The organism is Streptomyces sp. NPDC086549 (assembly GCF_044746205.1).
Taxonomy (GTDB): Bacteria; Actinomycetota; Actinomycetes; order Streptomycetales; family Streptomycetaceae; genus Streptomyces.
Map to the genome: position 1 here is coordinate 790,746 of NZ_JBIVBS010000001.1, position 52,895 is coordinate 843,640.

At 71.7% G+C, this 52,895-nt stretch carries 48 protein-coding genes and 1 pseudogene (1 of these 49 only partly in view); 18 read left to right on the top strand and 31 right to left on the bottom strand.

From position 1 onward, the window contains the following. The 5 genes in view from ACIPSA_RS03635 to ACIPSA_RS03655 are tightly spaced (at most 4 nt apart) and all read left to right on the top strand, a layout consistent with a single transcriptional unit that may run on beyond the window. A protein-coding gene (locus ACIPSA_RS03635) for an ABC transporter substrate-binding protein (RefSeq protein ID WP_402628338.1) crosses the window boundary here: on the top strand, positions 1-489 show its final stretch. The gene continues 1,146 nt to the left of window position 1, outside the view; 489 of the gene's 1,635 nt are visible here — the last part of the coding sequence; its start codon lies off the left edge, out of view; the stop codon is at positions 487-489. 4 nt (positions 490-493) lie between these two features. Then, positions 494-1,453 carry an ABC transporter permease gene (locus ACIPSA_RS03640; protein WP_402628340.1) on the top strand — a complete coding sequence of 320 codons (960 nt, stop codon included), beginning with the start codon at positions 494-496 and terminating at the stop codon, positions 1,451-1,453. Further along, positions 1,453-3,432: a dipeptide/oligopeptide/nickel ABC transporter permease/ATP-binding protein gene (locus ACIPSA_RS03645; RefSeq protein ID WP_402628342.1), complete on the top strand. Its 1,980-nt coding sequence runs from the start codon at positions 1,453-1,455 to the stop codon at positions 3,430-3,432. Before ACIPSA_RS03640 ends, ACIPSA_RS03645 begins: the two co-directional genes overlap by 1 nt. Continuing rightward, positions 3,429-4,454 (top strand): oligopeptide/dipeptide ABC transporter ATP-binding protein, encoded by a 1,026-nt coding sequence (locus ACIPSA_RS03650; RefSeq protein ID WP_402628344.1) that lies wholly within the window; start codon positions 3,429-3,431, stop codon positions 4,452-4,454. Before ACIPSA_RS03645 ends, ACIPSA_RS03650 begins: the two co-directional genes overlap by 4 nt. Beyond that, a complete protein-coding gene (locus ACIPSA_RS03655) occupies positions 4,454-5,389 on the top strand; it encodes a dihydrodipicolinate synthase family protein (RefSeq protein ID WP_402628346.1) in 936 nt (311 codons plus the stop codon). Before ACIPSA_RS03650 ends, ACIPSA_RS03655 begins: the two co-directional genes overlap by 1 nt. On the opposite strand, the gene ACIPSA_RS03660 is transcribed toward ACIPSA_RS03655, so the two are convergent. Continuing rightward, positions 5,386-6,585 carry an exo-alpha-sialidase gene (locus ACIPSA_RS03660; protein WP_402628348.1) on the bottom strand — a complete coding sequence of 400 codons (1,200 nt, stop codon included), beginning with the start codon at positions 6,583-6,585 and terminating at the stop codon, positions 5,386-5,388. The two genes, ACIPSA_RS03655 and ACIPSA_RS03660, sit on opposite strands and share 4 nt — an antisense overlap. Before the next feature lie 130 nt (positions 6,586-6,715). Here ACIPSA_RS03660 and ACIPSA_RS03665 point away from each other — a divergent pair. Beyond that, positions 6,716-7,930: pseudogene (locus tag ACIPSA_RS03665) on the top strand (RNA-guided endonuclease InsQ/TnpB family protein). Between the two features lie 35 nt (positions 7,931-7,965). On the opposite strand, the gene ACIPSA_RS03670 reads toward ACIPSA_RS03665, so the two are convergent. The 5 genes from ACIPSA_RS03670 to leuA all read right to left on the bottom strand — a co-directional run bounded on the left by ACIPSA_RS03670 (position 7,966) and on the right by leuA (position 14,725). Continuing rightward, positions 7,966-8,631, bottom strand: coding sequence for a response regulator (locus ACIPSA_RS03670; protein ID WP_402628349.1), 666 nt, complete (start codon positions 8,629-8,631; stop codon positions 7,966-7,968). Continuing rightward, complete coding sequence (locus ACIPSA_RS03675; RefSeq protein ID WP_402628351.1) at positions 8,628-9,854, bottom strand: sensor histidine kinase; 1,227 nt, start codon at positions 9,852-9,854, stop codon at positions 8,628-8,630. The genes ACIPSA_RS03670 and ACIPSA_RS03675 overlap by 4 nt, the downstream gene beginning before the upstream one ends. A 47-nt stretch (positions 9,855-9,901) precedes the next feature. Further along, complete coding sequence (locus tag ACIPSA_RS03680) at positions 9,902-11,977, bottom strand: MMPL family transporter (RefSeq protein WP_402628353.1); 2,076 nt, start codon at positions 11,975-11,977, stop codon at positions 9,902-9,904. Positions 11,978-12,120: 143 nt separating this feature from the next. Further along, complete coding sequence (locus tag ACIPSA_RS03685) at positions 12,121-12,819, bottom strand: TerB family tellurite resistance protein (protein ID WP_402628355.1); 699 nt, start codon at positions 12,817-12,819, stop codon at positions 12,121-12,123. Between the two features lie 184 nt (positions 12,820-13,003). After that, positions 13,004-14,725: a 2-isopropylmalate synthase gene (gene leuA / locus ACIPSA_RS03690; RefSeq protein WP_402628357.1), complete on the bottom strand. Its 1,722-nt coding sequence runs from the start codon at positions 14,723-14,725 to the stop codon at positions 13,004-13,006. Positions 14,726-15,059: 334 nt separating this feature from the next. On the opposite strand from leuA, the gene ACIPSA_RS03695 reads away from it, so the two are divergent. The 4 genes from ACIPSA_RS03695 to ACIPSA_RS03710 are packed head-to-tail and all read left to right on the top strand — an operon-like array spanning position 15,060 to position 19,047. Beyond that, the gene (locus ACIPSA_RS03695; protein WP_402628358.1) at positions 15,060-16,130 is read left to right on the top strand and encodes a M4 family metallopeptidase; all 1,071 of its coding nucleotides are present in this window, start codon (positions 15,060-15,062) and stop codon (positions 16,128-16,130) included. Between the two features lie 21 nt (positions 16,131-16,151). After that, complete coding sequence (locus tag ACIPSA_RS03700; protein ID WP_402628360.1) at positions 16,152-16,418, top strand: protealysin inhibitor emfourin; 267 nt, start codon at positions 16,152-16,154, stop codon at positions 16,416-16,418. Between the two features lie 47 nt (positions 16,419-16,465). Beyond that, positions 16,466-17,797, top strand: coding sequence for a GH1 family beta-glucosidase (locus tag ACIPSA_RS03705; RefSeq protein WP_402628362.1), 1,332 nt, complete (start codon positions 16,466-16,468; stop codon positions 17,795-17,797). Continuing rightward, positions 17,794-19,047 carry an MFS transporter gene (locus ACIPSA_RS03710; protein ID WP_402628363.1) on the top strand — a complete coding sequence of 418 codons (1,254 nt, stop codon included), beginning with the start codon at positions 17,794-17,796 and terminating at the stop codon, positions 19,045-19,047. The genes ACIPSA_RS03705 and ACIPSA_RS03710 overlap by 4 nt, the downstream gene beginning before the upstream one ends. A 7-nt stretch (positions 19,048-19,054) precedes the next feature. Here ACIPSA_RS03710 and ACIPSA_RS03715 read toward each other — a convergent pair whose 3' ends face one another. Both ACIPSA_RS03715 and era read right to left on the bottom strand, forming a co-directional pair. Next, positions 19,055-19,468 carry a hypothetical protein gene (locus tag ACIPSA_RS03715; RefSeq protein ID WP_402628364.1) on the bottom strand — a complete coding sequence of 138 codons (414 nt, stop codon included), beginning with the start codon at positions 19,466-19,468 and terminating at the stop codon, positions 19,055-19,057. A gap of 22 nt (positions 19,469-19,490) precedes the next feature. Beyond that, the gene (era, locus tag ACIPSA_RS03720) at positions 19,491-20,453 is read right to left on the bottom strand and encodes a GTPase Era (RefSeq protein ID WP_402628366.1); all 963 of its coding nucleotides are present in this window, start codon (positions 20,451-20,453) and stop codon (positions 19,491-19,493) included. 142 nt (positions 20,454-20,595) lie between these two features. Between era and ACIPSA_RS03725 the strand changes: the two genes are divergently transcribed. Both ACIPSA_RS03725 and ACIPSA_RS03730 read left to right on the top strand, forming a co-directional pair. Further along, entirely contained in the window at positions 20,596-21,906 is a 1,311-nt protein-coding gene (locus ACIPSA_RS03725) for an ammonium transporter (RefSeq protein WP_402628368.1), read from the top strand. Then, entirely contained in the window at positions 21,903-22,241 is a 339-nt protein-coding gene (locus ACIPSA_RS03730; RefSeq protein WP_402628370.1) for a P-II family nitrogen regulator, read from the top strand. The genes ACIPSA_RS03725 and ACIPSA_RS03730 overlap by 4 nt, the downstream gene beginning before the upstream one ends. Here ACIPSA_RS03730 and ACIPSA_RS03735 read toward each other — a convergent pair. The 8 genes from ACIPSA_RS03735 to ACIPSA_RS03770 all read right to left on the bottom strand — a co-directional run bounded on the left by ACIPSA_RS03735 (position 22,135) and on the right by ACIPSA_RS03770 (position 29,141). Further along, the gene (locus ACIPSA_RS03735) at positions 22,135-23,166 is read right to left on the bottom strand and encodes a WxL protein peptidoglycan domain-containing protein (RefSeq protein ID WP_402628372.1); all 1,032 of its coding nucleotides are present in this window, start codon (positions 23,164-23,166) and stop codon (positions 22,135-22,137) included. The two genes, ACIPSA_RS03730 and ACIPSA_RS03735, sit on opposite strands and share 107 nt — an antisense overlap. Positions 23,167-23,256: 90 nt before the next feature. Then, complete coding sequence (locus ACIPSA_RS03740) at positions 23,257-24,585, bottom strand: beta-xylosidase (protein ID WP_402628373.1); 1,329 nt, start codon at positions 24,583-24,585, stop codon at positions 23,257-23,259. A gap of 178 nt (positions 24,586-24,763) precedes the next feature. After that, positions 24,764-25,240, bottom strand: coding sequence for a hypothetical protein (locus ACIPSA_RS03745; protein WP_402628374.1), 477 nt, complete (start codon positions 25,238-25,240; stop codon positions 24,764-24,766). Positions 25,241-25,473: 233 nt separating this feature from the next. Further along, positions 25,474-25,827 carry a cytidine deaminase gene (locus ACIPSA_RS03750; protein ID WP_402628375.1) on the bottom strand — a complete coding sequence of 118 codons (354 nt, stop codon included), beginning with the start codon at positions 25,825-25,827 and terminating at the stop codon, positions 25,474-25,476. Positions 25,828-25,886: 59 nt separating this feature from the next. Continuing rightward, positions 25,887-26,246 (bottom strand): MmcQ/YjbR family DNA-binding protein, encoded by a 360-nt coding sequence (locus ACIPSA_RS03755; protein ID WP_402628377.1) that lies wholly within the window; start codon positions 26,244-26,246, stop codon positions 25,887-25,889. Next, positions 26,243-27,550, bottom strand: coding sequence for a hemolysin family protein (locus ACIPSA_RS03760; RefSeq protein WP_402628379.1), 1,308 nt, complete (start codon positions 27,548-27,550; stop codon positions 26,243-26,245). Before ACIPSA_RS03760 ends, ACIPSA_RS03755 begins: the two co-directional genes overlap by 4 nt. Positions 27,551-27,560: 10 nt before the next feature. Beyond that, a complete protein-coding gene (gene ybeY, locus ACIPSA_RS03765) occupies positions 27,561-28,058 on the bottom strand; it encodes an rRNA maturation RNase YbeY (RefSeq protein ID WP_402628381.1) in 498 nt (165 codons plus the stop codon). Between the two features lie 15 nt (positions 28,059-28,073). Next, positions 28,074-29,141, bottom strand: a complete 1,068-nt coding sequence (locus ACIPSA_RS03770; protein WP_402628383.1) for a PhoH family protein — start codon at positions 29,139-29,141, stop codon at positions 28,074-28,076. A gap of 243 nt (positions 29,142-29,384) precedes the next feature. Here ACIPSA_RS03770 and ACIPSA_RS03775 point away from each other — a divergent pair, with 243 nt between their 5' ends. Then, a complete protein-coding gene (locus ACIPSA_RS03775; RefSeq protein WP_402628385.1) occupies positions 29,385-30,092 on the top strand; it encodes an FAD binding domain-containing protein in 708 nt (235 codons plus the stop codon). A 261-nt stretch (positions 30,093-30,353) separates the two neighbouring features. Here ACIPSA_RS03775 and ACIPSA_RS03780 read toward each other — a convergent pair whose 3' ends face one another. Then, positions 30,354-31,496 (bottom strand): carbohydrate kinase family protein, encoded by a 1,143-nt coding sequence (locus tag ACIPSA_RS03780; RefSeq protein ID WP_402628387.1) that lies wholly within the window; start codon positions 31,494-31,496, stop codon positions 30,354-30,356. 120 nt (positions 31,497-31,616) lie between these two features. Beyond that, positions 31,617-32,906: a glucarate dehydratase family protein gene (locus ACIPSA_RS03785; protein WP_402628389.1), complete on the bottom strand. Its 1,290-nt coding sequence runs from the start codon at positions 32,904-32,906 to the stop codon at positions 31,617-31,619. A 318-nt stretch (positions 32,907-33,224) separates the two neighbouring features. Here ACIPSA_RS03785 and ACIPSA_RS03790 point away from each other — a divergent pair, with 318 nt between their 5' ends. After that, complete coding sequence (locus tag ACIPSA_RS03790) at positions 33,225-34,451, top strand: MFS transporter (RefSeq protein ID WP_402628390.1); 1,227 nt, start codon at positions 33,225-33,227, stop codon at positions 34,449-34,451. On the opposite strand, the gene ACIPSA_RS03795 is transcribed toward ACIPSA_RS03790, so the two are convergent. The 5 genes from ACIPSA_RS03795 to ACIPSA_RS03815 form a co-directional block, all read right to left on the bottom strand. Further along, positions 34,415-35,407 (bottom strand): adenosine deaminase, encoded by a 993-nt coding sequence (locus ACIPSA_RS03795; protein WP_402628392.1) that lies wholly within the window; start codon positions 35,405-35,407, stop codon positions 34,415-34,417. The genes ACIPSA_RS03790 and ACIPSA_RS03795 overlap by 37 nt on opposite strands. Before the next feature lie 20 nt (positions 35,408-35,427). Then, a complete protein-coding gene (locus ACIPSA_RS03800; RefSeq protein ID WP_402628394.1) occupies positions 35,428-36,333 on the bottom strand; it encodes a ribonuclease Z in 906 nt (301 codons plus the stop codon). Positions 36,334-36,339: 6 nt separating this feature from the next. Continuing rightward, a complete protein-coding gene (locus tag ACIPSA_RS03805; RefSeq protein WP_402628395.1) occupies positions 36,340-36,693 on the bottom strand; it encodes a histidine triad nucleotide-binding protein in 354 nt (117 codons plus the stop codon). 130 nt (positions 36,694-36,823) lie between these two features. Further along, positions 36,824-39,982 carry a S41 family peptidase gene (locus ACIPSA_RS03810; RefSeq protein ID WP_402628397.1) on the bottom strand — a complete coding sequence of 1,053 codons (3,159 nt, stop codon included), beginning with the start codon at positions 39,980-39,982 and terminating at the stop codon, positions 36,824-36,826. A gap of 172 nt (positions 39,983-40,154) precedes the next feature. After that, on the bottom strand, positions 40,155-40,718 hold the full coding sequence (locus ACIPSA_RS03815; protein WP_402628399.1) for a hypothetical protein: 564 nt from the start codon (positions 40,716-40,718) through the stop codon (positions 40,155-40,157). 141 nt (positions 40,719-40,859) lie between these two features. Between ACIPSA_RS03815 and ACIPSA_RS03820 the strand changes: the two genes are divergently transcribed. Continuing rightward, the gene (locus tag ACIPSA_RS03820) at positions 40,860-41,255 is read left to right on the top strand and encodes a hypothetical protein (protein WP_402628401.1); all 396 of its coding nucleotides are present in this window, start codon (positions 40,860-40,862) and stop codon (positions 41,253-41,255) included. On the opposite strand, the gene ACIPSA_RS03825 is transcribed toward ACIPSA_RS03820, so the two are convergent. The 5 genes from ACIPSA_RS03825 to hrcA all read right to left on the bottom strand — a co-directional run bounded on the left by ACIPSA_RS03825 (position 41,197) and on the right by hrcA (position 45,772). Further along, the gene (locus ACIPSA_RS03825; RefSeq protein WP_402628403.1) at positions 41,197-41,589 is read right to left on the bottom strand and encodes a VOC family protein; all 393 of its coding nucleotides are present in this window, start codon (positions 41,587-41,589) and stop codon (positions 41,197-41,199) included. The genes ACIPSA_RS03820 and ACIPSA_RS03825 overlap by 59 nt on opposite strands. Positions 41,590-41,605: 16 nt before the next feature. Beyond that, the gene (locus ACIPSA_RS03830) at positions 41,606-42,343 is read right to left on the bottom strand and encodes a 16S rRNA (uracil(1498)-N(3))-methyltransferase (RefSeq protein ID WP_402628404.1); all 738 of its coding nucleotides are present in this window, start codon (positions 42,341-42,343) and stop codon (positions 41,606-41,608) included. Further along, positions 42,340-43,428: a nitronate monooxygenase gene (locus ACIPSA_RS03835; RefSeq protein WP_402628406.1), complete on the bottom strand. Its 1,089-nt coding sequence runs from the start codon at positions 43,426-43,428 to the stop codon at positions 42,340-42,342. The genes ACIPSA_RS03830 and ACIPSA_RS03835 overlap by 4 nt, the downstream gene beginning before the upstream one ends. 190 nt (positions 43,429-43,618) lie before the next feature. Continuing rightward, positions 43,619-44,755: a molecular chaperone DnaJ gene (gene dnaJ, locus ACIPSA_RS03840; protein WP_402628408.1), complete on the bottom strand. Its 1,137-nt coding sequence runs from the start codon at positions 44,753-44,755 to the stop codon at positions 43,619-43,621. Further along, positions 44,756-45,772: a heat-inducible transcriptional repressor HrcA gene (gene hrcA / locus ACIPSA_RS03845; RefSeq protein WP_402628410.1), complete on the bottom strand. Its 1,017-nt coding sequence runs from the start codon at positions 45,770-45,772 to the stop codon at positions 44,756-44,758. 165 nt (positions 45,773-45,937) lie between these two features. Between hrcA and ACIPSA_RS03850 the strand changes: the two genes are divergently transcribed. Together ACIPSA_RS03850 and ACIPSA_RS03855 are read left to right on the top strand one after the other, a co-directional pair. Further along, entirely contained in the window at positions 45,938-46,660 is a 723-nt protein-coding gene (locus ACIPSA_RS03850) for an MBL fold metallo-hydrolase (protein WP_402628412.1), read from the top strand. A gap of 34 nt (positions 46,661-46,694) precedes the next feature. Next, the gene (locus tag ACIPSA_RS03855; RefSeq protein WP_402628413.1) at positions 46,695-47,504 is read left to right on the top strand and encodes a DUF3097 domain-containing protein; all 810 of its coding nucleotides are present in this window, start codon (positions 46,695-46,697) and stop codon (positions 47,502-47,504) included. On the opposite strand, the gene ACIPSA_RS03860 is transcribed toward ACIPSA_RS03855, so the two are convergent. The 3 genes from ACIPSA_RS03860 to ACIPSA_RS03870 all read right to left on the bottom strand — a co-directional run bounded on the left by ACIPSA_RS03860 (position 47,482) and on the right by ACIPSA_RS03870 (position 51,420). Beyond that, positions 47,482-48,048: a Uma2 family endonuclease gene (locus tag ACIPSA_RS03860; RefSeq protein WP_402628415.1), complete on the bottom strand. Its 567-nt coding sequence runs from the start codon at positions 48,046-48,048 to the stop codon at positions 47,482-47,484. The two genes, ACIPSA_RS03855 and ACIPSA_RS03860, sit on opposite strands and share 23 nt — an antisense overlap. A gap of 128 nt (positions 48,049-48,176) precedes the next feature. Then, positions 48,177-49,409 (bottom strand): radical SAM family heme chaperone HemW, encoded by a 1,233-nt coding sequence (gene hemW / locus ACIPSA_RS03865; RefSeq protein ID WP_402628417.1) that lies wholly within the window; start codon positions 49,407-49,409, stop codon positions 48,177-48,179. A gap of 67 nt (positions 49,410-49,476) precedes the next feature. Beyond that, positions 49,477-51,420: a SpoIIE family protein phosphatase gene (locus ACIPSA_RS03870; protein ID WP_402628418.1), complete on the bottom strand. Its 1,944-nt coding sequence runs from the start codon at positions 51,418-51,420 to the stop codon at positions 49,477-49,479. A 102-nt stretch (positions 51,421-51,522) separates the two neighbouring features. Between ACIPSA_RS03870 and ACIPSA_RS03875 the strand changes: the two genes are divergently transcribed. Continuing rightward, the coding region (locus tag ACIPSA_RS03875) for a HAMP domain-containing protein (RefSeq protein ID WP_402628420.1) at positions 51,523-52,895 on the top strand (1,373 nt) is incomplete at its 3' end.

Sequence of the window (52,895 nt, forward strand, 5' to 3'; positions counted from 1 at the left end):
GAGATCCTCTCCGTCAACGTCAGCTGGATCGTCGACTGCCTGCCCACCATCAAGTCGTCCTGGGACGCGATCGGTGTCGAGACGACCCTGTCGCCGCAGGAGACCACGGCCGTCTTCACCAAGATGGACCAGAAGCAGGACTACCAGGTCGTCGCCGCCGCCTCGAACCCCAACCAGTTCGGCCTCGACGCGGACCTGATCATGCACTACAACTACGGCCCGCAGAACCTCTGGATGGGCTACGCCCGCTGGGCCGGCAACTCCGTCGCCAAGCAGCTCTTCAAGGACATGGACCGGGCCACCCCGGAGCCGGATCCCGAGAAGAAGAAGGCGATGATCCAGGACTACATCGACATCGTCGCCGAACAGGCCGTGCTCTACCCGGTCGTGCACAACGAGCTGATGACCGCCTGGGACCCCAAGAAGCTGACGGGGATAAGGGCGCAGCCGTACCCCGGGATCAACCTCCTCCAGGCCAAGTGGGTCTAGCGCGGTGGTCACCGTCGTCCGCATCCTGCTCCGCCGGGTCGCCCTGCTCGTGCCGCTGATGCTGGGCATCGTGCTGTTCGTGTTCCTGGTGATGCGGTTCTCGGACGTCGACCCGGCGTCCGCGTTCTTCCAGGGCGCCAACCCGACGCCGCGGCAGCTGCACGACTTCCGGGACCGCAACGGACTCCTCGATCCGCTCCCGGTGCGCTACGTCCACTTCGTGGGCGACCTGCTCCACGGCGACATGGGCACCAGCGCCCTGACCCGGGCTCCGGTCGTCGACCAGGTCACCACCGCGCTGCCGCTCACCCTCCAGCTCACCTTCCTGGGGCTCGGCATCGCGGTGATGCTGTCGCTGCTCGGCGGGGTCACCGCGGCGATCTACCGGGACCGGCTGCCCGACCAGGTCATCCGGGTCGTGTCCCTGACCGGGGTGGCCGCGCCCGGCTTCTGGCTGGCGCTGCTGATGATCCAGTACCTGGCGGTGGACCAGGGCTGGTTCCCGACCGGCGGCTACATCAACCCCGCGGACTCCTTCACCGGCTGGCTGAAGACGATGACCCTGCCGGCGTTCGCGCTGTCGCTGCCGGTGGCCGCCCAGCTGACCCGGATCGTGCGGACCTCCGTGGTGGAGGAGCTGGACAAGGACTACGTGCGGACCGCGATCGGCGGCGGGCTGCCGCCACGGGTCGTGGTGGGGCGCAATGTGCTGCGCAACGCCCTGATCAATCCGCTGACCGTGCTGGGCCTGCGGGTCGGCTATCTGCTGGGCGGCGCGGTGGTCATCGAGACGATCTTCTCGCTGCCCGGGATGGGGAAGCTGATGATCGACGCGGTGCAGAACGGCGACCCGGCGGTCGTCCAGGGTGTCGTGCTGACCACGGCGACCGGCTTCGTCGTCGTCAATCTCGTCATCGACATCCTCTATCTCCTGGTCAACCCGCGACTGAGGGACGCGACCTGATGTTCACGCGCGAAGACCTCACCCGGGCCCTCGCCCGGCCCGGCGTCCGGCTGCGCGGCCGGCGCCGGCTGCCCCCGCTGTCGCGGATCGCCGTCTGCTTCCTGGCCGTGGTCGTGCTGACGGCCCTGCTCGCGCCCGCCCTCGCCCCCGACGACCCGCTCGACCAGCAGCCGCCCGTCGACGGCACCGGGCACCCGTCCGCCGACCACTGGATGGGGCAGGACAGCCTCGGCCGGGACATCCTCAGCCGGCTGATGTACGGCGCCCGCTGGTCCCTCGCCATCGGCCTGGGCGCGACGGCGCTCGCCCTCGTCGTGGGCGCGGTCGTCGGGGCGGTGGCCGCCACCTCCCGCAAGGCCGTGGACGAGACGCTGATGCGCTGTCTGGACGTGGTGATGGCGTTCCCCGGCATCGCGCTGGCCGCCGTGCTGGTCGCCGTCTTCGGCGGCGGCATCACCGTGCTGATCTGCGCCATCGCGTTCCTGTTCACACCCCCGGTCGCCCGGGTCGTCCGGGCGAACGTCCTCGACCAGTACGGCGAGGACTACGTCACGGCGGAACGCGTGATCGGCGCCCGCACCCCGCACATCGTGCTGCGGCACGTGGCCGTCAACTGCGCCGCGCCCGTCCTGGTGTTCTGCACGGTCCAGGTCGCCGAGGCCATCGTCTTCGAGGCGTCGCTGTCCTTCATCGGCGCCGGCGTACGGCCGCCGGACCCGTCGTGGGGCAGCGTCATCGCGGACGGCAAGAACATGGTGCTCACCGGCGGCTGGTGGGCGACCGTCTTCCCCGGGCTGCTGATGCTGGTGACCGTCCTGTCGCTGAACATCCTGTCCGAGGGCGTCTCGGACGCGTGGGCGGCCCCGGCGGCCCGGCCCGTGGAGGGACGGGACGGCCAGGACCGCCTTGAGGAGCCGGAGCCGGGCAGCGGCGAGGTGACGCAGCTGCCCGGCCTGGCCGAGGCCGCCCGGCGGCTGCGCTCGCGGGCCCGGCCGCTGCCCGACCCCGGCGGACAGCCCGTGCTCGCGGTGGAGAACCTCGCCATCGGCTTCGACGGGCGTCACCGGGGCGTGGACATCGTGGACGGCATCAGCTTCGAGGTGCGGCCCGGTGAGGTGCTGGGCCTGGTGGGCGAGTCGGGCTGCGGCAAGTCGCTGACCGCGCTCACCGTCATGGGGCTGCAGCCCAAGGACGCCCGGGTCAGGGGCCAGGTCCGGTTCGACCGGCGGGACCTGCTCGCCGAGCCGATGCGGGTACGGCGCCGGCTCCTCGGCCACGAGATGGCGATGGTCTACCAGGACGCCCTGTCGTCCCTGAACCCGGCGATGACCATCCGCGCCCAGCTGAAGCAGCTCGTACGGCGCGGCGGCCGGCGCACGCCCGAGGAACTGCTCACCCTGGTCGGCCTCGATCCCGGACGCACCCTGCGCAGCTACCCGCACGAGCTCTCCGGCGGCCAGCGCCAGCGCGTCCTGATCGCCATGGCCCTGTCCCGCGACCCCAAGCTGATCGTCGCCGACGAGCCGACGACCGCGCTGGACGTGACCGTGCAGGCGCAGATCATGCAGTTGCTGCTGCGGCTGCGGGAGGAACTGGGTTTCGCGCTGATCCTGGTCTCGCACGACCTGGCGCTGGTCGCCGACGTCACCGACCGGGTGGTGGTGATGTACGGCGGGCAGATCGTGGAGACGGGCGTGACCGCCGACCTGGTGGCGGCGCCGGCCCACCACTACACGCGCGGGCTGCTCGGCAGCGTGCTGTCCCTGGAGTCGGCGGCCGAGCGGATGACCCAGATCAGGGGTGTCGTCCCGGCCCCGGCCGACTTCCCGGCGGGCTGCCGGTTCGCCGACCGCTGTCCCTCGGCGACCGGGGTGTGCCGCACGACCGCCCCCGACCTGGTCGGCACGCCCACCCACACGGCGGCCTGCCACCACCCGGCGGTGGACCTGGCGACGACGGAGAGCGAGGCCGTCACATGAACGCGATCAACGCGATCGTGGAACTGGCCGACGCCCACGTCGTCCACAAGGCCCGCAGCGGCGGCCTGTTCACCCGCGACCGGGTGTACGCGCTGACCGGCGCCGACCTCTCCGTCGCGCCCGGCGAGACGGTCGGTGTGGTCGGCGAGTCCGGCTGCGGGAAGTCGACGCTGGCGAAGGTGCTGGTGGGCGTGGAGCGGCCGACGTCCGGGACGGTGTCGTTCAAGGGCCGTGACCTGTGGTCCATGGCGCCCGCGGAACGCCGGGCCGCCGTCGGGGCCGGCACCGGCATGATCTTCCAGGATCCGTCCACGGCCCTGAACCGCCGGCTGCCGGTCCACCGGATCCTGCGGGACCCGCTGGACGTCCACCACCGGGGGACCAAGCCCCGGCGGGACGAGCGCGTGCGCGAGCTGATGTCCCTCGTCGGTCTCCCCCGGGCCCTCGCGGACGCCCTGCCCGGCCAGCTCTCCGGCGGCCAGCGGCAGCGCGTCGCCATCGCCCGCGCGCTGGCCCTGGACCCCGGTCTGGTGGTCGCCGACGAGCCGACGAGCGCGCTCGACGTGTCCGTGCGGGCCCAGATCCTCAACCTCCTGCTCGATCTGAAGGAACGCCTGGGCCTCGCCCTGGTCTTCGTCTCGCACGACATCCAGACGGTACGGCGGATGAGCGACCGGGTGATCACCATGTACCTGGGCCGGATCGTCGAGGAGACCCCGGCCGGCCAGGTCACCGACCAGGCCCGGCACCCGTACACCCGCGCCCTGTTCTCCGCCACGCCCGGCCTGCTCGACCCGATCGACCCGATCCCGCTGACCGGCCCGGTTCCGTCGGCGACCCGGCCGCCGAGCGGCTGCCCGTTCCGCACCCGCTGCTGGCGGGCGGACGACGTGTGCGTTTCGGTCATGCCGGACTTTTCGGCCGCGTCGCGCCCGGGACATCGCTACCGGTGTCACCATCCTGTGAAGGAGGACCAGTCGACCCGCGACCTCGTGCGCCAGAGTCTTCCCAGGGAGCCTTGATGACCTTCCCCGCCCCGCTCACCGGTGTCGTACCGCCCGTCTGCACTCCCCTGACACCGGAGGGCGAGGTGGACGTCCCCTCGCTCCTCGGGCTCGTCGACCATCTGGTGGAGGGCGGGGTGCACGGTCTGTTCCTGCTCGGCTCGACCTCGGAGGCCGCGTATCTGACGGACCCGCAGCGCAGGCTGGTGGTGGAGGCGGTGGTGGGCCATCTCGGCGGTCAGCTGCCGGTGCTGGCCGGGGCGATCGACATGACCACGCCCCGGGTGCTGGACCATGTCCGCGAGGCCACCGCGGCGGGCGCGCAGGCGGTCGTCGTCACCGCCCCCTTCTACACCCGCACCCATCCGGCGGAGATCGCCCGCCACTACCGCCGGGTCGCGGCCGGCAGCACCGTCCCGGTCGTCGCCTACGACATCCCGGTCGCCGTGCACACCAAGCTCCCGGCCGAGCTGGTCCTGGAACTCGCCGCCGACGGCGTGCTGGCGGGCCTGAAGGACTCCAGCGGCGACCTGGGCGCCTTCCGGGAGGTCGTCACCGGCGCCCGGAACCTCACCGGGACCACACCCTTCAGCGTGCTCACCGGCTCGGAGCTCGTCGTCGACTCGGCGCTCGCGCTCGGGGCCGACGGGGCCGTGCCGGGCCTGGCCAACGTCGACCCGCACGGCTATGTCCGGCTCTACCGCCTGTGCCGGGCGGGGGACTGGGAGGCCGCGCGGGCCGAACAGGACCGGCTGTGCGCCCTGTTCGGCATGGTGGGCGCCGGCGACCCGGCCCGGATGGGCGGCAGTTCCTCGGCGCTCGGCGCGTTCAAGGCGGCGCTGCACCTGAGGGGGATCATCGACTGCCCGGCGACGGCCGAACCACAGGTCCCCCTGTCCGCGGAGGAGACCGAGCGGGTGGGCAAGTACCTGGCGAGCGCGGGGCTGCTCTAGGGCCTGTCGGCTTCGAAGTCCCCGGTCGGCAGCCGGCGGAACTCGATCGTGTCGTACGTCCCGGTGGTCCCCGTCTCGTACAGGATCCCCACCGTGTCGCGGTCCACCTGCACCAGGTCGGAGTAGGCGGCCTTGTCCTGGGACAGCGTCAGGACCTTGCCGAAGGTCTCCCCGCCGTCGGTGCTGCGCCAGAGGGCCATCGCCCGGCGGGCGGTGGGCACGGACGGGCCGGAGAAGAGCAGCGGGGCCGTCCGGCCCCGGAGCTGGAGGACGGAGGCCTGGACCACGGGGACGTCGTTCAGGGTGGGCTGGACGGTGTAGGGGCGGTCGAGGGTCTCGGCGCCGTCGCTGGAGTAGGTGTCGAGGCGGTTGCCGGGGCTGGTGCCGTTCTGGTCCCGGGAGCTGAAGTACAGCCTGCCGTCCGGGAGCTGGGCGGCCGTGTTCTCGTTGGAGTTGTCCACGCCGTCGTAGGAGGCGTCGACGAAGCCCAGCCGCCAACTGTGGCCGCCGTCGTCGCTGTAGATCGCGTGGGCACCGTAGTACCTGGACTCCCGGCCGGTGTCGGTGGAGCCGGCGGGCGGGGCGGCCGAGTGGTTGGCGGGCACGACCAGGCGGCCCCGGTGCGGGCCCCGGGTGAGCGCCACGGCGTGCCCGGGGCCGGTCGCGTACCAGCGCCAGTCCTCCGGCTTCACCTCGGCGGTGATGTCCCGCGGGGCCGTGAACCGGCGGCCGTCGTCCCAGCTGCGCTGCACGAACACCCGGCGGCCCTGTTCCGGGGTGACCTCGCCGCGCATGATCTGCGCCTCGGTGACGGCACCGCTGTTGTAGGAGGTGACCAGCACGACGCCACCGGTGTACGGATCGACCACCGGTGCCGGGTTGCCCCGGGTGTTCCCGTCCCCGGCGGCGACCACTTCCAGCGGGCCCCAGGTGCAGCCGCCGTCGGTGGAGCGTCTGAGGACGACATCGATGTCACCGGTGTCGCCCGCGCTGTCGTGCCTGCCCTCGGCGAAGGCCAGGACGGTGCCCCGGGGCGTGGTGACGGTCGCGGGGATGCGGTAGGTGTCGTAGCCGCCCTCGCCCGAGACGTACGGCACCGAGGAGGTGCAGCCCGGGTCGGCATGGGCGGCCTGTGCGACGGTGAGCGGGGTGAGGAGCACGGTGACGGCGAGGATGCTGCGGCTCAGGAGGGGCACGTTCACCTGATTCTTGCGGGGATGCCCCGGCGTTCACGCCGGGGAGGAATCGCATCCTGTCACGGCGACGCGGAGCGTCGCCGTATCCAGTCTCCTGAGGGCGTGGAGCGCCCGCACTGCCGACGGCGCCGTGAAGGAGGCCGGGGAGGGCGGGCATGCCCGGTACACGTACCGGCTGCGTGTGTCCTCGACCGCCCACTCCGCGCTGCTCGCCGAGTGGGACCGCTGCCGGTGGCTGTGGAACGAGTGTGTGGCCAAGTCCAGGGCCGTGCACGCGCACAACAAAGCGCACCCCGAGGACTAACTGACGTGCGGCCCGGCCCGGCTCGACAGGATGCTGACCGAGGCCCGCGAGCGTACGCCGTGGCTGCGCGCGGGCAGTTCGGTGCCGCAGCAGCAGATCATCCGGGACTTCGGCAAGTCGCGTGCGAAAGCGCACAAGGACATCAAGGAACGCCTGCCCCTCAGGCAGCGGGCCGGGATGCCCGGGTGGAAGAAAAGGCGCGATGCTGGCCCAACGCTGAACTACACCAAGCGCGGCTTCCGTCTGAGGGACGGCCGCCTGCACCTCGCGGGCGGCATCGTCCTGACCGTGGTGTGGTCCCGCGGCCTGCCCGCCGCACCGTCCAGTGTGCGCGTATACCGGGACAGCCTCGGCCACTGGTACGCCTCGTTCGTCGTGCCCGCCGAGGTGCAGCCGCTCCCGCAGACCGGCCGGGTGCTAGGTGTGGACTGGGGCGTGAAGGAGACCGCGACCACCACCAGCGACGCCCACGATCTGCCGCACCCCCAGCATGGCCGCAAGGCCCAGGCCAGGCTGACCCGGTACGACCGGATGATGGCCCGCCGCAGGCCGAAGAAGGGGCAGGCCGCCTCGAAGGGCTACCGCGAGGCGAAGAAGTGGCGGACGAAGACCTACGCGAAGATCGCCCGGCAGCGGCAGGACACCGCCCGCAAGTGGGCGAAGAAGGTCGTGACCGACCACGACGCCATCGCCGTCGAGGACTTCCGCCCGAAGTTCCTGGCCAGGACCACCATGGCCCGCAAGGCGGCCGACGCGGCCATCGGCGCCACGAAGAAGGCCCTGATGGAGATGGGCCGCAAGCACGGGCGGGACGTCCGCCTGGTGCATCCGGCGCACACCACCATGGACTGCGCGTCGTGCGGAGCGAGAACCAAGCACGCACTGCCGCTGTTCGAGCGCACCTACACCTGCACCGCGTGCGGAACGGTCTCCCCCAGAGACAAGAACTCCGCCCGCGTGATGCTCGTCCGGGCAGGTCTGAACCCGGCTGGTGCCGAGGGCGTAAGACCTCCGGGAGCGCCGCTCCCAGAGGCAGCCTGAGCCAGGAATCCCCTCCCCTTCAGAGAGAGGAGCATTCAAATGCTGCCCGGAATCACCAGCTCCGACTCATATGCCACGATGACGAGTTGCGCCCTGTCCCTCGCGCCCAGCTTGCCCATGATGCGGCTGACGTGGGTCTTGGCCGTCAGCGGGCTCAGGCCCAGCGCCTCGGCGATCTCGGTGTTGTTGAGGCCCCGCGCGACCAGGACCAGCACTTCGCGCTCCCGCTCGGAGAGGCATTCCGGTCCGGCGGTGGAAGACGCCGAGGGGCTGCGCAGGATCCGCTCGATCAGCCGTGCCGTGGGGCCCGGGGAGAGCAGGGCCTCGCCCGCGGCCACCGTGCGGATGGCGTCCAGGAGTTCGGCCGGACGGGTGTCCTTCACCAGGAAGCCGGAGGCGCCCGCGCGCAGCGCCTCCACGATGTTCTCGTCGGTGTCGTAGGTGGTGAGGACCAGGACCCGCACGTCGGCCAGGTCCTCGTCGGCGGCGATGAGCCGGGTCGCCTCGATGCCGTCGAGGTCGGGCATGCGGATGTCCATGACGACGAGGTCGGCGCGCTCCCGGCGGGCCAGCTCCACGGCCTCCCGGCCGGTGCCGGCCTGCCCGACGACCACCATGTCCTTCGCCGACTCGACGAGCATGGCGAAGGCGGCCCGGACGAGGGTCTGGTCGTCGGCGAGCAGCACGCGGATCGGGGTCATCTCGCTCCCTCCAGCGGCAGTACGGCAGTCACCTCGTAGCCCTCCCCGTCGGCCCGCGGCCCGGCGTCCACCGTTCCGCCCACGCTGCGCGCCCGCTCCCGCATTCCGACCAGCCCGAAGCCGGGGGTGCCGTCGGCCGCGCCCGTGCCGTCGTCGGTGACCCGGACCCGCAGGGCGCCCTCCGTCCCGTACACCCGCACGCCCACCGTCAGGTCGTCCCGGCCCCCGTGCCGCACCGCGTTGGTGAGGGCCTCCTGGACGATCCGGTAGGCGGCCGCGCCCACGGCGGGCGGGACCTCGTCGGCCCGTACGGACAGGTCCACCTTCGCGCCCGCGGCCCGTGCGGTCTGCGCGAGGTCGGGCAGGCCGTGCAGCCCGGGGAGGGGCCCGCGGGTCTCCGGGGAGCCGTGGTCGCCGTCGCGCAGCACTTCCAGGGTCGTACGGATCTCACCGCGTGCCGTGCGGCAGGTCTCGGCGATGTCGTCGAGGGCCTCGGCGACGGCCGCCCGGTCGAGACGGTCCGGGTCGGCGGCCAGGACATGCGCGGCGACGGAGGTCCGGACGCCGATCAGGGTGATGCTGTGGGCGAGCAGGTCGTGCAGGTCGCGGGCGATGCGCAGGCGTTCCTCGGCGACCCGGCGGCGGGCCTCCTCCTCCCGGGTGCGCTCGGCGCGTTCGGCGCGCTCGACGGCGGCGGCGACGTTCTCGCGGTGGACGCGGATGTAGCTGCCGATGACGAGCATGGCGATGACCCAGCCGGTGACGCGCATGCTCTCGGCGACTCCGGCGATGCCGTGGTCGATCTTCAGGATCAGCATGAGCCCGATGACGCCGGCCCCGATCGGCAGCGTGCGCCGCAGGTTGCGCGTCTCCGCCACGGTGTAGAGCGCGGCCATCGAGGCCGCGGTGGGCGCGGAGTGGTTGAAGTCGAGTTTGTGGTACGTCGCGATCAGCGCGATCACGACGCACAGCACCGCCACCGGCGCCCGCCGCCGCCACACCAGCGGCACATGGGCCGAGAGCAGCAGGGTCCAGCCGAGCGCGTCCGGGTCCCGCCCGCTGCCGAGGCCGGCGGCCGCGAGGACGGACGCGACGACGGCGAGGCCGGCCGCGAGGCTCGCGTCCTGCCGCAGGGTGTCGCGGGGCGCGAGCCCGAGGGCCGCGCGGATCCGCGGTCCCGGACCGGGCCGGATGTCGCTGAGGGTTGCCTGCACGGGCTTCATCCTCCGTCAGTCGGGCGCCCCCGCGGCAGGCGGGGGCGCCCGGCGCTTCACGCCACGGGCTCCGGCGTGCGCCGCGGCCGCATCGGGTCCGGCGTCCGGGACAGCGCGCCCGGCCACCACACCCGCCGCCCCAGCGCCACGCTCGCGCTGGTCACCAGGTACGTGCGGACCAGGAAGGTGTCCAGCAGCACGCCGACCGAGATGACGAAGCCGAGCTCGGCGAGCTGGACGAGGCCCATGTTCGTCAGCACCGCGAAGGTGGCCGCGAGGACGAGTCCGGCGGAGGCGATGACCCCGCCGGTGGTGCGCAGCGCGGTGAGCGCGGCGGCGGCCGGTTCGGCGCCGTTCAGCGACTCCTCCCGCATGCGGTGCATCAGGAAGATGCCGTAGTCGACGCCGAGGGCGACCAGGAACACGAAGGACAGCAGTCCGAGGCCGGGATCCGTGCCGTGGAAGCCGAACAGCGGCTCGAACACCAGCCCGCCGATGCCGAGGGCCGCGCCCCACACCGCGACCACGGCGGCCACCAGGATCAGAGGCGCGACCAGGGAGCGCAGCAGGGCGACCAGGATCAGCAGGACGGAGCCGAGGACGATCGGCACGACGACCAGCCGGTCGCGGGCGTTGGTGTCCTCCAGGTCGATCTGCTGGGCGCTGGGCCCGCCGACGTAGGAGCCCTTGAGCGTGTGCCGGAGCTCCTTGATGGTGGCGGTCTCGGCCGCGGACTGGGGCGGCGCCGCGGCGATCACGGAGATCTCGGTCCAGCCTCCCCCTGTACGGACCGGCTCGGCGCTCGCGACTCCGTGCGTGCCCCGGGCCGTTGCCAGGGTGGCGTCGGCCCGGTCGGCCGGGGTGATGACGTCGACGGGCTGGGCGGACCGCTCGGGGTAGGCCTTGGCGAGGGTCTGCATGGCGGCGACGGAGTCGGGCCTGTCGACGAAGGTGTCCTGCTGTTTGACCGTGCCGGGCAGGTTCAGGACGCCGAGCGCGAGCGCGCCGAGCAGGACGGCACCGGCGGCGAGCACGGTGCGCGGGCGGCGTCCTGCGGAGCTGCCCATCGCGGCGAACAGCGACCTGCGGGCCTTGGGCGTGCTGCCGTACGCCGGCACCAGCGGCCAGAACACCCGGCGGCCCAGCAGGACGAGGACGGCAGGCAGGAGCGTCAGCATGGCGGCGAGGGCGCACAGCACCCCGACGGTCCCGAGCGGGCCCATCCCCCGGCTGGAGTTGAGGTCGGCGGCGAGCAGGCACAGCAGTCCGGCGGCCACCGTGCCGGAGGAGGCGAGCACGGCGGGCCCGCAGCCGCGCAGGGCGGCTCGCATCGCGTCGTACGGCCGCTCGTGGCGCCGCAGCTCCTCCCGGTACCGGGAGACGAGCAGCAGGGCGTAGTCGGTGCCCGCGCCGAAGACGAGGATGGTCATCACGCCCTGGCTCTGGCCCGAGACGGTCGTGCCGAAGGCCTGGTTGAGGCCGTAGGCCACGCCCATGGACAGGAAGTCGGCGGTGCCGGCGACGACCAGCGGGACCAGCCACAGCAGCGGGCTGCGGTAGATGAGGATCAGCAGGACGGCGACGACGCCGACCGTGGTGTAGAGCAGCGGTCCGCCGAGCGACTGGTAGACCTCGCCCGCGTCGGTGGCCAGCGCGCTCGGGCCGCCGACGTCGACCGTGAGGCCGTCCTTGTCCCGGGCGGCCTTGCGGACGTCGTCGACGAGGGCGTCGCGCTTCTTCTCGTCGGTGCCGGGCTCGTTGCTGGTGACCGGGTACATGAGGGTGGTGCCGTCCTTGGACGGGATCCCCCGGGGTGTCCCGGTCAGGGTGTGCTGCCGGGCGACCGTCGCGACCTGCTCCGCCGCCGTGGCCCGGTCGGCGGCGGTGAGGCCGCCGTCGCGGTGGTAGACGAGGACCAGTTCGGTGCTCTCGCCGCCCGGCAGACGGTCCTGAATTTTCGCGACCTGGGTGGAGTCGGCGCTCGCCGGCAGATAGTCGGTGACCCGGTTGCGCTGTACGTCGGCGAGCTTCGAGGCGAACGGCGAGACAACGGCCAGGACGCCGATCCACAGCGCGAGCAGCAGCCAGGGGATGGCGCGTCGTCGTGTACGTGTCGTTTCTGCGGCCCCCATGGAAACGGGCCCTCCCTCCGGCGCGGACGTCTGGATACGGTCTCCAGACTTCCGGCGCCGGGGGCGGGATTCATCGCGCGGGAGGGCGAGTTCGGGAGTACTGCCAGGGGTGGCCGGGCGGGCGGATTACTCCCGGGGGAGTATCAGGTCGGTGTACCGGCGGCCGCCGCGAGCAGCCGGATGACGTCGTCCGCGCGGATGGTGAGCGCGGCGCCGATGGTGGTCAGGGCCTCGCGTTCGGCGGGTGTGTAGGGGCCGTCGGCGAGGGCGATGCGGGCGGCCTTGAGGAGGACCGCGTCACGGCCGGCGGGGGCGAGGTGCGGGGCCAGCGGGTCGAGGGACTCGTGCAGCTCTATGGCCAGGCTCGCGCTGCCCGGCTGGTCGAAGAAGCGGCCGGTGTCGGCGGCCAGGGCCTCGACGAGCGCGCAGAGCTGGTCCTCGGTGCAGTCCTGGAAGCCGGCGGCGCGGACCGTGCTCACGGCGGCCTCCACGGACGTACGGGCGCAGGTGCCGCCGGCGGCCAGCACGGCCAGGGCGACGGTGTGCACGGCGTCGCGGAGCATCGCGGAGAAGCGGGAGGTGGTCGGATGGTCGAGGACGTCGGTGCCGAAGTGGTGCCGGCAGGCAGCGCACTCCACGACCGGGCCGGTCGTTCCGCGGGGCAGCACGGGCACACCGAGGAGGGTGAAGCGGCGGCGGCCGGTGAGCCGCTGGTAGTTGCGGTCCCCTCCGCAGCCGGGGCAGAAGAACTCGCCGTCTCCCACGGGCGTCCACGCGGTGCGGGTACCCAGAATGCGCACAGGCCTGGTGGCACGGCCGTCTCGTCCCCGTACTGGCAGCACGTCGCACCTCCGTAACCCCGCGGCAACATCGCCGCGCTGGCGTGATGTTAGCCACATTGTTGAGGTGGAGTCAGTACCCCGTACGAGACCTTTCCGTGACCTCCATCGGGACATGGCCGAGAAACGACGGTGCCCCGGCCGCCGTACATGGCGGCCGGGGCGCCGAAACACCCGGTCAGCGGTATCAGCGCGTCGCGCGGTTGACGGCGGACACGACCGCCTTGAGCGACGCACGCGTCGTGTTCGCGTCGATGCCGATGCCCCACAGAACCTTGTCGTCGATCGCGCACTCGATGTACGAGGCGGCCTGCGCGGAGGCGCCCTCGCTCATCGTGTGCTCCTGGTAGTCAAGGAGGCGTACGTCGATGCCGATGGACTGCAGGGCGTCGAAGAAGGCCGAGATCGGACCGTTGCCGGTGCCGGTCAGGACGGTGTCCTCGCCGTCGACGGTCGCCTCGACGGTGAGGGTGTCCACGCCGTCGGTGTCCGTCGTCGACTGGCCGGTGCGGACCTGGATGCGGCCCCAGGCGTTGTCCGGATTCGGCAGGTACTCGTCCTGGAAGACCGACCAGATGTCGGTGGCCGTGACCTCGCCGCCCTCGGCGTCCGTCTTGGCCTGGATGAGCTTCGAGAACTCGATCTGCATCCGGCGGGGCAGGTCCAGCTTGTGGTCGTTCTTCAGGACGTACGCGATACCGCCCTTGCCGGACTGCGAGTTGACGCGGATGACGGCCTCGTAGGAGCGGCCGACGTCCTTCGGGTCGATCGGCAGGTACGGGACCGCCCACTCGATGTCGTCGACGGTGACGCCCTTGGCCTCGGCGTCGGCCTCCATGGCGTCGAAGCCCTTCTTGATGGCGTCCTGGTGGGAGCCGGAGAAGGACGTGTAGACCAGGTCGCCCACGTACGGGTGGCGCGGGTGGACCTCCATCTGGTTGCAGTACTCCCACGTACGACGGATCTCGTCGATGTCGGAGAAGTCGATCTGCGGGTCGACGCCCTGCGAGAACAGGTTCATGCCCAGGGTGACCAGGTCGACGTTGCCGGTGCGCTCGCCCTGGCCGAACAGGCAGCCCTCGACGCGGTCGGCGCCGGCCATCAGGGCCAGTTCGGCGGCGGCGACGGCCGTGCCGCGGTCGTTGTGCGGGTGGACGGACAGGCAGACGTGCTCACGGCGGGACAGGTTGCGGCCCATCCACTCGAAGCGGTCGGCGTGGGTGGAGGGGGTGGAGCGCTCGACCGTGGCGGGCAGGTTCAGGATGATCTCGCGGCCCGGGCCGGGCTGCCAGACGTCCATGACCGCCTCGCAGACCTCCAGGGCGAAGTCCAGCTCGGTGTCGGTGAAGATCTCCGGTGAGTACTGGTAGCCGAACTCCGTCTCCGGGCCCAGCAGCTTCTCGGCGTACTCCATCACCAGGCGGGTGCCGTCGACGGCGATCTGCTTGATGTCGTCCTTGGAGCCGCGGAAGACGACCCGGCGGAAGACCGGGGCGGTGGCGTTGTAGAGGTGGACGGTGGCCCGCTTGGCGCCCTTCAGGGACTCCACCGTGCGCTCGATCAGGTCCTCGCGGGCCTGGGTCAGTACGGAGATCGTCACGTCGTCCGGGATCGCGCCCTCTTCCTCGATGATCGAGCGCACGAAGTCGAAGTCGGTCTGGCCGGAGGCCGGGAAGCCGACCTCGATCTCCTTGTAGCCCATCTTGACCAGCTGGTCGAACATCCGGCGCTTGCGCTCGGGCGACATGGGGTCGATCAGGGCTTGGTTGCCGTCGCGCAGATCGGTGGAGAGCCAGCGCGGGGCGGCGGTGACCCGCGTCTCGGGCCAGGTGCGGTCCGGGATGTCGACCTGCTCGTACCGGCCGTACTTGTGGATCGGCATGGAACTGGGCTGCTGGCGGTTCGCCATGATTGCGTGGGCTCCTCTAGAAGTCCGGTGTGTCCGGTGTCCGGAAGGACGGCCGACGACGCAACACCAAGCTCCGCGGGGAGGGAGTCGGCCTCTTACAGGCCCTCGCCGCGGCAGCTAAGGAGAAGCAGCCCGAAACGCATGATGCTCCGCAGCCTAGCCGAGCCGCGCCGGATACGCGGGCCTGTATCAGTATGCGGGACCCGAGGGATAAGTAGGACAAAACGTGCCTCATACCACTCCGTCACGAAACCTGGGGTCTCTTGTCCCCGTATTTCACCAATCATGGTTGCGGGTAGTGACAGCGGCATAACACAGTGCAAGGGTGCCGGGCATGACCACCAACGGGGGCTTCGAGCCCGTTTTCTGCACGATCGTGCCACCGCACGTCCTCGACAAGCTCGCCCAGGCCGAGGACCCCACGCTCGCCCGGCCCGCCCGCCGCACCCTGGAGCGCGACGCCTACGAGCGCACCCACCGCCGCCTGACCACGGTCATCGGCGCGCCGTCCGTCGCCGCGCCCGCCGCGGCCGCGGCCGGCAAGCCGCACCGCACCATCTACGACCTCCACCACGGCACGGACCTGCCCGGCAAGAAGGTCCGCGCGGAGGGCGCCGCCCTGAGCAAGGACTCCACCGTCAACCGCGCCTATGACGGCCTCGGCGCCACCTTCGAGCTGTACCTGAAGGCCTTCGAGCGCGACTCCATCGACGGCAGCGGCCTGCCGCTGGACGCCACGGTCCACTACGACAAGGACTACAACAACGCCTTCTGGAACGGCGAGCAGATGGTGTTCGGCGACGGGGACGGGGAGATCTTCCTCGACTTCACCATCCCGATCGACGTCATCGGCCACGAACTCACCCACGGCGTCACCCAGTACACGGCCAACCTCACCTACTTCGGCCAGCCCGGCGCCCTCAACGAGTCGATCTCCGACGTCTTCGGCTCGCTGATCAAGCAGTACTCGCTGGGCCAGACCGCCGCCGAGGCCGACTGGCTGATCGGCGCGGGGCTGCTCGCCCCGCGCGTCACCGGTACCGCGCTGCGCTCCATGAAGGCCCCGGGCACGGCGTACGACGACGACGTCCTCGGCAAGGACCCGCAGCCCGCGACCATGGACGGCTTCGTCCGCACCGGCCGCGACAACGGCGGTGTCCACATCAACTCCGGCATCCCCAACCACGCCTTCTACCTGGTCGCCACGGCCCTCGGCGGCAACGCCTGGGAGCGCGCCGGACAGATCTGGTACGACACGCTGACCGGCGGAGAGCTCAAGAAGGACGCGCTGTTCGCGGACTTCGCCACGCTGACCGTCTCGGCGGCACGGAAACGCTACGGCACGGGCGAGGAACTGGACGCCGTCACCAAGGCCTGGGAGCAGGTGGGGGTGCGCACCCTCTAGTTCCGTACTAGACAGAGACCCATGCGTATTCAGGTGAGTCGCACGGGCGGATTCGCGGGCATCGAGCGGCATGCCGAGGTGGACACCTCGGGGCGGCCCGACGCACGCGAGTGGGAGGCCCTGGCCGAGCAGGCATTCGCCGCCGGCCAGGGCTCGCCGCCCATCGGGGTGCCGGACGGCTTCGGCTACGAGATCACGGTCGACGGGAAGACCGTGTACGCGGCGGATCCCCGGCTGACGCGGGAGCAGCGGGAGCTCATCACGCGGGTACTGAAGGAAGGGGCATGACCTACGGGTTCACGCCGGGGCGTTGACTTCCGTTACCCGCGGTAAGGATGATCGCGCCCATGGCGACGAACCCGATACCTCAGTTCCCGGAGCGCTTTCTGTGGGGCGTCTCGACCTCGGCCCATCAGATCGAGGGCGCGGCGGACGAGCGCGAGCCGTCCGTGTGGGACGTGTTCACGGCGGAGCCGGGGCGGGTGAAGGACGGCTCGACGGCGGCGGTGGCCTGCGACCACTACCACCGCTACCGCGAGGACGTGGCACTCCTGGCCGGCCTGGGCGTGGACGCGTACCGCTTCTCCATCTCCTGGCCGCGGGTGAACTCCCCGAACGGCCTCGACTTCTACGACCGCCTGGTGGACGAGCTGTGCGCGGCGGGCGTGCGCCCCGTCCCGACCCTCTTCCACTGGGACCTGCCGGTCGAGTACGAATGGCTGGACCGGGACACGGCGGCGCGGTTCGCCGACCACGTCGCGGTGGTCGCCGCCCGGCTCGGCGACCGCGTCACCAAGTGGATCACCCTCAACGAGCCCGCGGAACACACCCTGCTGGGCCATGCCATCGGCGCCCACGCCCCGGGCAAACAGCTCCTCTTCGACGCGCTCCCGGTGGCCCACCACCAGCTCCTCGCCCACGGCCTGGCCGTAAGGGCGCTGCGCGCGGCCGGGGCGACGGACATCGGGATCGCCAACTCGCACGGGCCGACCTGGCCCGCGTCGCAGGAGCCGGCCGACCTGGAGGCGGCGGGCTTCTACGACCTGCTGCTCAACCGGCTGTTCGCCGACCCGGTCATCCTGGGCGAATACCCGGACGGAATGGGTGACTTGATGCCCGGCGACGTCCATTCGGACCTGAACGTGATCGCCGAGCCGGTCGACTGGTACGGCATCAACTACTACGCCCCGGCGAAGGTGGGCGCGCCGCAGGGCACGGACACCGAGTTCGGCGGTCTGACGATCCCGTCCGAACTCCCCTTCTCCGTCCGGGAGATCGAGGGCCGCCCGGTGACCGACTTCGGCTGGCCCGTCGTTCCCGAGGGCCTCACGGAGCTGCTCACCGGTTTCCGCGACCGCTACGGCGACCGGCTGCCTCCCGTCGTCATCACCGAGAACGGCTGCTCGTACGAGGGCATCGACGACCAGGACCGCATCGCCTACCTGGACGGCCATGTGCGCGCGCTGCACCGGGCGATGGAGGCCGGGGTGGACGTGCGCGGCTACTTCGTCTGGTCGCTGCTCGACAACTTCGAGTGGGCGGAGGGGTACGCGCGCCGGTTCGGCCTCGTTCACGTCGACTACGAGACGCAGGTGCGGACCCCGAAGGCCTCGTACCGCTGGTTCCAGAAGGTGCTGCGGGCGCAGAGACAGGGGGCGGGGGGATGACGACGACCCGTCCGCCGGCCGCACTGGCCGAGCCGGTCGAGCGGGTCGGCCGGGGCTGGACGGCGGCGCTCTCGCTCGCCAACGCGGCGATATGGGTGGGCTGGTTCGGCCCGCTGCAGATCCTGCTCGCCTCCCAGGCCAAGGACTTCGCGCCCGGCTCCGGCATGTCCAAGGAGACGATGCTGGCGTGGGTCACGGGTGCGGGCGCGGTCGTGTCCCTGGTCGCCAACCCGCTCTTCGGCGCGCTGTCCGACCGGACGACGTCGCGCCGGGGCCGCCGTACGCCGTGGATCGTGGCCGGGACGGCGGGCGGTGCGCTGTCGCTGCTGCTGCTCGCGGGAGCGGGCGGGGTGTGGACGATGACGCTGGGCTGGTGCCTGGTCCAGCTGACGCTCAACGCGGCCTTCGCGGCGGTCACGGCGGCGGTGCCGGACCGCGTGCCCAGGCTCCAGCGGGGCGCGGTGGGCGGCTGGCTGGGGGCGGCGCAGATCCTCGGTGTGGTCGGCGGGACGGGCCTGGCGACGGCGGCGGGCGGGATCGGGGCCGGGTATGTCGCGTGCGCGGTGTTCACCGCGGTGGGCGTGCTGCCGTACGTCCTGCGCCACGAGGACCTGCGGCTGGCGGACGAGGACCGGCCGCCCTGGGACTGGCGGGGCTTCCTCGCGGGCTTCTGGCTGAGCCCGCGCCGCCACCCCGACCTCGGCTGGGCCTGGCTGACCCGCTTCCTGATCAACCTGAGCAACTCCCTGGTCCTGCTCTACCTCCTGTACTACCTGCGCGACCGCATCCACTACCACGACCCCGACGAAGGGGTGCTGATCCTGACGGCGGTGAACGGTCTGACGCTGCTGGGCACGGTCGTGGTCGGCGGCGTCTGGTCGGACCGGGTGGGCCGGCGCAAGCCGTTCGTGCTCTGGTCTGGCGCGCTGATGGCGGTGGCGACGGCGCTGCTGTCGGCGTGGCAGACCTGGCCGGGCGCGATCGTGGCGGCGGCGGTCCTGGGCATCGGCTTCGGCGTGTTCACCTCGGTGGACTTCGCGCTGATGACGGACGTCCTGCCGACGGCGCTGGACCGGGGCAAGGACCTGGGCGTCATCAACGTGGCCAACGCCCTCCCCCAGGTCGCGGCCCCCGCCCTCGCCGCGCCGATCGTGACGTATCTCGGCGGATACCGGGTGCTGTACGTGGTGGCGGCGGTGATCGGACTGGCGGGGGCGGGGCTGGTGGGCCGGATACGGGGGGTCGACTAGTGGCGGGTCACAGCTTGAACATCGCTCCGCGCCAGATCCATCCCGCACCGAGGACCACGTTCCGCAGGGGGCCCTTCATGTCCGCGGTCCTGAACTCGCGTTCCCCGTAGTGCCACACCGCGGTCACCTGCCCACGGGAGTACTCGCGTCGGCCCGGCCGTGCCCTCCACTGCTCATCGATCGTACGCAGCTCGTGCTTCGCCGAGACCAGGCGCATCTGCGTCTTGAGGGTCAGCCTCAGCTCCGGCACCTCCCACACCGCCACCAGGTCGCCGCCCTCCTTGGCGGTGGCGTTGCGCACGACCCACGGCACGTCCGGCCCGTTGAGCGCGAGCAACGCGGCCCGGACCTCCGTGGAGGCACGCGGAGTCACTCCGCTTTCCGGGTACTTGGTGCCGGTCAGTCTGTCGAAGAGGCCCATGCGGCCAGCCTAGGGGGCCGGCCTAGAACCCCAGCCGCCGCAGCTGCTTCGGGTCCCGCTGCCAGTCCTTGGCCACCTTCACGTGCAGGTCGAGGAACACGGGAGTCCCGAGGAGCGCCTCGATGTGCTTGCGTGACTTCATGCCGACCTCCTTCAGGCGCTTGCCCTTCGGGCCGATGATGATGCCCTTCTGGCTGGGGCGTTCGATGTAGAGGTTGGCGTGGATGTCGAGGAGGGGACGGTCCGCGGGGCGGTCCTCACGCGGGAGCATCTCCTCCACGACCACCGCGATGGAGTGGGGGAGCTCGTCGCGGACGCCCTCCAGGGCGGCCTCGCGGATCAGTTCCGCGATCATGACCTGCTCGGGCTCGTCCGTGAGGTCACCCTCGGGGTAGAGCGCCGGGCCCTCCGGCAGCAGCGGGACGAGCAGGTCGGCCAGCAGGCCCACCTGCTTGTCGCCGACCGCGGACACCGGGACGATCTCCGCCCACTCGAAGCCCAGCTCCTTGCCGAGCTGGTCGATCGCGATCAGCTGCTCGGCGAGGGCCTTGGAGTCCACCAGGTCGGTCTTGGTGACGATGGCGACCTTCGGGGTCTTCCGGATCCCGGCCAGCTCCTTGGCGATGAAGCGGTCACCGGGGCCGATCTTCTCGTTCGCCGGAAGGCAGAAGCCGATCACGTCGACCTCGGCCCACGTGGTGCGGACCACGTCGTTGAGGCGCTCGCCGAGCAGTGTGCGCGGCTTGTGCAGACCGGGGGTGTCCACCAGGATCAGCTGGGCGTCGGGCCGGTGCACGATGCCGCGTACCGTGTGCCGCGTGGTCTGCGGCTGGTTCGCGGTGATCGCCACCTTCTTCCCGACCAGAGCGTTCGTGAGGGTGGACTTGCCCGCGTTGGGGCGGCCCACGAAGCAGGCGAAGCCGGCGCGGTGGACGGCCTCGGCCGACTGCTCGGATGACTGGGTGCGAACGCTCATGGCGCCCATTCTCCCTGATCCACAGAGCCGGGCCGCACCGTGAGGTTCCGGTAATCCCCTCGCAACGAAACGTCACGGAAACACACCCGTACGCGACCGGAAACGCGTACCCAGGAATCTCTGACGAGCCCCCACACCGTTGGAGACGACCGTGACCCTCGCCGCAGCGACCGCAGACACGGGCGACACCGCCTGGCTGCTCGCCGCCACCGCCCTGGTCCTGCTGATGACCCCGGGCCTGGCCCTCTTCTACGGCGGCATGGTCCGCACGAAGAGCGCCCTCAACATGCTGATGATGAGCTTCGTGTCGATCGCCCTGGTCACGGTGGTGTGGCTGGCGGCCGGCTACTCCCTCGCCTTCGGTGACGACATCGGCGGCGGACTCATCGGCGGGCTCGACCACGCCGGCATGAGCGGCATCGGGCCCCGCAGCGTCCAGGGCACGGTCCCCACCCTCCTCTTCGCCACCTTCCAGCTGACCTTCGCGATCATCACGGCGGCGCTGATCAGCGGCGCGATCGCCGACCGGACGAAGTTCGGCGCATGGCTGGTCTTCGTGCCCGTCTGGGCGCTGCTCGTATACGTTCCGGTCGCCCACTGGGTCTGGGGCCCCGGCGGCTGGATTCTGCATCACCTCGGTGCCCTCGACTTCGCCGGCGGTCTGCCCGTCGAGATCGCCTCCGGTGCCTCCGGCCTCGCGCTGTGCCTGGTGCTCGGCCCGCGGCTGGGGTTCAAGAAGGACGCCATGCGGCCGCACAACCTCCCCATGGTCGTCCTCGGCGCCGGTCTGCTCTGGTTCGGCTGGTTCGGCTTCAACGCGGGATCGGCCCTGGGGGCCAACGGGCTTGCGGCGGCCGTCTTCCTCAACACCCTCGCCGCGGGCTGCACCGGCCTGCTCGGCTGGCTCTTCGTCGAGCAGAAGCGCGACGGCCACCCGACCACGCTCGGCGCGGCCTCCGGTGCCGTGGCCGGTCTGGTCGCCATCACCCCGTCCTGCGGCTCGGTCTCCCTGCTCGGCGCCCTGGTCGTCGGCCTCGCCGCGGGTGCCGTCTGCTCCTACGCGGTGAGCTGGAAGTTCAAGCTGGACTACGACGACTCCCTCGACGTCGTCGGCGTCCACCTGGTCGGCGGCATCGTCGGCACCCTCCTCATCGGCGTCTTCGCGGAGAAGGCGATGACCGGCGGGGCGGAGGGTCTCTTCTACGGCGGCGGGCTCGCCCAGCTCGGCAAGCAGTCGGTCGCCGTCGTGGTCGTGGCCGCCTACGCCTTCGGCGTCACGTACGGCATCGGCAAGGCGATCGACAGGACCATGGGCCTGCGCGCGAGCGAGGAGCAGGAGCTGACCGGCCTGGACCTTACGGTGCACGCCGAGACGGCCTACGATCACGGGGTCCTGGGCCACGGCGCCCCGGTCGCCCACTCCGTCGTCCCCACCGCCCAGAAGGTCAAGCCCCAGGCATGAAGCTCATCACCGCGATCGTCAAGCCGTACCGGCTCGACGAGGTCAAGACCGCCCTCCAGGAGCTCGGCGTGCACGGCCTGACCGTGACCGAGGCGAGCGGGTACGGCCGCCAGCGCGGCCACACCGAGGTGTACCGCGGGGCCGAGTACCGGGTCGACCTGGTGCCCAAGGTCCGTATCGAGGTCGTCGTGGAGGATGCCGACGCGGAGGCCGTCATCGACGCGATCGTCAAGGCCGCGCAGACGGGGAAGATCGGGGACGGGAAGGTCTGGGCCGTGCCGGTGGAGACGATCGTACGGGTTCGGACCGGCGAGCGCGGCCCCGACGCGCTCTGACCAGGAGCACCCCGCCGACGACTCCGGCGACGAACGCCACCGCCACCACCAGCCACGGCAGCGCGAAGAACGACGCGCTCGCCGACTCCCGGGTGCCCGTGGCGCTCGCCGTCAGCGTGATGTCTCCCCAGTCGAGCTGGGGTGCGTCCCGCCAGGGCTCGGTGAGCCGGACCCGCTGGCCCGGCAGCAGCTCGGAGGGGATCCGGGTCAGGTCGCGCGCCAGGAGCGTACGGCCGAACAGTCCCCGCGCGCGGAGCTCCACCTTCGGGTCGAGGGTGACGTTGCCCGTGTTGTGCAGGGTGTAGGAGACCGTCGCGGTGCTGTCGCCGAGGCCGGGTACGAGCGGCTGGTGGTGGGTGACGTGCACGTTCTCGACGGAGATCGCGGGGAGCGTGGGGCCGCTCACCCGCAGGTAGACGCGGGCGCCGACGGCCCGTTGCACCCCGAGCGCGAGTGAGCCGGAGCCCTTGTCGATCCGCTCGTCGAGCGCCACGATCGCGCCCGGGCGGTCGCCCGGTTCGGCGCCCCGCGGGACGCGCAGTGTGAAGGGCACGGTGACCGTCTTGTGTCCGGGGACGGTGACCCGGGACTTCGCGGGCTTCGCCCACGCGCCCACGCCCCGCATCCGCTCCTTGAGCGTGCGTACGGCGAAGCCTCCGTCGCGGGCGGTGTTGTAGGCGTCGGCGGCGTAGAGCCGGAAGGTGAGCGGCTTCCCGGTCTTGTTGGCGACGGCCACCTTGTCCGTGATCGTCTGCCCGGGGTCGGCGGAGAGGTAGAAGTAGGGCCGCGCGGCGACGCGGGAGGAGACGGGGTAGACGGACCAGCTGCCGTTGTCGGCGGCGTGCGCGGACCCGGTCGTCAGCCCGCAGAACAGGCCCGAGAACAGGCCGAGGAGGCTCAGGAGGAGGGCATTCGGCTTGCGCATGGGTGCGGACCCCCTGCGGGCGGAGTCGGTTCGGCGGTCGGGCGGGTGCGGCCCCGGTGCGGTCGGGCGCCCGGCCACCGAGAGGGCGGATCAGGTGAGCGTGAGGGTCAGGACGCCGGAGTACGAGCCCGGAGGCGTGAACGCCGGTACGTCCAGGGAGAGTCCGGCATCCACGGTGAACTCACCGCCGGTGAGCGTGGAGTCCGGGGTCGACGCCAGGGTCGCTCCCGAACCGCCCACCGTGCCCGCCGAACCGGCCTTGCAGGTGCTCGGGCTGCCCGCCTTGGTCACGCAGGCGGGGGTCCAGCTCAGCTTCCCGGCATCGATCTTGGCGCCGGGACCGGTGAAGTCGGTGACCTTGCCGGTCAGGGACCAGCCCGCGGGTCCGCCGCGGAAGTCCTTGACCGTCACCGTCTGCAGGGAGCCCGTGGAGGCGCCGCCCTTGCCGAAGTCGACCGCCGAGAGCGCGACGGCGTCCCCGGCCTGCGACATGGACAGGGTCCCCGCCTTCACGGTGGTGGTCAGCTTCTGGCTGCCGTCGGGAACGGGCGTGGTGTCGTTCACGACGTAGGCGGCGGGGCCGGCCCCCTTGTCCGCGTTCCAGGAGCTTCCCTCGTACGCCACGATCCCGGTCGTCGTCTTGTCGTTGACGGTGATCGGGGCGCTGAAGGAGCCCTGGGCGTTCGCGGTCGCGGTGGCCGTGTCCGCGGTCTGGGTGCCCCCGGACCGTCCGGCGAGGGTGACGGTCGCGCCCGGCGTGAAGTTGCTGCCGTTGACGGTGACGCTGTCACCCGGGTTGCCGGATGCCGAACCCAGCGAGATCGCACGGGTGTTGGTGGGCGTGCTCGAGGTCGCCGTGACGGTCTCCGACACCGGTGCGGGTGGATTGGTGACCGTGCACGGAGTGTCCAGCTCCAGGATGTAGCTGGTGTGGATGTTGTAGTCGCCGGGCGAGAGGGTGATCGCGCCGGGCTGGGTGACGGTGAACGTCCCGGTCATGGAGAACGACGGGAAGGCGCCCTTCCCCGGCACCGGGTCGTTCTTCTTCGGCCCGGCGACCGTGACGTCACCGGTCTGCGCGCCGCCGAGGGTGACCTTGCCGGTCGGGGTCATGATGTCGGCCGGCAGGGCGAGGTCGGTGGGGTTGCTGGCGGCGGGCGTGACCACCGTGTAGGTCACGGTGACGGTGTCGCCGACCTTGGGACTGGTGTTGTCCACCGAGACGTTCGCGGTGGTGGTGCCGTCGATCGGCGGGATGCCCGCGATCGCCGGCGGGATGCAGTGGGTGGCGAAGTCCACGTTGGTGCCCGCGGCGCCGGCCGGGCAGGCCAGCGCGCCGCCCGCGGTGACCGCGAGCACGGTCGCACCGAGCAACGATGCCCAGCGCCACCTTGGGGATCTTCGGGGTGTCGAACCCATGGGCCCCCTCCTGAAGGGTTGCGGGCGCAGCGGCTCGTCTGCGCCGACAGGGGGCCATTGATGTGCAGGCCACGTGAGAAGTCAATGGAGATGCCGCAGAAAGCTGACGGTTCATCAGTTTCTGCGGCATCCGGAACAGATCGCTCAGCGGAACGCGCCGGTCAGCGGAGCACGCCGGTCAGTCGAAGACGAACGGGCCGGGTGACTGCTTCGCGACCGTGGTACAGGTGACGGTTACACCGAAGATCACCATCTTGAGCGAGCCGCCGTAGAAGTCCAGGCTGTCGCCGGAGGCCACGGTGCCGGGGAGCGGACCGACGGTGACGGCGGCGCCGGTGGCCATCGCCGGGTTCACCGTCCCGCTGAAGACGGTGGTGCCGCCACTGGCCTTGGCCATGGTGAGCGTGGACGTGATGGAGTTCGCCGACAGCGCGAGTGGTGCGGTGATCGCGGTCGACGTGAGCGTGATGGTGGCCGAGGTGCCCGTTTGCGTCGCGGTGAGCGTCGCCGCGCCCCCGCCGAAGATGCCGCAGCTGGCGGTGACCGTCGCCGTCGTCGGCGTGACGGCGGCGGCCGTGGGCGCGAAGGCCAGCCCGGTGACCGCGAGGGCCCCGACCGCCATTGCCGCACCGGTTGCTGATCGCTTGCCTCTCATGGGGATCCGGCTCCCTTCCCGTTGTGTGGGAATGCCATGTGGGGATGGGCGGGAGATACACACCGTCAGGTGGGTGCGGACACACTGAGGGCTACGAATCTGACGACCCGTCGGAACTTGCGTTCTCATTGATGCGCAAGAGGCAAGGATCCGACAAGGTTGAATTCCGGCCGACCTGTCGTTCGGTAACTCTTCAAGCAACGGGGGTCCAGGGGGCGGCGCCCCCTGGTACGTCAACCGGCGGAAACGGTCACCCGGACAACCCCGTCCGGCGAAGCCAGATGCACCGGCGTCCCCGCCCCGCCAAGGTCACGGACGGCCGCGAGATCCTCCGCCGAGGCGCTGTCGGCCGACGTGACCACCGCCGCCGCCTCAAGAGACTTCGCGCCGGACGCCACCGCCATCGCCACCGCGGTCCGCAGGGCGCTGAGCTTCAGGGAGTCGAGGGCGACGGTGCCGGCGACGTACGTACGGCCCGTCTCGTCCCGTACCGCCGCGCCCTCGGGCACACCGTTGCGGGCCCGCGCGGAACGGGCCAGGGTGACGATCTTGCGGTCCTCGGGGTCAAGCGCGTTGCTGTCGGTCATGCCCCCGAGCATACGGATCATCCGGTACGGCCTGCCGCCGGGCGACCCTCCGGGCCCTCTCAGGGACGGTCGAGGCGGAGCCGCTCGGCTCGCGGCAGACCGGCGACGACCAGGTCGTACGAGTCCTCGACAAGCTCCCGGACCAGCCGGTCCGGGAGCTCACCGTCGACGGTGACGGTGTTCCAGTGCCGCTTGTTCATGTGGTACCCGGGGGCGATCAGGCCCTCGTACTCATCGCGCAGCCGGACCGCGTCCTCCGGGTCGCACTTGAGGTTGATCTTCACGGGCCGGTCGTCGAGCCGGCTCAGCGCGAACATCTTGCCCCGCACCTTGAAGACCGAGATCCCCGGGTCGAACGGGAAGTCCTCCACCGCGGCATTGAACGACAGGCAGAAGGCACGCAGTTCCTCGGGCGTCACTCGGGCTCCTGCTCCGGTTCCTGCTCCGGCGGCGGCGCCACCGGCTCCACCAGTACCGTCACGATCTTGTTGCGGCGTCCGGCGGCGGCCTCCGCCGTCAGGCGCAGCCTGCGTTCGTCGGGGAGCTCGACCTCGGCCGAGGCGCCGGCGATGGGCACCCGGCCCAGCGCCTTCGCCAGCAGTCCGCCGACCGTCTCCACGTCCTCGTCGTCGTACTCCTCCAGGCCGTACAACTCCCCGAGGTCCGTGATGTCGAGGCGGGCGGTGACCCGGTAACGGTCGTCGCCGAGCTCCTCCACGGGCGGGAGTTCGCGGTCGTACTCGTCGGTGATCTCGCCGACGATCTCCTCGAGGATGTCCTCGATGGTGACGATGCCCGCGGTGCCACCGTACTCGTCGATGACGACGGCGACGTGGTTGCGTTCCTTCTGCATCTCGCGCAGCAGGTCGCCGGCGTTCTTGGTGTCGGGCACGAAGAACGCCGGCCGCATGGCCGTGGACACCAGGTCGTTCTCGGTGTCGCGGCTGACGTGCGTCTTGCGGACCAGGTCCTTCAGATACACGATCCCGACGATGTCGTCCTCGCTCTCGCCCGTGACCGGGATGCGTGAGAAGCCCGAGCGCAGCGCCAGCGTCAGGGCCTGACGGATCGTCTTGTAGCGCTCGATGACGACGAGGTCGGTCCTGGGGACCATGACCTCCCGGACCAGCGTGTCTCCGAGTTCGAAGACCGAGTGCACCATGCGGCGCTCCTCGTCCTCGATCAGGGACTCCTGCTCGGCGAGGTCGACCAGCGCGCGCAGCTCGGCCTCGGAGGCGAAGGGCCCCCGGCGGAAGCCCTTGCCGGGGGTCAGGGCGTTGCCGATGAGGATCAGGAGCGAGGGGATCGGGCCCATGATCCTGGCCAGCGGCAGCAGCACGTACGCGGCCGCCGTCGCGGTGTTCAGCGGGTGCTGGCGGCCGATGGTGCGCGGGGAGACGCCGACGGCGACGTACGACACGAGCACCATGACGCCGATCGCGGCCAGCAGCGCCTGCCAGGTCACTTCGATCTCCTGGAGGCAGGCGTACGTCACCAGCGCCGCGGCCGCCATCTCGCAGGTGACGCGGACCAGCAGCGCCACGTTGAGGTAGCGGGTCGGGTCGGCGGCGACCTGGGCGAGTTTGGCACTGCCCCGGCGCCCGGACTTCACCGCCTCGTCCGCGCGGAAGCTGGAGACACGCGCGATGCCGGCCTCGGCGCAGGCGGCGAGCCAGGCGACGACGACCAGTGCGATCGCTCCGACGACGATCTGCGGACTCATCGCACCCGCTCTACGAAACCGTCGGCGCCGGGGACGGGCCGGTCAGGCCCTTCTCCTCGCGCCAGCCGTCGACGATGGCGGCCTGCAGCCCGAACATCTCGGCCTTCTCGTCGGGCTCCTCGTGGTCGTAGCCGAGCAGGTGCAGCACGCCGTGGACGGTGAGCAGCTGGAGCTCCTCGTCCATGGAGTGCTGCGTGGGCGCCTCGGCCCCCTGCCTGGCGGCGACCTCGGGGCAGAGCACGATGTCGCCGAGGAGTCCCTGCGGGGGCTCCTCCTCGTCCTTGGACGGCGGCCGCAGCTCGTCCATCGGGAAGGACATGACATCGGTCGGCCCCGGCAGGTCCATCCACTGGATGTGGAGCTGCTCCATGGCGTCGGCGTCCACGACGATCACCGAGAGCTCGGAGAGCGGGTGGATGCGCATCCGCGCGAGCGCGTAGCGGGCGATGTCGAGGATCGCCTGCTCGTCGACCTCGGTTCCGGACTCGTTGTTGACGTCGATCGACATGGTGCTGCCGTGTCTCTACTTCCCCTTGTGCCCGGACCTGCTCCGGCCGCCCTTGTGGGTGCCGTTCTCGGTGCCGTGCTTGCTGTCGTACTCCTCGTACGCATCGACGATACGGCCCACCAGCTTGTGCCGTACGACATCGTGGGACGACAGCCGGGAGAAGTGGACGTCCTCCAGACCCTCCAGGATCTCCTGCACCTGGCGCAGACCGGACTTGGTGCCGTTGGGCAGGTCGACCTGCGTCACGTCACCCGTGATCACGATCTTCGAGTCGAAGCCGAGGCGGGTGAGGAACATCTTCATCTGCTCGGGGCTCGTGTTCTGGGCCTCGTCCAGGATGATGAAGGCGTCGTTGAGCGTGCGTCCGCGCATGTAGGCGAGCGGCGCGACCTCGATCGTCCCGGCCGCCATCAGGCGGGGGATCGAGTCCGGGTCGAGCATGTCGTGCAGCGCGTCGTACAGCGGGCGCAGATAGGGGTCGATCTTCTCGTAGAGCGTGCCGGGCAGGAAGCCCAGTCGCTCGCCGGCCTCGACCGCGGGGCGGGTCAGGATGATGCGGTTGACCTGCTTGGACTGCAGGGCCTGCACCGCCTTGGCCATGGCGAGATAGGTCTTGCCGGTGCCGGCGGGACCGATGCCGAAGACGATCGTGTGCTTGTCGATCGCGTCGACGTAGCGCTTCTGGTTGAGCGTCTTGGGTCGGATCGTGCGGCCGCGCGAGGACAGGATGTTCTGTGTCAGGACCTCGGCCGGGGTCTCCGCCGGGCCCTCCCCGTTCTCACTCGCCCGCAGCATCGCGATCGAGCGTTCCACTGCGTCCTCCGTCATCGGCTGCCCCGTGCGGAGCACCAGCATCATCTCGTCGAACAGGCGCTGGATGAGGGCGACTTCACCGGCGTCGCCGACCGCGCTGATCTCATTGCCCCGGACGTGGATGTCGGCCGCCGGGAAGGCCTTCTCGATCACGCGCAGGAGCGAGTCGCCGGAACCCAGCACGGTGACCATCGGGTGCTGGGCAGGGACCGTGAACTGTGCTCTCGCCTGCCCCTGCGCGGGGGTGTGAGCTGTGGGTGTCTGAGTCATGGGCCGGCGCTGTAGGCCTGCGGTTCCTCCTCGTCACGGCCGCGTAGCTGAGGGCGGCCTCGCGATTCCAAGAGTACGACGGGGCGCTGTCAACGCCGTAGGCCTTTTCGGCGCCCGATGTGCAGCGGTGAGCCCTGCATGCGCTCCCGGGCGCGTGGGCAGAATGCGCCGTGTCACCGCCGCACGTGGTCGTGGGCCACGTCACCCCAGGGCCACCTGTCCGAAGAAAGCAGGTCGGCCGCCATGTTGCTGCGTCTGCCCACGTCCGTGCCCGGAGCGCAGGAGTGTCTGGCCGAGGGGGCGATACCCGTCGGCGGCGCCACGCTCGTGTGGGCCGCCTGGCAACGGGACGGCTTCCCCGAGCAGGCGGTGTCGCTGCGCAAGGTGCCCGAGGCACGGGTGATCGGGGCCGAGGAGATGGGCGGGGCGGTGCTGCTGCACCAGGTCGACGAGCGGGTGCCGGAGGTGCTGCGCCGGGCGGCGGCCGGTGTGGGCACCGGTGCGGTGCGCAGGGCCGCGACGGTCGGCGGCAACCTCGTCGGCAGCGCGCTGCGCGACCTGCTGCCCGCGGCTCTCGTCCTGGACGCGCGTGCCGTGGTGCTGGAGACGGACGGCACCTACGAGACCGACCTCACCGAGGTCCTGGCGAAGCGCCCCATCCTGCTGAAGCTCCGCTGGCGCACGCCCCTGGCCAGCGGCTACCGCAAGCTGTCCGGCGAGGCGGGCGGTGAGCCGCCGCTCATAGTGGCGGCCGCCGCACACGCCACCGAGCTCCGCGTCGCCGTCCGCGACGGCTACGAGGTGCTCACCGAGACGCTGCCCCGCGACGCCACCCCCGGCCGGCTCTTCGACGCCCTGAGCCACACCGCCCTCGACGCCCTCCCCGACCCGGCCCGCGAGGCCCTCCGGGACCAGATCACCGAGGTCCTGACCCGGGCGTCCGACCACTGACCTGCGCGAGGGTGCCGTGTCGACCGGGCCCTGGGAGGCGGCCCTGACCCAGGGCCTGTCCGGACCGGCCCGCGGTCGCGGCGGCTGCCGCGCGCTCGGTACGACCGAGGTGGGTCATCGGCGTGGAACAGGTCCGCGGCGGCCCGGCCGCCGGCGTGCCGGGAGCGCGGAGACCGCAGGGGCCCGGAACCGGGGAGCGGCGCCCGGACCGGTCCCCGTCCGCGACCGCTGCCGAGCCGTGCGGTCCGGGCCGGCCGGTTCTCAGGCCGAGCGGCGGAAGCCGATCGTCGGTACCGCGCGGCGCAGGGGCCAGGGGCTGACCTGTTCCTCCGGGACGAGGTGCTCCAGGAACGCGTACCTGTGCAGCGCGGCCGGATCCTGTCCCTCCACCGACTGCACCCTCCGCCACCACGCCCCGATCTCCGACCATCCGGGGGCCGAGAGCGAGCCACCGAACTCCTGGACGGACAGCGCGGCCGTCAGCCCGGCGAAGGCGAGGCGGTCGGCCAGCGGCCACCCGGCCAGGGTCCCGGTGACGAAGCCGGCGACGAACACGTCCCCGGCGCCGGTCGGGTCGAGGGCCTCGACGGCGATCGCGGGCACCTCGGCGGCCTCCCCGGTCCGCCGGTCCACGGCGTAGGCGCCCTCCGCGCCGAGGGTGACGACCGCCAGCGGTACGAACTCGGTGAGGGCGTGGGCCGCCGCGCGCGGGCAGCCGGCGCCGGTGTAGCGCATGGCCTCCTCGGCGTTCGGCAGGAACGCCTCGCAGTGCGCCAGGTCGGCGAGGCCGGCCAAGTCCCACGTGCCCGTGTCGTCCCAGCCGACGTCCGCGAAGATCCGCGTGCCCTCGCTCGCGGCCTGGGCGATCCAGGGAGCCCTCTTGCCGGGCGTCAGGGACGCGACCGCGGCACGCGCGCGTGGCGGGCAGTCCGGGGCAGGCTCCTCGGGGGGCGGTTCGTGGCCGTGGGAGATCATCGTGCGCTCGCCCTCGTACGCCATGGAGACCGTGACCGGCGAGTGCCATCCCGGGACCGTGCGCGACGGGGACAGGTCGATACCCTCGCCCTGCGCGAGCGCGTCCCAGCAGTACTCGCCGTAGTGGTCGTCACCGAAGGCGGCCGCGAGGGAGGTCCGCAGGCCGAGGCGGGCCAGGGCCGTCGCCATGTTCGCCACACCGCCGGGGCTCGACCCCATGCCCCGCGCCCAGGACTCGGTCCCGCGCACGGGGGCCGAGTCGAGGCCGGTGAAGATGATGTCCAGGAAGACGGTGCCCGTCAGGTAGACGTCCCAGGGCGGGTCGTACGGCGTGCGCAGGGCGGCCAGCGGGTCGACCTGGCCCGGACACTGCTGCGGGTCTGTGAGGTGCTCCGGTTCCTCTCCGGCAGACGCGTTGGACGCGGTCACGGTGCGCTCCCTGGCTGGTGCGGTTCTGGCCAGTGTGCACCACGCCGCGCACGGGACGGCGACTCTCGCGCCGGAGCCCCCCGATCGGGGACCGGCGGACTTCTACCGGCGGGGCACCGTCTACCAGCGGGGCATCGTCGGCGTCACCCACCCGGGTTCGGCCACCCGCATCGCCGCGGCGTCGTCCCGCTCCCTGAGCGAGCCGTCGTTCCGGGCCCACCGGCGGTGCAGGAAGGCCAGCTTGTCGCGGTCCAGCTCGACGCCGAGGCCGGGGGCGTCGGAGACGGTGATCCGGCCGCCGGAGAAGGTGAGCCGCTCGGTCAGGACGTCCTCCGGCTGCCAGGGGTAGTGGGAGTCGCAGGCGTGGTGGAGGCCGGGCACGGTCGAGGCGACGTGGGTCATCGCGGCGAGGCTGATCCCCAGGTGGGTGTTGGAGTGCATGGACACCCCGACGCCGAAGGTGGCGCAGATCGCCGCGAGGTGCTGGGTGTTGCGCAGCCCGCCCCAGTAGTGGTGGTCGGAGAGCACCACCTGCACGGCGTCCTTCGTGAACGCCTCCTCGATCTCGGCGAAGGTCGTCACGCACATGTTGGTGGCGAGCGGGACGTCCGTGCCCGCGGACACCTCCGCCATGGCGGCCGTACCCAGCGTCGGATCCTCCAGGTACTCCAGGACGTCCCCGAGCTCCTTCGCCACCTTCAGCGAAGTCGCCACGGACCAGGCTCCGTTGGGGTCGAGTCGCAGGGGGTGCCCGGGGAAGGCCTCGGCCAGGGCGCGGACAGCCGCGATCTCCTCGTCGGGCGGGAAGACACCGCCCTTGAGCTTGAACGACCCGAAGCCGTGCCGCTGCTGGAGCCTGCGGGCCTGTTCCACGACCCCGGCCGGGTCGAGGGCGGCACCCCACTCGTCCGGCTCGGCCGCCACGCCCGCCGGGTGCCCCGCCCACTTGTAGAAGAGGTAGGCGCTGTACTCGACGGTGTCCCGCAGCCTGCCGCCGAGCAGCGCGTGCACGGGCAGCCCGAGCGCCCTGCCCTGGGCGTCCAGGCAGGCGACCTCGAAGGCGGACAGCACGGACAGCCTCAGCTTGTCGGCGGTCTGGACACCGCGCAGCCCACCGGCGTCGACGGCGTCCCTGACCCGGGACTCGTCCACGACGAGGTCGAGCGAGAAAAGGCTGTTCACATCCATGACCGAGCGGCCGGTGAGCCGCTCCGCGAGCGACCGGGCCGGCTCCAGGTACTTGGTGTCACCGTAGGTCTCACCGAGCCCGGTGATCCCGTCGGCCGTGACCACCTCCACGATCAGCCGCGGGGTGTACGGCTGGTGCACGCCCTGGGTGTTGAGCAGTGGAGGGTCGGCGACCAGGATCGGCGTCAGCCGCACCTCGGCGATGGTCAGGTCACGGGTCACGGGGCGACTCCTCCGAGGTCGATTCCGGCGGCAAGCCGAAACACGTCATCCATGGAAACACTCATCCACGTATGAGAACAGCAATTAGATAACCGAACAGAACGGCGGCCGTCAACGACGCCCTCGCCCGGCGCCGTACCGGCGCGCGCTTGTACCCGCCATCCCCAGCACCAAACAGAATGTGCCCCACATCACACTGCCCGCACTTTGTCCGCAACCGCCTGCTTGATACAACTTGCTCGCGCGTTCCTGTCCGTCGACGGTCGTCGCCCAACCCCCTTTTCCCAGTCGCTCCTTTCGCATGCCCCGGGAACGCCCGTGTCCGCCCCCCGCACCACGCCCTGGCCCCTCGTCGCCCTCTTCACGGCCGGGTACCTCGCTCCGTATCTGCTGCCCACGACCGTCGGCAGGCTCGACTCGGGGCTTCCCCTCTCCCCCACCCAGGCGGGCGCCATCGGCAGCGCGCTGCTGCTGAGTTCGGCGGCGGCGGGCTTCCTGCTGGCGTCCCGGGCCGGCCGGATCGGGGCACGCACCGCGGCCCGCGCCGGTCTCGCGCTCGCCGTCCTCGGCTATGGCGGCGCCGCCCTCACCGACGTCGTGCCGGCCGTCGTCGTCGGCGCGCTCGTCGGCGGGTTCGGCTCGGGCACGGTCACCGCGGTCGCCGCCACCGGCATCGCCGGCCGGCCCGACCCGCACCGCACCACCACGCTCGGCCTGCTCGGCGTCTCCGCGCTCGCGGGCGCCGTCTATCTGACGGTCCCGCACCTCGGCGCGGGCCACGGACAGCCCCTGGCCGCGATCGCGCTCACCGCGCTCGCGGTCTGGCCGCTCACCGGCCGCCTCTCCACCCGTACGGCCGCCCCGCACACCCGGCACGACCGGACGCCGCTTCCCCACCGTCGCTCCGGCCTCGTCCTGGCCGCCGCCATGCCGTGCTGGTCCCTGGTGCAGAACTCCCTGTGGGGCGTCAGCGGCCGCATCGGCCTCGCCCAGGCGCACCTCAGCGAGGCGACCGTCGGCGCGGTCTTCGCGGTCGCGCTCGGCGCCGGGCTGATCGGGGTGCTGGGAGCGGGGGCGCTCGGCCCGCGGCTGGGTCTGGCGAAACCCATCGGCGTCGGTACGGCGCTCATCGCGGCCTGCGTCGCGCTCAGCGCGTCCGCGACCGGCCTCATGACCTTCGCGACGGGCGAGATCGCCTGGAACGTGCTCTACCCGATCGTGCTGTCCTACGTGATCGGCCTCGCCGCCTCCCTGGACCCGCGCGGCCGCTGGGCGGTCCTGGTCGGCTCGGCCTCGTCACTGGGCACGGCGGCGGGCCCGCTGACCGGGAGCGTGCTGTCGGCGCAGGCGGGGTTCCCCGCCATGGGCACGATCCTGGCCGTCGGCCTGCTGGCGATCGCGGTGCCGTTGACCGCCGTCGCGCTGCGCGCGGGCAGGCGGCCGCACCCGGTCGTGGACATCCCGGTGGAGGCGCCGGCCGCACCCGCGCAGCAGGCCTACGACACCGCCTACGAGAACTCGTACGACTCGACCTCGGCGAGGTAACGGGCCCGCCGCTCCTCGTCGTCCTCCAGGAAGGACGCGAGGAACGAGTTGCGGGCCAGCTCGCGCATCTGCTCCTTGGTCAGCCCGAGGGCGTCGCGCACCGCGTGGTAGTTGTCGGCGACGTAGCCGCCGAAGTAGGCCGGGTCGTCGGAGTTGACCGTGCACAGCAGCCCGGCCTCGATCATCGCGCGCAGCGGGTGCTCCGGCAGGACGTCGACGGCCCGCAGCCGCACGTTGGAGAGGGGGCAGAGGGTGAGCGGGATCCGCTCCCGCACCAGCCGCTCCACCAGCGCCGGGTCCTCCATGCAGCGCAGGCCGTGGTCGACACGCTCGATGCCGAGCACGTCCAGGGACTCGGTGATGTACTCCGGCGGCCCCTCCTCGCCCGCGTGTGCCACGCGCCGCAGCCCGAGCGCGGCGGCGGCCTCGTACACCTCGCGGAACTTGACCGGCGGGTGGCCGACCTCGGCCGAGTCGAGGCCGACCCCGGTGATCCGGTCGAGGTACGGCCGGGCCGCCTCCAGGGTCTCCAGGGCCGAGTCGGCGGACTCGTCCCGCAGGAAGCACATGATCAGCCGGGTGGAGACGCCGTGGTTCTCCTCGCTGCGCCCGAGCGACCGCCACAGCCCCTCGACGACCGTGCCCATCGGCACGCCCCGGGCGATGTGTGCCTGGGGGTCGAAGAAGATCTCCGCGTGCCGCACGCCCTGCGCGGCGGCACGGGCCAGGTAGGCGTCGGCCAGGTCGGCGAAGTCCTGCTCGGTGCGCAGGACGGCCATGAGTTCGTAGTACAGGTTCAGGAAGGACTGGAGGTCCTCGAACTCGTACGCCTTGCGCAGCTCTTCCGTGTCCGCGTACGGAAGCCGGACACCGCCCCGCTCGGCGAGCCGGAACGCCAGCTCGGGTTCGAGGGTGCCTTCGATGTGGAGGTGCAGTTCTGCTTTCGGGAGGGGCATCGAAGCATCGTAAGCGCGATCTATCTGCGCTTCGGGACCGGCACTCGCAGAAGATCGCGCGCCACGGTCAGCTCTCCCTCGAAACCGGCGGCCCGCGCCTGCCGCTCGAACTCTTCCGGCTCGGAGTAGCGCTGGCTGAAGTGGGTGAGCACGAGGTGCCGCACTCCGGCGTCCCGGGCGGCCCGCGCGGCCTGGCCAGCCGTCAGATGCCCGTGCTCGACGGCCAGTTCCATGTCCTCGTCGAGGAAGGTGGACTCGATGACGAGCATGTCGCAGCCCTCGGCGAGCGCGTGCACCCCGTCACACATCCGCGTGTCCATGACGAACGCGAACCGCTGCCCGCGCCGCACCTCGCTGACGTCGTCGAGACGCACGCCCCCGAGGACACCCTCGCGCTGGATCCGTCCGACGTCCGGCCCCTTGATGCCGTGCGCGGCGAGCCGCTCGGGCAGCATGCGGCGCCCGTCGGGCTCGACGAGCCGGTAGCCGTACGACTCGACGGGATGGGACAGCCTCCGGGCCTGAAGCGTGTACGCCGGGGTCACCGCGAGCTCCCCGTCGGCGTCCACCGGCGCCTCGGTGAGCTCGACCGTCTCCCGGTAGGCGGTGGCGTACCGCAGCCGGTCGAAGAAGCGCTGCCCGGAACGCGGATAGTGGGCGGTCACCGGATGCGGCACCTTGTCGAGGTTTATCCGCTGGATCACGCCCGCCAGGCCCAGCGAGTGGTCCCCGTGGAAATGCGTGACGCAGATCCGGTTCAGGTCGTGCGCGGCGACCCCGGCACGCAGCATCTGGCGCTGCGTGCCCTCGCCGGGGTCGAAGAGGATGCCCTCGCCGTCCCAGCGCAGCAGGTAGCCGTTGTGGTTGCGGTGCCGGGTCGGGACCTGGCTGGCGGTGCCGAGGACCACCAATTCACGTACGGACACCGTGGCTTACCCGGGGGGCCACTGCATGCCGCGGCCGCCGAGCACGTGCGCGTGGGCGTGCCACACGGTCTGGCCGGCGCCGCTGCCGGTGTTGAAGACGACGCGGTAGCTCTCCAGCTTGTCCTCGTCGGCGACCGCCTGGGCCTCGCGCAGTATGTCCGCGGCGATCGCGGGTTCGGCCTCGGCGAGTTCGGCCGCGTTCCTGTAGTGCACCCTGGGGATCACCAGGACGTGGGTGGGCGCCTGGGGGTTGATGTCCCGGAAGGCGACGGTCGTCTCCGTCTCACGGACGATCGTCGCCGGGATGTGCCCTTCGACGATCTTGCAGAACAGGCAGTCGTCCTGCGGCTCCCCTGCCATGGGTGTGCCTCCTCGGTTGATCGAGTACGGGAGGCATCGTATCGGGGTGGACACCATCCAGCCCGTCCGGCGTTTGAGGACGAGGCCGTTCAGGCCGAAGCGGGGGCCCGGGGGCGTCAGCCCCCGGACGTCACGGCAGCTCCGGCGGAGTCTTCGCGGGCGTCGACTCCAGCGAGGCCAGCGCCAGCGCGATCGCCTCGTCCAGCTGGGGGTCCCTGTCCGCCGCCCAGTCCTGGGGCCGCTGGACCACCTCCACGTCCGGGTCCACCCCGTGGTTCTCCACGCCCCAGCCGTAACCCTCCAGCCAGAACGCGTACTTGGGCTGGGTGATCAGCGTGCCGTCGACCAGGCGGTAGCGGCTGTCGATGCCGATCACACCGCCCCACGTGCGCGTGCCGACCACCGGTCCGATACCGAGGGCACGGATCGCCGCGTTGACGATGTCGCCGTCGGAGCCGGAGAACTCGTTGGCGACGGCGACGACGGGCCCCCGGGGCGCGTCCTGCGGGTAGCTGTAGGGGCGCATGCCGCGCGGCAGGACCCAGCCGACGATGCGCCGGGCCAGCTTCTCCACGACGAGCTGGGAGGTGTGGCCGCCCCGGTTCTCCCGGACGTCGACGACAAGCCCCTCGCGGGCCACCTCGACCCGCAGGTCGCGGTGGATCTGGGCCCAGCCGGGGGCCTGCATGTCGGGCACGTGCAGATAGCCGAGCCGGCCGCCGGACCGCTCGTGGACGTAGGCACGCCGGCCGGTCACCCAGTCGTGGTAGCGCAGCGGCTCCTCGTCGGCGATCGGGACCACGACCGCGTGCCGCAGGTCGCCGCCGCCGGACGGCGAGATGGTCAGCTCGACCGGCTCCCCCGCCGTACCGACCAGCAGCGGCCCCGGTCCGGTCACCGGGTCCACCGGGTGGCCGCCGACGGCGACGATCGCGTCCCCGGCGCGCACGGCGACGCCTGGTGCGGCGAGCGGGGCGCGGGCGTCCGGGTCGGAGGTCTCCGAGGGCAGGATCCGGTCGATGCGCCAACTGCCGTCCGGGTGACGCGATATGTCGGCGCCGAGCAGGCCCTGCCGGGGAGCCTCGCCGTATCCGCCGCGCGGGGCCACATAGGCGTGCGAGGTGCCGAGTTCGCCCTGCACCTCCCACAGCAGGTCGACGAGGTCGTCGTGGGTGGCGACGCGGCCGAGCAGCGGGCGGTAGCGGTCGAGGACGCCGTCCCAGTCGACCCCGCTCAGGTCGGGCCGCCAGAAGTGGTCGCGCATGATGCGCCCGGCCTCGTCGTACATCTGCCGCCACTCGGCGGCCGGGTCGACGGTCTGCCGTACCCGGGCGAGGTCGACCGTGACGCTGGTGTCGCCGTCGTCGTCGTGGGCGGCGCGCCGGTCGCTGGGTACGACCCTGAGCCGGCCGTCGGTCCACAGCAGGACGCGTTTGCCGTCGCCGCTCACCTCGAAGTGGTCGGCGTCGGCGGCGAGGTGCTCGATGCGCCGCTGGGCGAGGTCGTAGCGCTCCAGCTCGGTCTTGGGGTCGGGGTCGTCGGGGGTGGCGCGGGAGGCGCCGAGGACGCCGCGCACCGGGTGCCGCAGCCACAGCACGCCGTCCTTCGCCGCGCGCAGGTTGGAGTAGCGGGCGGCCTCGACCGGGAAGGGGACCACGCGCTCGGCGAGCCCTTCGAGGTCGACGCGGGTGGACGGGGTGCCCTCGCTGTCGGGGGTCTCGTCCTTGTCGGGGGTCTCGAAGGGGCGGCCGTGCCGCTGCGGGCCGAACGGGGACGGCGTGGTCGCGGCGAGGGTGATCAGATGGGGACGGTCGCCGACGACGAAGGCCAGGTCGAAGACGTGCTCGTCGTAGACCGGGTCGAAGGAGCGGTTGGACAGGAAGGCGAGGTGCTTGCCGTCGAGGGTGAAGGCGGGCGCGTAGTCCTGGAAGCGCAGCGGGGTCGCCTCGGTGACCGACAGGTCGGTGGTGTGGGCGAGCTTGAGCTGGGACAGGGGGCGCGGGCCGGGGTGCGACCAGGCGAGCCAGGCCGAGTCGGGCGAGAAGGCCAGCCCGGACACCTCGCCGTCCGCGCTGCGGTCGACCTCGCGCACCTCGCCGGTCTCCCGTTCGACGAGCAGCAGCCGCCCGTCGTGCGCGGCGACGGCAGCCCGGCTGCCGTCGGGCGCCATGGCCAGCTCCAGGACCCGGCCGAGCTGTCCCGCGGCGAGCCGTCTCGGGATCGCGCCGGGCGCGAGCCCGGTCGCCGGAGCGAACTCCAGGGCGTCGTCGCCCTCGGCGTCCGTCACCCACGCCACCCACTCCTCGCCGTCGGCGCGGAAGGTGCGCGGCAGCCGGGCCCGTACGCCGGGCCTCGCGGCCAGCGCGCGGGCCGGGCCGGAGCGGTGGGTGACCCAGTGGACGGCGCCGCGCACGGAGACCGCGCTGCCGCGCGCGCCGTGGTCGGGGGACGCGGCCCCGAACCAGCGTGCCGCGTCCACCGGGAACGGCTGCAGGTCCACACGCGGGCCGCCAAGCCGCACGTCGAGCGGCCGCGGCTCGGCGCCCTCCAGGTCGTCCAGCAGCCACAGTTCACCGGCACTGGAGTAGACGACCCGGCTGCCGTCGGTGGCGGCGTGCCGGGCGTAGAAGCCTCCGAGGGGGGTGTGCCGCCGCAGTCCGGACCCGTCGGCGAGGGAGGAGTACAGCGCGCCGGTGCCCTCGTGGTCGGACAGGAACGCGATCCGGTCCCCGACCCACACCGGGTACTCGATGTTCCCGTCCAGCTCCTCGTGCAGCCGTACGAACTCGCCCGTGCCTTCCCCGTCGCGAACGCCCCCGTCGATCCACAACTTGCCCGCCGTACCGCCCCGGTACCGCTTCCACCAGGCGGCCTCGCGGCCCATCGGCGCGGACAGCAGCACGGTGCGCGGCCCGAACGCGACGTCGCCGACGGGACCGTACGGCAGGGTGGTGGCCGGGCCGCCGTCGAGCGGGACGGCGTGTGCCCAGCTGCGGCGCAGGCTGGGCTGGCCGTGGGCGGTGAGTGCGAGGACCTGTCCCTCGGGGGTCCAGCCGCGCACCTGGGTCCGCCAACTGCCCCAGTGCGTGAGCCGCTTGGCGGGGCCGCCCGCGACCGGGGCGATGTGCACCTCGGGAGCGCCGTCACGGATGGAGGTCCAGGCGACGGTCGTACCGTCGGGCGAGATGCGCGGCAGGGTCACCGGCACGTTGTCGGCGCTGACCCGCCAGGCCCGGCCGCCGTCGAGAGGCGCGAGCCAGACGTCGTCCTCGGCGGTGAAGGCCACCAAGTCGCCGTGCAGGTGGGGGAATCGGAGATACGAAGAAGACGCTGAGGATACTGAGGACGCTGAAGACGCTGAAGACACCGACGCCCCTGTCGAACCCGCCGAACCCCTCGATGTGGACTCAGTCACCCGGTCACCCTATGCAGCGGGCGGAGTCGGCGAAATCCCTTTCCGATCACTTGCCCTCGACGGGCCAGCAGGTGGGGTCGCCCTTGCACCAGATGGTCCTCGTGACGGTGACGGTGGGACCGGGCTGCTGCCCGCCCGGGGGACGGTAGGTGACGGGCGGGGTGTACGTCGGTCCGGGCCCGGCGTCGCAGTTGCCGAGGCCCTTCACATGGAACCACTCCTTGCCGCCGACCTTGGCGACGAGGTCGCCGCGCACGCACGCGCCGTCCACGGCCTTGGTGACCTTGCCCGTGACGGTGATCTTCCGTCCGTCGTCGGTCTGCCCCTGGCAGTCGACCGAGACGACGGTGGTCTCGCCGGGCGAGGGCGTATTCCCGGGCGTATAGGCCTTGTTGCCGTAGTTGCCGGTGCAGCTCAGCCAGCGCACCTTCACGTGCTGCCGTTCGAGCTTGGCCGTCGCCGTCTTGTCGGTCGTGTACGCCACCGTCGCGGAGTTCAGGTCGCCGGGCTGGCACGCCACGACTCCGCCCACGGCCACCACCGCGAGTCCCACCACGGCCGCCACTCGTGTCCCGCGCGGCCGATGCCAAATCCGCCTCAACACCCCCATGGAGGGCAGCCTGCCACCGACTCGGGCGTCACGGAAGACCGCAAACGGCCACTCAATTGTTCGCGCATGTCACCGTCGAGTGGGACTCGACCGCCCAGGACCTGTCCTGGCCCTGTCCTAGCCCTGTCCTAGTCTGGCCGGATGCACAGCGACCGCAGGCTCAGAAGGCTCGTCGCCGACGGGACGGAGTACCGGTGGACCGTCCGGCACCGGCACACGGCCGGCGAGGCCTGCCGCGAGGTGCTCACGCTGTACCGGGCCGGAGTCCCTACGCGGATCGTCTTCCGGGCGGGCGAGGGACGCATCGTCTCCGGCGGCGCGTACTGGCACTCGGGCCTCGTGGCCACCGCCGGCGGCGACCCGCTCAACCTGCACGAACCCCGAGTCGTACGAGCCTTCGTGGACGAGGCCCGGCAGCTCGGAGTGTTGCCGGGCCCCGCGGAGCTGGACGGCTGGGAGCTCTACCCGGCCGTCGTCGTCAGGTGCGCAGCAGCAGCCACTCCTGGAGCTCCACCAGGTTGCCCTCCGGGTCCTTGAGGTGGGCGACGCGCATGCGGTCGGTCATGGGGGCCGGGCCGTGGATCAGGGCGGCGCCGCGGGAGACGATCTCCTCGCAGTAGGCGTCGAGGTCGTCGACGCGCAGCACGACCAGGGAGCGGTGGCCGGTCGCCGTGTCTCCGAGTTCCCCCAGGACCTGAGCCATCATCGCCCGGTCCTGGAGCGCGATCCCGGCGGACCCGGTGTGCGGGCTGAACTTCTCGTACGGCCCGTCGGTCGCGCCCGACTGCGGCTTGAGGCCGAGGACTTCGGCGTAGAAGCGGTAGCAGGCGGCGAAGTCGGTGACGAGCAACCGGACCTGTGCGAGTTCCACGGGGTTCCCCCTGGTGTCAGGACCAGCGCCCGGTACGGCCCAGGAGGAGGGCCGCCGCCGCGGTCCCGGCGGTCGATGTACGCAGCACGGTACGCCCCAGGACGTACGCCTGGGCACCCGCTTCCTGAAACAGCGTCAACTCCTCGGGCGAGACACCGCCTTCGGGCCCGACGACCAGCACGATCTCGCCCTCGGTGGGGAGTTCGGCGGTGGCGAGCGGTTCCTCACCGCTCTCGTGGAGCACGGCGGCGAAGTCGGCTCCGGCGAGAAGTGCGGCAACCTGCTTGGTCGTCGTCGCGTCCGCGACCTCCGGGAAGCGCACCCGGCGGGACTGCTTGCCGGCCTCGCGGGCGGTGGCCCGCCACTTGCCGAGCGCCTTGAGCCCGCGGTCGCCCCGCCACTGGGTGATGCAGCGGGAGGCCTGCCACGGCACGATCGCGTCGACTCCGACCTCGGTCATGGTCTCGACGGCGAGCTCACCGCGGTCGCCCTTGGGGAGGGCCTGGACGACGGTGATCCGGGGGGACTCCTCCGGCTCCTCGTCCACCGTGCTCATGTGGACGATCAGCCGGTCCTTGCCCTCGGTGCCGATCACGTCGCACACCGCGTAACGCCCGGCGCCGTCGGTGAGGACGACTTCCTCCCCGGGCTGCAGCCGCTTCACGGAGACCGCGTGCCGCCCCTCGGGGCCGTCGAGGACGTACTGTCCGCCGCCTGCGCGGAGGTGCTCGACGACGAAGACCGGGGCGGTCATCGCGGCTCACCCCCGGTGGCCGGAGCGGCCGACAACGCTGTCCTGGCCTCGGCGAGTTCGGCGGCCAGGACCTCCACCAGCTGCCCGGCGGGCAGTTCCCGGGCCATCCCGTGCCCCTGGCCCGCCCACAGCGCCATGCCCTGCGTGTCGCCGGCCTTGGCGGCCGCCTTGCGCAGCGGCGAGGTCAGGTGGTGGACCTCCGGGTAGGCGGCGGGGGCGTACCGGCCGTGCTCGCGCATGAAGCGGTTGACCAGGCCGCGGGCCGGGCGGCCGGAGAACGCGCGGGTCAGCTCCGTACGCGCGAAGAGGGGATTGGTCAGCGCCTGCTTGTGCAGGGCGTTCGCGCCGGACTCGGCGCTGGCGAGGAACGCGGTGCCGAGCTGGGCCGCGCTCGCGCCCGCCGCGAGGACCGCGGCGATCTGACCACCGCGCATGATGCCGCCGGCCGCGACGATCGGGATGTCCACGGTCTCGCGGATCTGCGCGACGAGGGAGAGCAGTCCGATGCCGGAGCCGTCGTTCTCCGGGACGTCACGGTGGGTGCCCTGGTGACCGCCGGCCTCCACGCCCTGCGCGATCACCCCGTCGGCGCCGGCCCGCTGCACGGCGAGGGCCTCCTCGGCGGTGGTCGCGGTGACCAAGGTGAGGGTTCCGGCGCGGCGGAAGGAGTCCAGCACGTCACGGGTCGGGACACCGAAGTGGAAGGAGACCACCGGCACCGGGTCGTCGAGGAGTATGGCGAGCTTGGCGTCGTAGCCGTCGTCGCGCCCGCTGTCCGGGTCGCCGAGCTCGGTCTCGTACCAGGCGGCCTCGCCGGCCAGCTGGTTCGCGTAGAGGTCCACGGCGCCGGACTCGGCATACTCCGGCTGCGGCATGAACACGTTCACACCGAAGGGACGGCCCGTGAGGCCCCGCACCTGCTTGATCTCCTGGTACATGCCGTCGGCGGTCTTGTACCCGGCGGCGAGGAACCCGAGACCGCCCGCCTCGGACACGGCGGCGGCGAGCTGCGGGACGGAGACACCGCCCGCCATGGGGGCCTGCACGATCGGATGCGGGCAGAGAACGGTCAGTGCGGAGGACATGACGGCATGTTGTCACGTCCTCCGAACAAGTCCGAATCCGGCCGTCCCTTGGCATAAGCCACGGGCATGCATGGCGGCTCAGCGACCGTTGAAGGCATCCTTCAACCGCGAGAACAACCCCTGCTGCCCAGGCTGACCGTGTCTGCCCGGGGGACGACCCCCGGACCCCCAGCAGCTGTTCCAGCTCGCGTCAGCGACCGTTGAACGCATCCTTCAACCGCGAGAACAACCCCTGCTGCCCAGGCTGGAACTGCCCCTGTGGCCGTTCCTCGCCGCGCAGCTTGGCCAGCTCGCGGAGCAGGCGTTCCTGCTCGGGGTCGAGCTTGGTCGGGGTCTGGACCTCGACGTGGACGATGAGATCGCCCCGGCCGCCGCCGCGCAGGTGCGTGACGCCTCGGCCGTGCAGCGGGATCGACTGGCCGGACTGGGTCCCCGGACGGATGTCGACCTCTTCGAGGCCGTCCAGGGTCTCCAGCGGGACCTTGGTGCCGAGGCACGCCGCCGTCATCGGGATCGTCACCGTGCAGTGCAGGTCGTCGCCGCGCCGCTGGAAGGTGCTGTGCGGCAGCTCGTGGATCTCGACGTACAGGTCGCCGGCCGGACCGCCGCCCGGCCCGACCTCGCCCTCACCGGCGAGCTGGATGCGCGTGCCGTTGTCGACACCGGCCGGGATCTTGACGGTCAGGGTGCGGCGGGAGCGGACGCGCCCGTCGCCCGCGCACTCCGGGCACGGCGTCGGGACGACCGTGCCGAAGCCCTGGCACTGCGGGCAGGGACGCGAGGTCATGACCTGGCCCAGGAAGGACCGGGTCACCTGCGACACCTCACCGCGGCCGCGGCACATGTCACACGTCTGGGCGGACGTGCCCGGGGCCGCGCCTTCACCGTTGCAGGTGTTGCAGACGACCGCGGTGTCGACCTGGATGTCCTTGGTCGTACCGAAGGCCGCCTCGTCCAGCTCGACCTCGATACGGATCATCGCGTCCTGGCCGCGCCGGGTGCGCGAGCGCGGGCCGCGCTGCGACGCCGTACCGAAGAACGCGTCCATGATGTCGGAGAAGTTGCCGAAGCCGCCGGCCCCGAAGCCGCCCGCACCGGCGCCGCCGGACTGGGAGAGCGGGTCGCCGCCGAGGTCGTAGACCTGCTTCTTCTGCGGGTCCGACAGCACCTCGTAGGCGGCGTTGATCTCCTTGAACCGCTCCTGGGTCTTCGGATCCGGGTTGACGTCCGGGTGCAGCTCGCGGGCGAGCCGACGGAAGGCCTTCTTGATCTCTTCCTGCGACGCGTCGCGACGCACGCCGAGTACGGCGTAGTAGTCCGTGGCCACTTACGACTCCGCCAGGATCTGTCCGACGTAACGTGCCACTGCGCGTACCGCTCCCATCGTTCCCGGGTAATCCATGCGGGTCGGTCCGACCACGCCGAGTTTGGCGACTGCCTCTCCGCCCGAACCGTAGCCGACCGACACCACAGACGTGGAGTTGAGTCCCTCATGGGCGATCTCGTGACCGATCCGCACGGTCATGCCCGAATCCTTCGCCTCGCCGAGGAGCTTGAGGAGCACGACCTGCTCCTCCAGCGCCTCCAGAACGGGCCGGATGGTGAGGGGGAAGTCATGCCCGAAGCGGGTGAGATTGGCGGTGCCGCCGATCATCAACCGCTCCTCGTTCTCCTCGACGAGCGTCTCCAGGAGGGTGGAGAGCACCGTCGAGACCGTACCTCGGTCCTCGACCTCGAAGGCGTCCGGCAGATCCTCGACCAGCTGGGGCACGTCGGTGAACCGACGGCCCGCGACCCGGCTGTTCAGCCGCGCCCGCAGATCCGCCAGAGACGATTCCCCGAACGGCGCCGGACAGTCGACCATCCGCTGTTCCACCCGCCCGGTGTCCGTGATCAGCACGAGCATCACGCGCGCGGGCGCGAGCGACAGCAGCTCCACGTGCCGCACGGTCGAGCGGGTCAGGGAGGGGTACTGCACGACGGCGACCTGCCGGGTGAGCTGGGCGAGCAGCCGGACCGTCCGCGCCACGACGTCGTCGAGGTCGACCGCGCCGTCGAGGAAGTTCTGGATCGCCCGCCGCTCGGGCGCGCTCATCGGCTTGACGCCGGCGAGCTTGTCGACGAACAGCCGGTAGCCCTTGTCGGTGGGGATGCGCCCCGCACTGGTGTGCGGCTGGGCGATGAACCCCTCGTCCTCCAGGGCCGCCATGTCGTTGCGCACCGTCGCCGGGGACACGCCGAGGTTGTGCCGTTCGGTGAGCGCCTTCGAGCCCACCGGCTCCTCGGTGCCGACGTAGTCCTGGACGATGGCGCGCAGTACCTGGAGCCTTCGTTCACTCAGCATTCGCGCACACCTCCAGAAATGTCGTGGTCTCGACGCCTTCCCTGGCACTCTGCTCATGCGAGTGCCAGCACTCCCCGGCCCAGTGTACGGCGGCGGGGTACGCCCCGGGCAAGGCCGGTCCTGCGCCTTCGTGCCCGGGTGGGGTGTCAGGGCTAGCGTCGCCGTATGACGGTGACTTGGGAAGAGCTGGGGTGGGAACGGGTGGCCGCCGGGGTCGGGCGGTGCCGGCTGCCGGGCTGGGACTGTACGGCGGGGCTGGTCCTGGGGGAGGGTACGGCGCTCGTGGTGGACGCCGGGTCGAGCCTCGCTGAGGGCGCGCGGTTGCGTGCGCGGGCGCAGGAGCTCGCGGGTCACCGTGTGACCCATCTCGCGCTCACCCATCCCCACTTCGACCACGTCTTCGGCGCGGCGGCCTTCGCGGGCGCGGAGGTGTTCGGAGCGGTGGGCATCGACTCGGTCCTCGCGTACGAGCGGGAGGAGCTCCGCCTGGACGCGCTCCGCAACGGCCTGCCCGCCCCGGAGGCCGAGGAGGCGGCCGACGCCCTCGTCCTCCCCCGCCACCTGGTCTCCGGCGAGTGGACCCTGGACCTGGGCGGCGGCCGCCAGGTGCTGCTGGCGAACATCGGCCCGGGGCACACGGCGCACGACCTGGCGGTCCTGGTGCCGGGCGACCCGGAGGCGGTGTTCTGCGGCGACCTCGTCGAGGAGTCCGGTGAGCCGCAGGCCGGCCCCGACGCCGTACCGTCCCAGTGGCCGGCCGCCCTCGACCGGCTGCTCGCCCTGGGCGGCGAGGACGCGTTGTACGTGCCCGGTCACGGAGCGGTGGTCGACGCGGGGTTCGTCCGACGGCAGCGTGACGAGCTGGCGGCCCGCTTCGGCGTGTCGTGAGCGGGGGTCCGGCGGTTCTCCTATCGTCATCCGAATGCGCCAGTACTCCGCCGACCTGACCCCGCCCTGGAAGAAGCCGAAGCCAGTGCCCGAGGTCCCGGCGGACCCCGGCCTGGTGGTGGAGGAGCCCGGCACCGGCTTCTGCGGCGCGGTGATCCGCTGCGAGGCGGGCACGGTGACCCTGGAGGACCGCTTCGGCAAGCACCGGGTGTTCCCGTTGGAGCCGCGGGGGTTCCTGCTGGAGGGCCGGGTGGTGACGCTGGTACGGCCCTCGGCCGGTCCTGTACGACCCACCCGTACCGCTTCCGGCTCGGTCGCCGTCCCCGGGGCACGCGCGCGTGTCGCCCGCGCCGGTCGCATCTACGTCGAGGGCCGGCACGACGCGGAACTGGTCGAGAAGGTGTGGGGCGACGACCTGCGCATCGAGGGCGTGGTGGTGGAGTACCTGGAGGGCGTGGACGACCTGCCGTCGATCGTGTCCGACTTCGCCCCGGGCCCGGACGCGCGGCTGGGCGTGCTGGTGGACCACCTCGTGCCGGGCACCAAGGAGTGGCGGATCGCCGAGTCGGTGACGAGCGAGCACGCGCTGGTCGTGGGCCACCCGTACATCGACATCTGGGAGGCGGTGAAGCCGGCCGCACTGGGGATCGCGGGCTGGCCGAGGGTCCCGCACGGGCAGGACTGGAAGACGGGGGTGTGCCGGGCGCTGGGCTGGCCGGAGAACACGGGGGCGGCTTGGCAGGGGATTCTGGGGCGGGTGCGGTCCTACAAGGACCTTGAGCCGGAGTTGTTGGGGCGGGTGGAGGAGCTGATCGACTTCGTCACGGGCGACTGTGAGGCTTGACGCCCTTGTAGGTGCCGAACTCGATGGTGTCCAGCTCGATACCGAGCGGCTTCAATGGGACCGGGGCGCCGAACTTGGTCACCCGCTGCAGCTGGTAGTCGGCTCCCTCTCCCGTGCCCGTCGGCTCGGTGAGCATGACGCAGTGGCCCATGATCGGGTCGATGATCAGATAGATGGGCACACCACCGGCGGCATAGATCGAGCGCTTGATGTCGTAATCGCGCTCCACACTGGTCTTGGATACGACCTCGACAAGCATGCTGATCACCTTGGACGGCATCAGCTGCCCCTCACGCGGTCCCACGCCCCTCTCGACCAGCACGAGGTCCGGCAGAGGCTCGCTGGTCTCCTGCAGGATGGCAACGGCCACCATCTGGAGCCTCCTCCAATCCCGCCGCGAGAACTGGTCGAGAACCGCTTCGACGATGTCGGTGTGCACCAGATCCGGTGCTGCCATCATCACGATTTCCCCCCGGAGGAGCTCGGCCTTGTACCCCTCGGGAACCTCAAGGTTCTCGAAGAACTCCACGACATCGGTGGTCATCGGTCGGTCATCCACAGCGGTCAACTCCGCAGCCCTCCGCTTTCCGCCACCGTGCAATTACGGCGGCAGCCTACGAACCAGGTTAGGGACCGAACCGACGTTCCGCACCGATTCACCCTCCGGAGTGATCAGTCCACCAGATCCCGCACCACGGCATCCGCCAGCAGCCGCCCCCGCAGCGTCAGCACCGCTCGCCCCTCCTCGTACGGCCCGCTCTCCAACAGCCCGTCCCCCAGCGCCCGCCGGGAAGCCGCAAGCCCCTCCTCCTTCAGCAGCGCCAGCGGCACCCCCTCCCGCAGCCGCAGCTCCAGCAGGATGCGCTCCACCCGCCGGTCCTCGTCGGACAGGAGCTCCCGGCCCGCTCCCGGCGTCCGTCCTGACGCCAGCGCCGCCGCGTACGCCCCCGGGTGCTTCACGTTCCACCAGCGGACGCCACCCACATGGCTGTGCGCGCCCGGCCCCGCGCCCCACCAGTCCGCACCCCGCCAGTACAGCTCGTTGTGCAGGCAGCGGCCCGACTCGGACGTGGCCCAGTTGGACACCTCGTACCAGTCGAAGCCCGCCGCCGACAGGGCCTCATCGGCGATCAGGTAACGGTCCGCGTGGACGTCGTCGTCCGTCATCGGGACCTCGCCCCGGCGGATGCGACGGGCCAGCTGCGTGCCCTCCTCGACGATCAGGGCATAGGCGCTGACGTGGTCCGGGCCCGCCCCGATCGCCGCGTCCAGTGAGGCCCGCCAGTCGTCGTCCGACTCGCCGGGCGTGCCGTAGATCAGGTCCAGGTTGACGTGCTCGAAGCCCGCCGCCCGGGCCTCCGCGACGCACGCCTCCGGGCGGCCCGGCGTGTGGGTGCGGTCGAGCACGCGCAGCACATGCTGCTTCGCGCTCTGCATGCCGAAGGAGACGCGGTTGAAGCCGCCCTCGCGGAGCGTGGTGAGGTAGGCCGGGTCCACCGACTCCGGGTTGGCCTCCGTCGTGATCTCCGCGTCGGCCGCCAGGCCGAACTCGTCGCGGATCGCCCCCAGCATCCGTACGAGATCGTCGGCGGCCAGCAGCGTCGGCGTACCGCCCCCGACGAAGACCGTGCGGACCTCGCGCGGGTCGTCGCCCAGCACCTTCCGGGCCAGGCGGACCTCGTCGATCAGCGTGTCCGCGTAGTTGTCGCGGGACGCCAGCACCCCGCCCGTGCCGCGCAGCTCGGTGGCGGTGTAGGTGTTGAAGTCGCAGTAGCCGCAGCGGGTCGCGCAGTACGGAACGTGCAGGTAGAAGCCGAGGGGGCGGTCGGCGGCCCCGGCGAGCGCGGACGCGGGCAGCGCACCGTCGGCGGGGACGGGCTCGCCGTCGGGGAGTGCGGAAGGCATGTCCTCCATTGTCCCGTACGACGACTGTTACTCCGTACGACTACTCCGTTACTCCGTACGACGACGGTCACTCCGCCTGCAGCACCAGCAGCGCAAGATCGTCTTCCGGCGCCCCGCCGCCGAACTCGTGCACCAGCCGTCTGATCCGCTCCGCGATCAGCTCGGCGCTCAGCCCCACGCATCCGGAGAGCGCCTGCGCGAGGCCGTCGCCGTCGTCGAACTGGCGGGAGCCGGAGCGCCGCTCGGTGACCCCGTCGGTGACGCAGAGGAGACTGTCGCCGGGGCGCAGCTCGATGGTCTCGCTGGTGTACGTGGCGTCCTCGACGACCCCGAGGAGTGTCTGCGGCTGCGCGGCCGTACGGACCTGGCCGTCGGGCCCGAGGAGCAGCGGCAGCGGGTGCCCGGCGGAGGCGAGGGTGCAGCGGACCCCGCCGTCGAAGGGGGCCAGTTCGCCGTAGAGGAGGGAGAGGAAGCGGGTCTGCGGGCCGTCCGAGGCGGTCACGGGACGGCCCCCGGCGGCCACCAGCGCGCGGGCCGCCGCGTCCGCGGCCTCCGTGGCGTCGTCGAGGAGGAGCTGGTTGAGGCGGTCGAGGACGTCGGCGACCCGGTAGCCCTCGCGGGCGAGGAGCCGCAGCCAGGGCCGGGCGAGGCCGATGACGACGGCGGCCTCCGGGCCCTTGCCCTGGACGTCGCCGACGGCGAAGCACCAGCGGCCGTCGCCCACCGGGAACAGGTCGTAGAAGTCGCCGCTGGGGCCGCCCTTGTCGCACGGCTCGTAGACGAGGGCGCTGCGCAGCCCTGGGATCTCGGCGACGGCGCCGGGCAGCAGTCCGCGCTGCAGGACGGCGCTGATGGTGGCCTGGCGGGCGTACTGGCGGGCCGCGCCGATGGCGAGGGCCACCCGGCGGCTGAGGTCCTCGACGAGCCCGGTGATCTCGTCCGGGAAGCTCAGCAGCCCGCACCGCCCGATGACCAGGGTGCCCAGCGGACGGCCGCCCGCGATCAGCCGGTACGCGAGCGCCGTGCCGTCGGTGCCCTGCGGGCCGAGCGCCTCGCCGGGCCAGGGGTACGGCTCGGGCCCGGACCGCAACCCGTCACGCGGGCGCGGCGGATCCTTCTCCAGGGCCCGGCGCAGTTCCTCGATGCGGTTCTCGCTGCCGTGCCAGACCCGGGCGAGGCGCGGCCAGGCCGCACCCGCACCGCTGCCGTCCCCCCAGCCTCCCCCGCTCTCGGGCGCGCCGGAGCGGTGGTTGCCCCATCGCCCGGTCGCCTCGTCCTCCAGCCACACCGCGCACCAGTCGGCGAGCCGGGGCACGATCAGCTGCCCGGTGAGCGCGGCGACCAGGTTCTCGTCGAGCTGTCCGGCGAGCAGGTCGGAGGCCTCGGCGAGGAAGGACAGGGCGCCCCGGTCGAGCCAGTCCCGGTCGCGCTCGGCCCGCTGCGGTTCCGGTGCCAGGATCTCGGCGACCTTCAGCCCGCGTTCCAGGGCGCGCTCCCCGGCATACGCCTCGATCTCGTCGGCGGCGGCGTTTGCCTCGGCGGGCAGCCGCGCCCACACGGTCTTGGCGCCGGTGCGGTACGTGACGCCCCAGGACTCGGCGAGCGAGGCCACGAGGCGCAGGCCGCGGCCGTACTCCGGCGTCTCGTGCGGCACCTCGGCGGCGTGCTCGCGGGGCGCGCGCGAGGGGTGGTGGTCGGTGACCTCGACGACGAGGGCGCCGGTGTCCTCCAGGTGGCAGATCAGCTCGACCTCGGTGCCCGCGTGCACAACGGCGTTGGTGACGAGTTCGCTGACCGCGACCATGGCGTCGTCGGCGAGCCGATCGGAGCCCACGAGCCCGAGGTCCGTCCAGTCGGAGAGCGCGGCGCGCACCAGTGCGCGGGCGGAGCCCGGCGCGAGGGGGCTTCCGGGCAGGGTTGTGCGCACCTCCGTACGCTCCCCCGTGCCCCGGTGCGCAGGCACACCGCGGATACGGGCAACGGTCTCCCGTTGCGTCGGTATGGCCCCCATGGCCGGCTCCCCGAGCAGTTAGGACGAATACGCCTCGGTCGATGCGGACAGAGTGACAGACTGACTGCGCCCATAAGCGCCGAGTTACCGAAGTGGGCCGCCATGAGTGAGAACAGTGCTACACATGTGCTCGAAGAAGGACAGAAACCGGAACAACTCCGAGCATCCGCGCTGCGTCCTCTGCTCGCCGCCATGACCGCCGCGCGGGACGGCGACTTCGCCAAGATGCCGGAGACCGGGAACGGCATCGACGCCGAACTCGCCGCGGTCTTCAACCAGATCATCGACCGGAGCCTGCACTTCGGCTCGGAGCTGCAGCGCGTGAAGCGGGAGCTGGTGCGGCACGGACGGCTCGACGAGCGGATCTCGGCCAGCCCCGGCCAGGGTGCGTGGACGTCCCGGGTCAACGACGTGAACCAGATCCTGGACGCCCTGGTGGCCCCGGCGGCCAACGCCACGCGCGTCCTGGACGCGGTGGCCGGCGGCGACCTGACCCAGCGGGTCGATCTGCACGACGGCAGCCGGCAGTTGCGCGGTGACCTGCGGCGGCTCGGCAGGGCCGTGAACACGATGGTCGACCAGCTCTCCCTGTTCACCGGCGAGGTGACCCGGGTGGCCCGCGAGGTCGGCACCGAGGGGCGGCTCGGCGGGCGGGCCAAGGTGCGGGGTCTGTCGGGCAGTTGGCGGGACGTGACCGAGGCGGTCAACACGATGGCGTCCCGGCTGACCGCCCAGGTCCGCGACATCGCCCTGGTGACCACGGCGGTGGCCCGCGGCGACCTGACCCGTACGGTGACGGTCGAGGCGACCGGGGAGCTGCTGGAGCTGAAGCTCACCGTCAACACGATGGTGGACCAGCTGTCCGCCTTCGCCGACGAGGTGACGAGGGTGGCCCGCGAGGTCGGCACCGAAGGGCAGTTGGGCGGCCGGGCCCAGGTGCGGGGCGTCAGCGGGGTGTGGAAGGACCTCACCGACAACGTCAACTTCATGGCGTCGAACCTGACGTCGCAGGTCCGCAACATCGCCCAGGTGACGACGGCCGTCGCCAACGGCGACCTGAGCCAGAAGATCACGGTCGACGCGCAGGGCGAGATCCTGGAGCTGAAGTCCACCATCAACACCATGGTCGACCAGCTGTCCGCCTTCGCCGACGAGGTCACGCGCGTGGCCCGCGAGGTCGGCACCGAAGGAAACCTCGGCGGCCGGGCCCAGGTGCGGGGCGTCAGCGGCGTCTGGAAGGACCTCACCGACAACGTCAACTTCATGGCGGACAACCTGACGTCGCAGGTCCGCAACATCGCCCTCGTCTCGACCGCCGTCGCCCAGGGCGACCTCGGCAAGAAGATCACGGTGGAGGCCAAGGGCGAGATCCTGGAACTGAAGTCCACCATCAACACCATGGTCGACCAGCTGTCCGCCTTCGCCGACGAGGTCACGCGCGTGGCCCGCGAGGTCGGCACCGAAGGAAACCTCGG

Excerpts from the sequence above, each read along its gene's own strand:
- ACIPSA_RS03645 (WP_402628342.1), top strand. The coding sequence starts at position 1,453 with ATGTTCACGCGCGAAGACCTCACCCGGGCCCTCGCCCGGCCCGGCGTC.
- ACIPSA_RS03650 (WP_402628344.1), top strand. The coding sequence starts at position 3,429 with ATGAACGCGATCAACGCGATCGTGGAACTGGCCGACGCCCACGTCGTC.
- ACIPSA_RS03655 (WP_402628346.1), top strand. The coding sequence starts at position 4,454 with ATGACCTTCCCCGCCCCGCTCACCGGTGTCGTACCGCCCGTCTGCACT.
- ACIPSA_RS03670 (WP_402628349.1), bottom strand. The coding sequence starts at position 8,631 with ATGACCCCGATCCGCGTGCTGCTCGCCGACGACCAGACCCTCGTCCGG.
- ACIPSA_RS03675 (WP_402628351.1), bottom strand. The coding sequence starts at position 9,854 with ATGAAGCCCGTGCAGGCAACCCTCAGCGACATCCGGCCCGGTCCGGGA.
- ACIPSA_RS03680 (WP_402628353.1), bottom strand. The coding sequence starts at position 11,977 with ATGGGGGCCGCAGAAACGACACGTACACGACGACGCGCCATCCCCTGG.
- leuA (WP_402628357.1), bottom strand. The coding sequence starts at position 14,725 with ATGGCGAACCGCCAGCAGCCCAGTTCCATGCCGATCCACAAGTACGGC.
- ACIPSA_RS03695 (WP_402628358.1), top strand. The coding sequence starts at position 15,060 with ATGACCACCAACGGGGGCTTCGAGCCCGTTTTCTGCACGATCGTGCCA.
- ACIPSA_RS03700 (WP_402628360.1), top strand. The coding sequence starts at position 16,152 with ATGCGTATTCAGGTGAGTCGCACGGGCGGATTCGCGGGCATCGAGCGG.
- ACIPSA_RS03705 (WP_402628362.1), top strand. The coding sequence starts at position 16,466 with ATGATCGCGCCCATGGCGACGAACCCGATACCTCAGTTCCCGGAGCGC.
- ACIPSA_RS03710 (WP_402628363.1), top strand. The coding sequence starts at position 17,794 with ATGACGACGACCCGTCCGCCGGCCGCACTGGCCGAGCCGGTCGAGCGG.
- ACIPSA_RS03715 (WP_402628364.1), bottom strand. The coding sequence starts at position 19,468 with ATGGGCCTCTTCGACAGACTGACCGGCACCAAGTACCCGGAAAGCGGA.
- era (WP_402628366.1), bottom strand. The coding sequence starts at position 20,453 with ATGGGCGCCATGAGCGTTCGCACCCAGTCATCCGAGCAGTCGGCCGAG.
- ACIPSA_RS03730 (WP_402628370.1), top strand. The coding sequence starts at position 21,903 with ATGAAGCTCATCACCGCGATCGTCAAGCCGTACCGGCTCGACGAGGTC.
- ACIPSA_RS03735 (WP_402628372.1), bottom strand. The coding sequence starts at position 23,166 with ATGCGCAAGCCGAATGCCCTCCTCCTGAGCCTCCTCGGCCTGTTCTCG.
- ACIPSA_RS03740 (WP_402628373.1), bottom strand. The coding sequence starts at position 24,585 with ATGGGTTCGACACCCCGAAGATCCCCAAGGTGGCGCTGGGCATCGTTG.
- ACIPSA_RS03745 (WP_402628374.1), bottom strand. The coding sequence starts at position 25,240 with ATGAGAGGCAAGCGATCAGCAACCGGTGCGGCAATGGCGGTCGGGGCC.
- ACIPSA_RS03750 (WP_402628375.1), bottom strand. The coding sequence starts at position 25,827 with ATGACCGACAGCAACGCGCTTGACCCCGAGGACCGCAAGATCGTCACC.
- ACIPSA_RS03760 (WP_402628379.1), bottom strand. The coding sequence starts at position 27,550 with ATGAGTCCGCAGATCGTCGTCGGAGCGATCGCACTGGTCGTCGTCGCC.
- ybeY (WP_402628381.1), bottom strand. The coding sequence starts at position 28,058 with ATGTCGATCGACGTCAACAACGAGTCCGGAACCGAGGTCGACGAGCAG.
- ACIPSA_RS03770 (WP_402628383.1), bottom strand. The coding sequence starts at position 29,141 with ATGACTCAGACACCCACAGCTCACACCCCCGCGCAGGGGCAGGCGAGA.
- ACIPSA_RS03775 (WP_402628385.1), top strand. The coding sequence starts at position 29,385 with ATGTTGCTGCGTCTGCCCACGTCCGTGCCCGGAGCGCAGGAGTGTCTG.
- ACIPSA_RS03795 (WP_402628392.1), bottom strand. The coding sequence starts at position 35,407 with ATGCCCCTCCCGAAAGCAGAACTGCACCTCCACATCGAAGGCACCCTC.
- ACIPSA_RS03805 (WP_402628395.1), bottom strand. The coding sequence starts at position 36,693 with ATGGCAGGGGAGCCGCAGGACGACTGCCTGTTCTGCAAGATCGTCGAA.
- ACIPSA_RS03815 (WP_402628399.1), bottom strand. The coding sequence starts at position 40,718 with ATGGGGGTGTTGAGGCGGATTTGGCATCGGCCGCGCGGGACACGAGTG.
- ACIPSA_RS03820 (WP_402628401.1), top strand. The coding sequence starts at position 40,860 with ATGCACAGCGACCGCAGGCTCAGAAGGCTCGTCGCCGACGGGACGGAG.
- ACIPSA_RS03830 (WP_402628404.1), bottom strand. The coding sequence starts at position 42,343 with ATGACCGCCCCGGTCTTCGTCGTCGAGCACCTCCGCGCAGGCGGCGGA.
- ACIPSA_RS03835 (WP_402628406.1), bottom strand. The coding sequence starts at position 43,428 with ATGTCCTCCGCACTGACCGTTCTCTGCCCGCATCCGATCGTGCAGGCC.
- hrcA (WP_402628410.1), bottom strand. The coding sequence starts at position 45,772 with ATGCTGAGTGAACGAAGGCTCCAGGTACTGCGCGCCATCGTCCAGGAC.
- ACIPSA_RS03850 (WP_402628412.1), top strand. The coding sequence starts at position 45,938 with ATGACGGTGACTTGGGAAGAGCTGGGGTGGGAACGGGTGGCCGCCGGG.
- ACIPSA_RS03855 (WP_402628413.1), top strand. The coding sequence starts at position 46,695 with ATGCGCCAGTACTCCGCCGACCTGACCCCGCCCTGGAAGAAGCCGAAG.
- ACIPSA_RS03860 (WP_402628415.1), bottom strand. The coding sequence starts at position 48,048 with ATGACCACCGATGTCGTGGAGTTCTTCGAGAACCTTGAGGTTCCCGAG.
- hemW (WP_402628417.1), bottom strand. The coding sequence starts at position 49,409 with ATGCCTTCCGCACTCCCCGACGGCGAGCCCGTCCCCGCCGACGGTGCG.
- ACIPSA_RS03870 (WP_402628418.1), bottom strand. The coding sequence starts at position 51,420 with ATGGGGGCCATACCGACGCAACGGGAGACCGTTGCCCGTATCCGCGGT.